Origin of the sequence: Streptomyces sp. NPDC052701, assembly GCF_040678355.1 — a bacterium.
GTDB lineage: Bacteria > Actinomycetota > Actinomycetes > Streptomycetales > Streptomycetaceae > Streptomyces.
The window spans coordinates 56,167-112,333 of record NZ_JBFATO010000013.1 but is presented as its reverse complement, the minus strand read 5'-3'; the positions used below and the strand labels follow the sequence as shown (position 1 = coordinate 112,333).

Sequence of the window (56,167 nt, the reverse complement as noted above, 5' to 3'; positions counted from 1 at the left end):
TCGCGCAGCTTGTCGTACAGCTTGAGCAGGTCGGCGGGGACGGAGCCGGCGACGACCTCGCGCTCCTTGGTCACCGAGGCGACCTCGCCGTCGATCTCCTCGAACGCGGCGTCCCGGCGCCCGGTCGCGTCGTCGATCTTCGCCTGGACGGAGGCGACCCGCTCGGTGAGCTCGGCGACGCGCTCCTGCGCGGACTCGCGGCGCTCCATCACCTCCAGGACGATGTCCTCCAGGTCGCCCTGCCGCCTGGCGAGGGAGGCGATCTCGCGCTGGAGGTTCTCCAGGTCCTTGGGCGAGCCGACGGCGCCGGAGTCCAGGCGCTTCTGGTCGCGGGCGGCGCGCTGGCGCACCTGGTCCACGTCCTGCTCGGCCTTGGTCTGCTCGCGGGCGCAGTCGCTCTCCTCGGTCTGCGCGGCCACCAGCAGGTCGCGCAGCTGCGTGAGGTCCTTGGTCAGCGACTCGATCTCGGCGTGCTCGGGCAGCGACCTGCGCTTGTGCGCCAGCTGCTGCAGGCGGACGTCGAGGGCCTGGACGTCGAGGAGTCGGATCTGGTCGGCGGGCGCGGCGTTCAGTTGGGGGCTCCTGCGGTCGAGTCGGAGGGGGCGCTCGAGGCGCCCGGGGGAAGGGCGGTGGTGGACGCCGCATGGGCGGTCCAGGGGTCGGTGACCGTCTTCGAGACGTGGACGCGAAGGCCCCATCCGTGGCGGTCGGAGATCTCGTCGAGCTGGCTCGCGGCCAGCTCGCACCAGGGCCACTCGGTGGCCCAGTGCGCCGCGTCGAGCAGCGCGAGGGGACCGTGGGCGCCGGCCGCCATGAACTCCGAGGCCGGGTGGTGGCGCAGGTCCGCGGTGAGGAAGGCGTCGACGCCGGCCGCCCGGACGTGGTCGAAGAGGCTGTCGCCGGAGCCGCCGCTGACGGCGACCGTGCGCAGGACCGCGTCCGGGTCGCCGGCGACCCGGACGCCCTGCGCGGTGGCGGGCAGCCGCTCGGCGGCGCGGGCGGCGAACTCGCGGACGGTCAGCGGGTGGTCCAGCTCGCAGACGCGGCCCAGGCCCCGGCGGCCCTCCGGATCGGTGGGGTCCGGCACGAGGGGGCCGACGACCCGTACGTCCAGGGCGCCGGCCAGCGCGTCGGACACGCCCGGGTCGGCGGTGTCGGCGTTGGTGTGGGCGACGTGCAGCGCGACGTCGTTCTTGATGAGCGTGTGGACCACGCGGCCCTTGAAGGTGGACGCCGCGACGGTCGTGGTGCCCCGCAGGTAGAGCGGATGGTGGGTGACGAGCAGGTCGGCGCCCAGCCGCACCGCCTCCTCGGCGGTCTCCTGCACGGGGTCGACGGCGAACAGGACCCGGGAGACCTCCTGGCCGGGGTCGCCCACGACGGTCCCGACCGCGTCCCAGGACTCGGCCCGCTCGGCGGGCCACAGCTTCTCCAACGCGGCGATGACTTCTGACAGACGGGGCACGCGAGCAAGGCTACCTGGCCGTTCTGCGCCGCTGAACCGCCGTCGCCGTCCGGGCACGGTCCCGGCCCCGTCGAGCACACGCGCCTCCGCCCCCTCAGGCGAATCGTTCCTGGAACACCCTTATGTGTGAAGCGCGCGGCCACCGGCTCCCCGCCCGGGCGCATGAAAACTAGGTTCGTCACCGGAGGTGACCGAACGATGACGGTCTGTGCGACCGAACCCCCGGCAGCGGACGAGGACGGTGGCTCCCCGCGGGCGGAGTCTGTGATCACGGTGGACGGCGGCTACGCCGCGCGCCTCGCCCGCAGCGGCGGCTCCTGGTACCCGGAGCGCTGGACCCTGGGCGGCCCCGAGCCCTACGCGGTGCCGCTGCCCGGCAACCAGCCCGAGGAGCCCGGCACCGAGGTGCAGCCGATGGGCGACGGGCGGGTCCTCGTCCACCGGCTGGTGGCCGGGCGGCACGCCTTCTGCCTGCTCTACCCGGCCGGCCCCGGCACCGGCGAGCTGCCGCTGGGCACGGTCGAGTGCCCCGACGACGGCACCCGGCTGCGGCTGCTGCCGCCCGCCCCCGACGGCGAGCGGGCGTACGCCCTGGCCGTGGGGCCGCGTTCGACGGCGGTGTGGCAGGTGGCGGGCGGCTCCTTCGGGCCCGAGCACCTGGCCGAGATCCCCGGCCGCTGCTCGGGCGGGGTGTGGCTGGACCGCACCGGGCGGATACTCGCCCTGGACCGGGAGACCGGCGGGCCGGTCAAGACGGTCGTCGTGGACCTGGAGCGGGGCGGCGAGGTGTCGCCGCTGCTGCAGATCGCCGCCGGCAGCGACGACCGGCTGCTGCTCGCCGATCCCGACAGCGGACTGCTGCTGATCCGCTCGGACGCGCCCTCGCCGGGGCAGGGCCGGCTGGGCTGGGGCGTGCTGGGCAGCATGCTGCCGGTGCGCTTCCCGGAGAGCCTGCGGGTGAACGACTGCGCGGTCACGCCGTTCGCGATCCAGCCGGGGCAGGTGCTCACGCCGGAGAGCTGTGCGGTGGCGCTGCGGGTGGACGGGCCGTTCGGCACCTGGGTGGGGGTGTGGCGGCCGGCCGGGCGGCAGGTGCACCACCTTCCGGCGCCCGAGGGGTGGCTGGCGGGCACCGGGCTGTTCGCCCCGGACGGGGCGCTGTGCCTGCCGTACGCCACGGCGGCGGTGCCGTGCGGGCTGGCGCGGCTGAGCGTGCCGGCGGCGCCGGAGCCGTCGCCGGGACCCGGGTCCGCGGCCGAGCCGCCCGGGAACTCCCCGGAACCGGAGGTTCCCGAACCGGTCGCCCCGCGTCCCGTGCCACTCCAACAGGCCCCGCTGGCACGGCCTGTCACGAAGTAGCACCGGTCGGCGTGGCCTCCTGGATCCGGGGCGAGGCGGGCCGGTTACACTCGCCCGGCTGTAGGAAAGATCATGTTACGGGGTGAATTCCTTCGATGAGCGACGCCAGCACGCACCAGTCACGGACCGCCGACGTCCAGGAGGCCGCCGCCGGCCACGGCCGGCACCGCGGCCCCGCCTCCGCGCGGGACGGCGAGACGGCTCCGCGCGGCCGTCACCGCAAGCCGGCCCAGGAGAACGGGCGGTCCGGCACGGCGGCCTGACGGCACGCCGGCACCGGACACCGGGCGGCATCCGGCCCCGCGCGTCGCACGGCGCGCGGGGCCGTTGCGCGTCACCCGCGGTACCGGCTCGGCGGCAGCCGCTCGGGAGTGCTCAGGAGTGCTGGACGACGGTGCCGGCGGGCACGGTCGCGCCGTCCCGCCCGGCGGCGCCGGCGGCCGCCCGGACGCGGCCCTCCCGCGGCCGTCCGTGAACCTTCGGGGGTTCCCCGGACGGACGACCGCGGCGGAGCGCGCGGCCCACGGGCGGACCCGGGCGGCGGCGCCGCCGGGCGGCGTGCCGACGGCCGCCCCGGGCGTCGTGCCGCAGGGGCACGGCCCGTGCGGGCGGGCCGCTCGAACCCGGCCCGCCCGGCGAACCCCGGGCCGGCGTGCGGGTCCGGGTCGCCGGAGAGCCGGTGGGGCAGGGCCCGGTCCTCACGGGCCCGCCGTCCGACGATCCGCCCGCTCCGCCCCGTCCGGCTGGTCCGCCCGCTCCGGCTGGTCCGTTTGGTCCGCCCGGTCCGCCGCCGGGACGGCGTCCCCGCGCGGCAGCCACACCCACATCAGCAGTGCCCCGGCCCCGAGCACCACCGCCGCCGCACGGAACGCCAGCGCGTACCCCTGCGTCAGCGCCGCCGGTGTCCCGCTCCCCGCCGACCGTGCCGCCGCCAGCGTCGACATGACGGCCAGGCCCAGCGAACCGCCCATCGTGCGCGAGGTGTTGACCAGGCCGGACACCAGGCCGGCCTCCTGCGGCGCCGCCCCCGACGTGGCCAGCGCGGCGAGCGGGGTCATCGCCAGCCCGGCACCCAGCATCATCAGGACGCCCGGGATCATGATCGTCGTCAGGTACGCCCCGTCCACGCCCAGCGTCGACTGCCAGCCGAAGCCGGCCACCGCGACCAGGGTCCCCAGGACCGCCACGGCGCGCGGTCCGGCCACCCGCATGAACCGGGGCGCGAGCTTGGATCCCAGCACCACGGCCAGGGAGCTCGGCACCAGCGCGAGCCCGGCCTCCAGCGGCGAGTAGCCCAGCACGTTCTGCGCGTAGAGGGTCATGAAGAACCACATGCAGAACATCGCGGAGCCGGACAGGAACATCGCCGCGTTCGCGGAGGAGACCGCCCTGAGCCGGAACAGCCCGAGCGGCATCAGGGGCGCCTTCGTCCGGGCCTCGACGACGAGGAACAGCCCGATCAGCACCAGCCCGGCCAGCAACGGCACGAGGGTGGCCGCGGCCGTCCACCCCGCGGCCTCGGTCTGCGAGATGCCGTACGCGAGGGTGGCCAGCCCGGCCGTCACCAGCAGCGCGCCGGGCAGGTCGAGCCGGCGCCCGTCCCCGGCCCGGCCCTCCGCCAGGTACCGGGCGGCGCCGAGCAGCACCACCGCCCCGACGGGCACGTTGATCAGCAGCACCCACCGCCACGACAGCGTGTCCACCAGCACCCCGCCCACCAGGCCGCCGGCCGCGCCGCCGCCGGCGCCCACCGCGGTCCAGGTCCCGATGGCCCGGGTCCGGGCGGCCCCCCGCGGCACCGAGGCGGTGAGGATGGTCAGCGTCGAGGGCGCGAGCACGGCGGCGCCCAGTCCCTGCACGGCCCGCGCCAGCAACAGGTGCCAGTCGTCCCGGGCCAGCCCGCCGCCCAGCGAGGCCAGCGTGAACAGGCCGAGCCCGACGAGGAACATCCGCTTGCGCCCGTACAGGTCACCGGCCCGCCCGCCCAGCAGCATGAACCCGGCGAAGGCGACGGCGTAGGCGTTCACCACCCACTGCAGCCCCTGTTCGTCCAGCCCGAGGCCGGCGCGCATCGACGGCAGCGCCACGTTGACGACGGACACGTCGAGCACGACGAGGAACTGCCCGGCGCAGGTGAGCGCCACCACCAGCCAGGTGGGGGGCGCGGAGCGGCCGGACGGACGGGCGGCGCCGGTGGCATCGAGCATGGCTGTCATGTTCCCAACCCCCCGGCAGCCCCTCAATCGGGATTTCGCCCGGCTCCGCCTCGGTCCCGGGCCCTACGTCCCCGACCCAGGGGAAGGTCAAGATTTCGTTAGCGCGCCAAAGCAACGGAATAGTTGCCCGGGCGCACCGAGTTCATGCTCCACATGACACCTACGCCGACCGACCAGCCCACCCGGAGAGCCGGCGCGGCCGTCGTCCCGGTGCTCGCCTTCGCGGGCATCACCGTGGCGGTGATGCAGACCCTGCTCCTCCCGGTCGTCAAGGACCTGCCCCGGCTGCTGGACACCACGCCCGGCGACGCCACCTGGGTGCTGACCTCGACGCTGCTCTCGGGAGCCGTGGCCACGCCGGTCATGGGCCGCCTCGGCGACCTGTACGGCAAGCGCCGCACGCTGGTCGCCGGCCTGGCGGCGATGGTGGCGGGCGCGCTGGTCAGCGCGGTCACCAGCGACCTGCTGCCGATGATCGCGGGCCGGACCCTGCAGGGCTTCGCGATGGGCGCGATCCCGCTCGGCATCGGTCTGATGCGGGACATGCTGCCCCGCGAACGGCTCGGCTCGGCGATGGCCCTGATGAGCTCCTCCATCGGCGTCGGCGGTGGTCTGGCGCTGCCGGCCGCGGCCCTGGTCGCCCAGCACACCGACTGGCACGTCCTCTTCTACGGCGCCGCCGGCCTCGGCGCCCTCGCCATCGCCCTCACCCTCCTCGCCGTACCGGAGTCCCCGGTCCGGGCCGGGGGCGGCTTCGACCTGCCCGGCGCGCTCGGCCTGTCGGCCGGCCTGGTGCTGCTCCTGCTGCCCGTCACCAAGGGCGGCGACTGGGGCTGGTCGTCCGGCACCACGCTCGGCCTGTTCGCCGCGTCGGCCGCGGTGCTGCTGCTGTGGGGCGTGATGGAGCTGCGCGTCCCGGCGCCCCTGGTCGACCTGCGCACCACGGCCCGCCGCGAGGTCCTCCTCACCAACCTCGCCTCGATCATGGTCGGCGTCAGCTTCTACGTCGTCTCCCTGGTCCTGCCCCAGCTGCTGCAGCTGCCCGCCGCCACCGGCCACGGACTCGGCCAGTCGATGGTCGTCGCGGGCCTGTGCGTGGCCCCGCTGGGCCTGACGATGATGTTCACGGCCCCCCTCTACGCCCGTCTGTCGGCGCGCTTCGGCCCGCGCACGACCCTGATCATCGGCCTGCTGGTCATCGCGGCCGGCTACGGCGGCGGCCTCGGCCTGATGGCGGCGGCCTGGCAGACGGTCGTGACGTCGGTGGTCATCGGGGCCGGCATCGGGCTCGCCTACTCGTCCCTGCCCGCGCTCATCGTCGGCGCGGTCCCCGCCGCCGAGACCGGCGCGGCCAACGGCCTGAACACCCTGATGCGTTCCCTCGGCACCTCGGTGTCCAGCGCCGTCGTCGGCGTGGTGCTGGCCGGCACCGCCGACCACGTGGGCGGGGTGGCGGTCCCGACCATGCACGGCTTCCGCGTCTCGTTCCTCATCGCGACCGCCGCGGTCGCCGTCGGCCTGGTCCTGGCCCTCTTCCTGCCGCGCCGCCGCCCCTCGGACGCGCCGCGACCGCGCGCGAGCAGCGAGGAGGACGCGCACCCGCGTCACGCCGGGGACGCCCCGCGGGACCTCCCCGGCCGGGCCCTGGGCGCCGGTGCCGCCTCCCCCCGAGCCGATGTCCGAACAGACGACCGAACCGGCGTCCGGGCCGACGTCTGAGCAGGCGTCCGGGCCGGCGTCCGGGCCGCCGCCGCACCCCTGCTCGTCCGGCCGGCCGGGGGTACGGCAGCATGGGCGGGACGCACGCACGTACGACCGAAGGGACCCCCATGACCGCGGCGCCCACGCCGGAGATCCTGGCCGCGTTCGAGGCCGCGAAGGGGTTCATGCCCACGGACGAGGGCCTGGCCCTGTACGCGGCGGCGCAGGAGGCCGGGCGGCTCGGCCTGCCCCTGCTCGAAGTCGGCACGTACTGCGGCCGCTCCACGATCCTGCTCGCCGACGCGGCCCGCCGGGCCGGGGTCACCGCGCTCACCGTCGACCACCACCGCGGCAGCGAGGAGCAGCAGCCGGGCTGGGAGTACCACGACCCGGAGACGGTCGACCCGGAGCTCGGCGTGATGGACACGCTGCCCGCCTTCCGCCGGACCCTGCACCGGGCCGGCCTGGAGGAGCACGTGGTGGCCCTGGTCGGCCGCTCCCCGCAGATCGCGGCGCTCTGGCGGGCCCCGCTCGGCCTGGTCTTCGTCGACGGCGGCCACACCGACGAGCACGCCACCGCCGACTACGAGGGCTGGGCCCCGCACGTGGCCGACGGGGGCCTGCTGGTCGTCCACGACGTCTTCCCCGACCCGGTGGACGAGTTCACCGGCCAGGCCCCCTACCGCCTCTGGCTGCGGGCGCTCGGCTCCGGCGCCTTCACCGAGGTCTCGGCGACCGGTTCCCTGCGCGTGCTGCGGCGGACGGGCACGGGCGTCTGAGGGCGCGTCCGTCCGCCGGGCCCCGCGCGGCTCGCGGATCCTGTGGACGCCGCCGACGGCCGCTAGGGTGGCAGACGTGTCGTACACAGGCCCCGACTTCGATCCTCCCCGGCCCCGCCGCTTCCGGCGCGGCCCGCTGACCGTGGCGGTCGCCGCCCTGGTGCCGGGGGCGTTGCTCGGGTGGCTGGTGTACGAGGCGGTGGGCGGCCCGGGCGACGGGGGCGGCTCGGGGAACGCCTCCGTGCGGACGTCCGCGGCCTCCTCGGGCACACCGTCCGGGCCCTCCCCCGGCAGCGGTTCGGGCAGCCCCGACGGCAAGGAGCCGAGCGCGTCGGCGACTTCCACCGCTCCCCCGTCCCCCTCGGCCTCCGCGCCCGCCGCCTCCGGCCCCCTCAAGGGCAAGGTCGTCGTCGTCGACCCGGGCCACAACCCCGGCAACTTCCGGCACACCGGCGAGATCAACCGCCAGGTGGACATCGGGACGAACCGCAAGGAGTGCGACACGACCGGCACGTCCACCGACGCCGGTTACACGGAGGCGGCGTTCACGCTGGACGTGGCGCGCCGCCTGCGCACCCTCCTGGAGCGGCAGGGCGCCACGGTGAGGCTGACGCAGAACGCCGACCGGCCCTACGGGCCGTGCGTGGACGAACGGGCCCGCATCGGCAACCAGGCGCGCGCCGACGCCGCCGTCTCGATCCACGCGGACGGCTCGGCGGCCGGCAACCGCGGCTTCCACGTCATCCTGCCCGGCGCCGTGCACGCCGGCGCCGCCGACACCCGCCGGATCGTCGGCCCCTCGCGCGCGTTGGGCGAACGCATCGCGGGCAACTTCGTGCGCGCCACCGGCAGCGCGCCCTCCGACTACGTCGGCGGCGGCACCGGTCTCGTCACGCGCGAGGACCTGGGCGGTCTCAATCTGTCAACGGTTCCCAAGGTGTTCATCGAGTGCGGGAACATGCGCGATAGCAAGGACGCGGCACTGCTGACCAGTGGTGCCTGGCGGCAGAAGGCGGCGCAGGGGATCTCCGAGGGAATCGTGAGCTTCCTGCGCGGGCGGTGATCAGCGCGCTGATCCCGGCGGACACCCCGACCGGGCGGACGATAGTGTCGTCCGTACGATCAGGGGCCACCCCCGCGCTCCCCACGGGCCCGTGGGCGACATGGTGACAGCGGCGCCTCTACCGACGACGAGACGACTGACGAAGGACCTGAAGTGAATATCCGCTCCCTCACTCGAGGCGACGGCGTGGTGATCGGAGCAGCGGTGTTGCTGTTCATCGCGTCGTTCCTCGGCTTCTACTCGTCCGACGAGGTTCCGGACGGCCTGGACATGCCCAGCCTGTGGGGCAGCGGCCCGGTGCTGATGAGCGTCGTGCTGGCGGGGCTCGTCGGCGCCGCGCTCGTCGTCGTCGGCCGCGGGCTGCCGCGGGCCCCCAAGGTCGCCGGTCTCGAACTGGGCCAGGTCGGCGTCGCCCTCACGGTCTTCGCCGCGTGGAGCGCGCTCGGCAACGTCTTCGACCCGGCGAGCGCCGCCAACAACGTCGGCGGCGGATCCTCCGACGGCCCCGGCGCCGGCATCGGCCTGATCCTCGCCCTCGTCGCCACGCTCCTCATGGCCGCGGCCGCCGTCGCCACCCCCCTGGTACCGGCCCTCAAGGCCGCCCTCGTCCCCGCCCCGCGGCCGGCCGCCCCGCAGCCCTACGGCGGCCAGCCCCAGGGCGGTTACGGCTACCCGGGCGCGCAGCAGCCCCCGTTCGGCGGCGGCCAGCCGCAGCCGGGCCAGCCGTACGGCGGTCAGCCGCAGCAGCCGCAGCCGCAGCCGGCCGCGGACTTCTCGCCGTTCTGGTTCGCCGTGCCGGTGCCGCGGCCGCTGTTCCCGGAGGACGGCTCGCCCACCCCGATCGCCGAACTCACGCCGGGGACCTGGTACCTGGCGGTCGAGCAGCGCGGCGCGGCCCTGGTCGCCCAGACGCAGGACGGCCGCCGCGGCGTGCTGCAGGACACCTCGGGCATCCAGCGCGGCTGAGCCCCACGGACCCCACGGCCCCTCGCCCCTCGCGGGCGGGGGGCCGTCGTCGTGCGGGCCGCGGGGCGCCGGCCCGGACCTGCGGCGGGTCAGCGGAAGATGGCGATCGGGTCCAGCGTCAGCTCCCCCCGCGTACGGTTCCAGGTGCGCACCTTGCCCAGGCAGCGGGCCTGGAACTCGCCGGTGAAGTACTCGGCGTCCTGGAAGCCTTCGCGGACCCAGGCCGCCTCGCAGGTGATCCGCACGTGGGCGGGCGGCCGGCCCTCGCCGTAGGGGGCGCGCAGCACGATGTCGCCGCCGTCGGAGGCGAGCGCGGTGAAGCGGCCGGTGACCGAGACGAACTCCGACATGACCGCCGTCAGCGGCACCCGGCCGGACCCGTCGCGCTCCCGCAGGAGTTCGGCGAGCGCGCGGTTGGGAACGAGCGACCCGGTGGTGAGGTCGGCGTGCACCACCACGTCCTCCTTGCGCATGGTGTCCATCAGCAGCCGGATCACCGTGATGGGCGTGTTGGTGCGCACGTACGCGGTGAAGCGCTCCTTGGTGACGTCCCGGCGGGCCGTCCCGCTGCCGAAGCCGAGCCTGCCCAGCAGCCCGAGGCCGCTGGTGACGTTGATCCGGTCGGCGACCTCCTGTTCCAGGGCGGCCGAGAAGCCGCCGGTCTGGTAGAGGTCCATGACCCGCTTCTCGTGCAGGAAGAAGCACATGCCGTGGACCGTGCGCCCGCCGCGCCGGCGTCTGCGCGGCCCGCCCGCGCGCAGCAGCGCGTACCGGACCAGGACGGCGACGCTCGCCGCCGTGACCGCCCAGACCACCAGCCACGGCCACCACAGGCCCCACCACTGACCGTCAATGACACCCACGGATCTCCTTGAAAGCGTCGGAGAGGGAGGAGAGGTCCGCGTCGACCGTGCGGCCGCCGGTCGCTTCGGCGACGCGCCCGAGGGCGGCCGGGTCGGCCGCTCCGAACCGGACGGGGAACGTGGGCACCGCACGCCCCTCGTCGCCGAGCCGGCGGTAACGGCGCCAGAACTCCTCGTACGTCAGGCCCGCGTTGTTCTCGCCGTCCGTCATCAGCACGATCGACACGGGCCGTCCGGGCTCCTCGCGCACGGCGTCGGCGGCGACGCGGTAGCCGCGGTCCAGGGCCGACCACAGGGCGGTGGCGTCGTCGAAGCCGCCGCGCGCCACGATCCGGTCGAGCGCCCGCAGGTCGGCGTCGCCGCGCACGGTCACGGTGCGTTCCTGGAGCACCCGGCCGCCGAACCGGATGACCGTCAGGCGCTCGCCGCGGTGGAAGCGGGCGAACTTGCCGGTGGAGGTCCGGTCGGCGCCGCTGAGCCCGGCGAAGGCGGCGCGCAGGCCCTCGATCCGCTCGCCGCGCATCGAGGTGGAGAAGTCCAGCAGGAACACCACCTGGCCGCCGGTGCGGCGGGCCGGGTCCCCGTAGTCGGCGACGAGCCGCTCGACGACGGACAGGCGGTCGGGGAAGGACAGGGCGTTGCCGACATCGGCGCGCAGCCGCGGGGAGGGCGTGACGTCCTGGTCGACCGGCCGCCGGTGGGTGCGTTCCATCAGCTCGCGCTGCGCCCCGGCGCCGAGCAGCCACTGCACCACCTTGCCGTACGCCTCCCGCTCGCCGGGGTCGAGCAGCAGCAGCGGGAAGTCGGACAGCACCATCCCGTCCTCGGGGTGGACGATCTCCAGGGGCTCGGGCAGTTTCCCGCCCGCGTTCAGGGACAGCAGCTCGGACTCGTGGGCGATCAGGGCGTCGGCGTCGTCCCGGTGCTTCAGGTACCGCTCGACGAGTTCCCGGGAGCTGGCGCCGGTGAGGGTCTGGCCGGAGCGGAAGCCGCGCAGCCGGTCGCAGGAGACGTCCTGTTCGCGCAGCGCGCTGCCGGTCCCGGCGGCCGCGGTGGCGACCCCGACGAGGGCGGCGCGTCCGGTGTCGCTGCGGCGCGGGTCCGCCATCCCGAACCGCAGGGTCCCCTCGGCCGCCGCGTCGGCGACGTCGGCCCAGGAGATCCGCCCGCCCGGGGCGCGCCCGCGCAGCTTCCTCGCCGCCGCGGGTTCCAGGCCCACGACGACCGGCGAGCGCATGATCGCGGTGGACTCGGGCCGGGGCAGCCGGCCGCCGGACTCCCGCACGCGCAGCAGGAAGGACCGGTCCGAGGCGAGCCAGGCCAGGTCGTAGGCCGCCCGCCCGCCGGCCGGCGGCTGGCCGGCGAGGTCCGCGGTCGCCTCGTAGTGCAGGTCCAGCCGGACGCCGGTGTCGTCCTCCAGCTCCTCCAGCAGGGGTGCGACGTCGGCGAGTTCGGGGCTGGCCAGGACGCGGAGGGTGACGCGTTCCCCGTCGCGGGTGCAGGAGGCGGTGGAGGCGGCGAGGAGGGCGAGAGCCAGCGCGGCCGTCGTCAGACGGCGTACGGCCCGTCTCACGGCGCGTCCCGTACGGGCGGGGGGCAGTCGCCCACGGAGTCGATGATCTCCTCCAGGACGTCCAGGGCGGGTTCGTAGGCCTTCGTCTGGTCGGGGTTGTCGGCCGGCACCTGGACGCCGTGCTCGCGCAGGTACGCGTTGAGGTCCTCGCTGCTGCCGTCCTCGCCGGAGAAGCGGACCCGGAAGCCGAGTTCGATGGCCCGGCGGCGCAGCTGCCCGTCCTTCTGGATGATCTCGACCAGCCGGTCGCCCTTGCCGGTCAGGGAGATCAACTGCGGTTCGGTGAGGACGTAGGGGGTCGGGTAGAGCAGGACGCGGCTGGTGTCCTGCCGGCCGTGCTCGTCGTGGTGGGCGATCTGGTGGGCCAGGTACTGGTGTTCGTAGATCAGCGAGATCGGCGCGATGCTCTCGCCGAGGTCCGAGAAGTAGCTCTCGGCCTGCTCGTCGGCCCACATGCCCTGGAGGTCGATGAGCGGCCTGATGCCGGCGGCGAGTTCGCGTACGGCGTCCTCGGCGCGGCGGGTGTCGTCGGCGTGGAGCGTGCCCGGGGTGCGGTTGCCGTTCACGACGAAGGCGAGCAGGCTCAGGTAGGTGCCGGCGGAGTTGGACTCGCAGACGTTGGAGGTGCGCACCAGGACGCGGCCGCTGTTGCTGCGGTCGCCGCTGACGTCGTCGAAGCCGACGCCGTTCCAGGTGTCCGCTTCGCGGCCCGTGCCGTCCCCGGGGTCGCGCCGGTCGTCCACGCCGTCGAGCAGGCCGGTGAACCTGCGCATGTCCAGGTCGTAGTAGAGCGTGTCGCCGCCGCCCCCGGGGCGCTGCGGGGTGGCCGCCCCGGCCCTCACCAGGGTCTCGGCGTAGTCGCGGAAGGTGGCGAGGACGAGCGGGGTGACGAAGGGGCGCACGGAACGCACCGAGCGGTCCTGCCGGTCGAGGACCAGCTTGGCGGCGGGCTGGCCGGACGGGAAGACGACGTCCATGCCCTTCAGGGACTGGGTGGCGATGCCGCGCGAGCCGAGGCGGTGGATGTCGACGCGTATGCCGTGTCTCAGCAGGCGCCGCTGCACCTCGGGGTCTTTGAAGAAGTCGGACTTGGAGGCCATCTTGGCCTCGATGGTGGTGATGTGCTCGAAGGGGCGCAGCACGTTGCCGGAGACGCCCAGGCAGAGCAGCCCCGTCAGCGCCAGGGGCAGGGCGGCGACGACGTGGCGGGGGACGCGGCGGCGTGTGACGCGGCGGGTGGTGAGCCCGGGTTCCTCGATCGTGGGTGCTCCGGCGTCGGACAACGGCCCTCCAGCCTCTCAACGGGGCAGGATTATCGGGGACCGCGCCGGACGGCGGCCAGCGGAAGGGCCAACTCCGTTCGTAGCAAAGGTGAAGGGTGCCGCACACGGCCCTCACCCATGTTTCGTAAGCCCTCCAGGGGCAACCCGAAGGGCATGTCCCCTCGATATCGCAGTGGTTCGAGTTCCGCGGGGACGGTCATCGCGATGATCGCGGACGTCATGGCCGTCATCCTCGGACTGTGGATTCTGATGTACCTGCTCGAGGCCAACCCCGGCAACGAGCTGGTCCAGTTCGTCCGTGACGCGGCCAACGTGCTGGCCGGCTGGTCGCGCGACCTGTTCACCTTCGACGCGGACTGGGCCCGGGTCGTCTTCGGCTACGGGCTGGCCGCCGTGGTCTACCTCCTGGTCGGCCACGCCATCGCCAACCGCATGCAGCGGCACTGACCCGCCGCCCGGGCCTCACGCCCGGGCGCAGCAGTCCGGGTCCAGGCCCCTGGGCAGCCGGTCGCCGCCGAAGACCTGGCAGGTGGCCTCGTGGCCGCCGAGCGCGGCGACGGCGAGGAGCAGGGAGCCGGCCGTCCAGGTGGTCAGTTCGCGCGGCCAGATCGCGTCGTCGTCGAAGACGTAGCCCGTCCAGTACAGGCCGGTCCGCGCGTCGCGCAGGTGCTGGATCGACTGGAGCACCTCCAGCGCGCGGTCGGACTCGCCCATCGCCCAGAGCGCCAGGGCGAGTTCGGCCGACTCGCCGCCCGTCACCCACGGGTTGGGCACGACGCAGCGCACCCCGAGGCCCGGGACGACGAACCGGTCCCAGCCCTCCTCGATCCGGGCCTTGGCCTCGGCGCCGGTCAGCGCGCCGCCCAGGACCGGGTAGTACCAGTCCATCGAGTAGCGGTCCTTGTCCAGGAACCGCTCCGGGTGGTGGCGGATGGCGTGCCTGAGGGCCCCCGCCGCCAGCTCCCAGTCCGGCTGCGGCTCCTCCCGCTGCTCGGCGATGGCCAGCGCGCAGCGCAGCGCGTGGTGGACGGAGGAGGAGCCGGTCAGCAGCGCGTCCGTGGTGTCCGTGCCGTCCTCGTCGCGCCGCCAGCCGATCTGCCCGCCCGGCTGCTGCAGCCGCAGCACGAACTCCACCGCCGCGTACACGGCCGGCCACATCCGCTCCAGGAACGTGTCGTCGCCGGTGGAGAGGTAGTGGTGCCACACGCCGACGGCGATGTAGGCCACGAAGTTCGTCTCGCGGCCCCGGTCGGTGACGGCGGCGAAGTCCCCGTCGGCGTACGCCGCGTACCAGGAGCCGTCCTCGTTCTGGTGCCGGGCCAGCCACCGGTAGGCGCGCTCGGCGGCCTCGTGCTCGCCGGCCGCGTCCAGCGCCATCGCCGCCTCGGTGTGGTCCCAGGGGTCGAGGTGGTGCCCCCGGAACCACGGGATCGCCCCGTCCTCCCGCTGCACGGAGAGGATGCCGCGCACGGTCGCGGCGGCCTGTCCGGCGGTGAGCACCCCGGGCAGGACCAGGTGTTCCGTCCGGGGAGTCGTCACCTGCCGGCCGCCTCTGCTGCGGTCCCGGCCGCGGCGCGCGGCAGGTGCGGCTTGGTCGCGTACGCCACGAAGCTCTTGCCGATCAGCGGGTTGAGCGCCCGCTCCGCGAGCCGGGTCGCCAGCGGCTTCTTCATGATGTCCCAGACCAGCAGCTTGTGGTACGCCCGCACCGGCAGCGCCTTGTCGTTGTCGACGCCGAACGCGCACTTGAGCCACCAGTACGGCGCGTGCAGGGCGTGCGCGTGGTGGGTGCCGTAGGGCCTCAGGCCGGCCTCGCGGATCCTGGCGAGGAGTTCGTCCGCCTTGTAGATGCGGATGTGGCCGCCCTCGACCTCGTGGTAGGCGTCGGACAGCGTCCAGCACACCTTCTCGGGGCCGTAGCGCGGCACGGTGATCGCGATGCGGCCGCCGGGCCTGAGCACCCGCACCATCTCCGCGAGGACGCCCTTGTCGTCGGGGATGTGCTCCATCACCTCGGAGATGATCACGACGTCGAAGGACTCGTCGGGGAAGGGCAGCGCCAGGGCGTCGCCCTCCATCGCCGTCGCGGTGGCGCCCTCGGGTGCCTCCCCCGCCTCCTTCATCGCCGCGAACCACTTCGCGACCTCGCGGATCTCCTCGCCGTTGCGGTCCAGCGCCACGACCCGCGCGCCGCGCCGGTAGCACTCGAACGCGTGCCGTCCGGCACCGCAGCCGAGGTCCAGGACGCGGTCGCCCGGGGCGAGCGGGAACCGGGAGAAGTCGACGGTCAGCACGTGGCCCTGCTTTCGCGGTCGGATACAACGTCAACATCACGGGGGGCGGCGGGCGCGCCGCCCCCCGGAGCCGGGGAGAGGCCGGGAGAGGGGGCCTGGGGGCGGCCGGAGCGGCCGGGGCCCGTCGTGGCACGGTCCGGGCCCGCCGCCGCGGAGCGGGCGAGGGCCTCGCGGTAGCGCGCCACCGTTCCCTCGGCGGCCCGGGCCCAGGTGAAGTGCCGCAGGACGCGTTCGCGGCCCGCCGCACCGAGCCGGGTCCGCAGCTCCGGGTCCCCCAGCAGCCGGACCAGCCCGGCGGCCAGCGCCCCCGCGTCGCCCGGCGGTACCGCGAGGCAGGTCTCCCCGTCCCGCCCGGCGACCTCCGGGATCGCCCCGCCCGTCGTGGCGAGCAGCGGGGTGCCCGTCGCCATGGCCTCGGCGGCCGGCAGCGAGAACCCCTCGTACAGCGAGGGCACGCACGCCACCTGCGCCGAGCGCACCAGGTCGACGAGGTCCGCGTCGGAGATGCCCTTGACGAACTCGACGGCGCCCTGCAGGCCGTACCGTTCGACCGCCTGGGCGACGGGTCCCTCCGCGGGCCGCCTGCCGACGACGACGAGGTGCGCGCCGGGGTGCTCGGTGCGCACCTTCGCCAGCGCCTCGACGAGGAAGACCAGGCCCTTGAGCGGCACGTCCGCGCTGGACGTCGTCACGATCCGGCCCGGCACCCGCGGCACCGACGGGTCCGGTGAGAACAGGTCGGTGTCGGCGCCGATGTGGACGACGTGGATGCGGTCCTGCCGGACGCCGAGGTGGTCGACGATCTCCCGGCGGGAGGTGCCGGAGACGGTCAGCACCGACGGCAGGCGGCGCGCGACGCGCTTCTGCATGCGGGTGAAGGCGTACCAGCGCCGCACGGAGTACCGCCGCTGCCAGGTCTCGGCGGCGTCCAGCTCCAACTGCCGGTCCACGGTGATGGGGTGGTGGATGGTGGTCACCAGCGGCGCGCCGATGTCCCCCAGCAGTCCGTAGCCGAGCGTCTGGTTGTCGTGGACGACGTCGAAGTCGCCGCGGCGGGCGCGCAGATGGCGGCGGGCGCGCAGCGAGAAGGTCAGCGGTTCGGGGAAGCCGCCGGTCCACATGGTGGCGACCTCCAGCGCGTCGATCCAGTCGCGGTACTCCTCGCGCTTCGGCGTGCGGAAGGGGTCCGGCTGGCGGTACAGGTCGAGGCTGGGCAGTTCGGTCAGGCTCAGGCCGTCGTACCCCTCGTCGAGGACGGGGTAGGGCTGGGCGCCGATGACCTCGACCCGGTGACCGAGGCGGGCGAGCTCGCGCGAGAGGTGCCGTACGTAGACGCCCTGGCCGCCGCAGAACGGGTTCCCTTTGTAGGTGAGGAGCGCGATGCGCAGCGGTCGCGAGTCGATGGGGGCACCTCCCTGTGCGGGCGCGGCCGGGAACCCGGGGGAGGCGGGGCCCTCCGGAGATCCGGCCTGACTGGCCTCAGCGGTCACTCCGGGCCCCCTTCTCCCTGCACTGTTCCGCGAGATTACGCCGGGACGCTAATCTAGAACAAGTTTCAGAGTTGATCGTTCGGAGGCTCCGAATCTACCGGCAGGTAGGAGTGCTGTGACCAGTGGATCAGGTGATTCACGCCACGGCCGGGGCCGTGCCATGCCGTCCGGTCACCCACCCTCACCGACCGTCACGGAACGGGATCCACGCCTGCGGAGGCCAAGGTGAACAAGGCGGACAAGGCGGACGGGGCGGGAGCCGGTGCCGCACACCCGGCCTCCCCGCCCCTCACCGAGCGTCAGGAGGCGCGCCGCCGCCGCATCCTGCGCGCGAGCGCGCGGCTCGCCGGCCGGGGCGGCTTCGACGCGGTGCAGATGCGTGAGGTCGCGGAGTCCTCGCAGGTGGCCCTGGGCACGCTGTACCGCTACTTCCCCTCCAAGGTCCATCTGCTGGTCGCCACGATGCAGGACCAGCTGGAGCACCTGCACGCCACCTTGCGGAAGAAGCCGCCGCGGGGCGAGACGGCGGCCGGGCGGGTCGCGGAGACCCTGATGCGGGCCTTTCGCGCCCTGCAGCGCGAGCCGCACCTGGCCGACGCGATGGTCCGGGCCCTCACCTTCGCCGACCGCAGCGTGTCGCCCGAGGTCGACCGGGTCTCCCGCCAGACCACGGCGATCATCCTGGACGCGATGGGCCTGGACGACCCGACCCCCGAGCAGCTCTCGGCGGTCCGCGTCATCGAGCACACCTGGCACTCCGCGCTCATCACCTGGCTGTCGGGGCGCGCCTCCATCGCCCAGGTGGAGATCGACATCGAGACGGTGTGCCGACTGATCGACCTGACGGATTCGAAAGTTTCGGAATCGTTCCGTTAGGCAGCGACCCCTCGAAGAGAAGCGTCGACCTTCGGCCATCCCCGACAAGGCCGCGTCGGAACGGTTGACGCCACTCCTCGCCCCTCGTACGGTCTGCGCATCCATTCGGAATTACATCCGAAAGTTTCGAACAATCCGGCACACGCCGGCCCGCCCCCACCCCGCCTCCCGCACCACCGCGCACCCGCACACGCAAGGGAGTGACATGAACATGATCAGAAAGGGCGGACGCTGTCGCGCCGCCCTGAGCCTCACCACCACCGCCCTGCTCACCGCCACCGCCTTCACCGCGCTGTCGACCGGCGCCGAGGCCGCCGACACGCTGGGCTCCGCCGCGGCCGGCAAGGGCCGGTACTTCGGCACCGCGGTCGCCGCGAACCACCTGGGCGAGGCGCCCTACGTCTCGGCCCTCAACACCGAGTTCACCTCGGTGACGCCGGAGAACGAGATGAAGTGGGACGCCGTCGAGCGCACCCGCGGCACCTTCACCTACGGCTCCGCCGACCAGATCGTGAACCACGCCCTGGGCCGGGGCATGAAGGTCCGCGGGCACACCCTGGTGTGGCACTCCCAGCTGCCGAGCTGGGTGGCCGGCCTCGGGACCGCCGACCTGCGCTCGGCGATGAACAACCACATCACCCAGGTCATGCAGCACTGGAAGGGCAAGATCCACTCCTGGGACGTGGTCAACGAGGCCTTCCAGGACGGCGGCAGCGGGGCCCGGCGCAGCTCGCCCTTCCAGGACAAGCTCGGCAACGGCTTCATCGAGGAGGCGTTCCGCACCGCCCGGGCCGCGGACCCGGCCGCCAAGCTCTGCTACAACGACTACAACACCGACGGCGTCAACGCGAAGAGCAATGCCGTCTACAACATGGTCAAGGACTTCAAGTCCCGTGGCGTGCCGATCGACTGCGTCGGCTTCCAGTCCCACTTCAACAGCGCCTCCCCGGTCCCGTCCGACTACCAGGCGAACCTGCAGCGCTTCGCCGACCTCGGGGTCGACGTGCAGATCACCGAACTGGACATCGAGGGCTCGGGCACGGCCCAGGCCAACAGCTACGCGAACGTCGTCCGGGCCTGCCTCGCGGTGAGCCGCTGCACCGGTATCACGGTCTGGGGCATCACCGACAAGTACTCCTGGCGGGCGAGCGGCACCCCCCTGCTCCTCGACTCCAACTACAACAAGAAGCCCGCGTACGACGCCGTGCTGACCGCTCTGGGCGGTTCCCCCGGCGGCGGCACCCCCGGCGCGGGCTGCACCGCCACCTACAGCAAGGCGGAGGAGTGGGGCGACCGCTTCAACGGCAGGGTGACCGTCACCGCGGGCAGCTCCGCGATCAGCACCTGGTCCGTCACCGTCACGGTGGCGTCCCCGCAGACGGTCGCGACGACCTGGAACGGCACGCCCAGCTGGAACGGCAACGTCATGACGATGCGCCCCAACGGCAACGGCAGCCTCGCGCCCGGGGCGTCGACGAGCTTCGGCTTCACGGTCATGAAGAACGGCAGTACGGCGGCACCGGTGGTGGGAGCCTGCACGGCCTCCTGACCCCGGCACCCGCGGCCGCGGGCCCTCCCCGCGAGGCGGCCCGGACCGGAACGGCGCGACGGCGCCCCGTCCGGCCCGGGCCCGGGAGGGGTCTCAGGTGCTGAGCAGCCGGTTGAAGAAGGAGCGGTAGCGGCGCAGGGCCCCGCGCAGCTCCTCCGTGTCCACCTGCTCGCCCTGGCCCCACTGGCCCTCCAGGTCCTTCTTGTGCTGGGCGAACGTGGCGGCCAGGGTCTGCATGACGTCCGCGACCAGGGAATCGGCCTCGTGCACGGCCTCGCGCGGGTCGTCCACGAACTTGCTCTGGACCTCCTGCCAGCGGTCGCGGAAGGCCCGGTCCTCGTCCTCCGTCAGGAGCTGCGGCGCCTCGTCGCCCGAGGCGTCCGAGGCACCAGGGGTGCCCGCGGCGCCCGTCGTCGCGGTCCCGGCGGCGGGCTCGGTGCCCGCGGGCTCGGTAGCGGGTTCGGCGGTGGCGGGCTCGTCGGTGGCGGGCTCGTCGGTGGTGCCCGGCGTCCCGGTCGTCGCGGTGCCCTCACCGGGGTACATCGGGGCTCCCGGGTAATCCTCCTCCGTTCCTCCCGTCGTCCCGGTGGTGGTCCCGGAGGGCTGCGCGAGGTCCTCGGTGGACAGGCCGTCGGTGGTGCGGTCCGTGTCGTCGTTGCTGTGCATGGCGTTCCTCCATGCCGGGTCGGTTGGGCGTCAGGACCGGGCGGACTGGGCCCGGCCGCCGTCGGAGAGCAACTCGTCGAACAGGGCGCGGTAGTGCACCATGGCACCCCGCAGCTGCTCGGTCGTCGCCTGGCTGCGGGTGCTGAGGGCCTCCACCTCGTGCGCGGCGCGGTAGTGCTCCAGGGTGCGCCCGTGCTCCACCGAGAGGTCCTTCATCTGCTGCTCGAACCCCTCGGTCGGGTACCCGCGCTCGTGCATCAGGGAGGTGACCAGCCGGTCCGCGTCGTGCACCGCCTCCTCCGGCCGGTCCACGAACTCCTCCTGGACGCTGCTCCACTCGCGCGTGTAGCGGTCGCGCGAGGCGGGAGGCAGCGGTTTGATCTCCAGCGAGTCGTGCCGCCGCTCGCGCTCCCTGAGCTCACGCTCGGCGGCGAGCCGGCTGTCGGATCCCTCGATCGTCCGTTCGTACTCCGGGCCGAAGCGGTCCTGGAGACGACGGCGTCGCCTCATCAGTGAGACCGCCACGGCGGCCAGGGCGACCACCACCACGATCGGGATGATGACCGCCAGAAGCGTTCCCGTGGACATGGGCGCACGCTCCTCAAGGGAGTAGTAATATACGTCCTCATTCTTCCCATTTGCCCGCTATATAAGCTTCTTGGCGTTGATCAACTGCGGTGATCGACTGTCAGGCGGCCGGCGCCGCGCGCGCCCGGCGGGGTCCGGCGGCACCACGGGGGCCGCCGGGACGAAAGGGCGCCCCGCCCGGCGGCCAGGCCACGGCCGGCGCCGCCCGACGCCCGACACCCGCCGCCCGAGCACGGCGCCCGCCGCCCGACATCCGACGCCCGCCCCGGTGAGGTCGGCGGCGCGCCCTGGCCGGCGGACGCGGCCGTCGCGGCGCCCGCGGTCACCTCCGGGGCGGGCGGGCCGGGCCGCCCGCGGGCGCGGCCGGACCGGCCGCCGATCCCGCCCTCCCCGTCGAGGAGTTCGGCCCCGGAACCGGCCCAGGCGTCGCAGGCCGCCGCCCGGGCGCGCCGGAGGGGGCGACGCCGCCGAGGTTCCGGTACGCCGGGCCGCCGCCTCCCGCCCGGCCCCGCAGACCCCGCCCCGGCTCCCGGGAACTGCCGCCCCGCTCCCCGTTTTTGCCGGTTTTCCCGGTTTTCCCGATCACGTCCGGTCTCCCGGTCCTCCGGGGTCTCCCGCGCTCTCCCGGTGGCGTTCCCCCGCGGCGCACAGGCACCCTCCGGCCCCTTTCCTACGGGCGGGTACAGTAGCCGGGTCGCCATCACACCCGTACGGGGGGAAGCCGGTGCATTTCCGGCGCCGATCCCTCCCCGAGTTCTCGACCTCGCTCGAACAGGGAACACCCCTGTCCGCGCACCGCCCGCACCGGGCGGTGAGCCGGACCGCCCCGGACGGGACCGTGACCGGCTCACCCGCGTCGGCAGTACGCCGGCGCACGGCACCGTCGAGGCATGCGGAGCCGGGCCGCCGGGGTGTCCCGTGCCGCCCGGTTCCCCCGCAGGGAAGGGCACCCGCCGATCATGAACGTCCGCCGCAGCGCCGCGGTCCTGGCCGCCGCAGCCGTGCTCGGCACCGCCGTACCCGCGGTCGCCGCCGGCCCGTCGCCGTCGGCCGCGCGGCCCGCCGGGCTGTACGGCACCAGCGACCCCACCTACGACGGCGTCTGGCGGCAGTCGCTGGCCATGATCGCGCAGGACGCCGTGGGCGTGGTGCCCTCGGACCGGGCCGTGGACTGGCTGGCCGGGCAGCAGTGCGGGAACGGCGCCTTCGCCGCGTACCGCGCCGACACCGCTGAGCCGTGCGACGCCAGGACGAAGACGGACACCAACAGCACGGCCGCCGCCGTCCAGGCCCTCGCGACGACCGGCGGCCACGACGCCGTGGTGGACAAGGCCCTCACCTGGCTGAAGTCCGCCCAGAACGAGGACGGCGGCTGGGGCTACGCCCCGGGCGGCCCCAGCGACGCGAACTCCACCTCCGTCGTCATCGGCGCCCTCGTCGCGGCCGGGACCCGGCCGCAGGACGTCCGCAAGGACGGCAGGTCGCCCTACGACGCGCTGCTGAGGCTCGCGCTGCCCTGCGAGGGCGAGGGCGCGGGCGGTTTCGCCTACCAGCCGGACAAGGACGGCGGGCTCACCGCCAACGCGGACGCGACGGCGGCGGCGGTGGTCGGGGCGCTCGGCGAGACCCTGGCCGGGGCCCGCGCCGGGAACGCCGAGGCGCCGCCCCCCTGCGAGAAGGCCGCCGACCCCGAGCGGGCCGCGTACAACGGCGCCGCCCACCTGGCCAGGGCCATGGCCGAGGACGGGCACCTGACCTCCTCGCTGCCCGGCTCCGAGGACCAGCCGGACTACGGCAACACCGCCGACGCGGTCGTCGCCCTGTCGACCGCCGGGTACCACGACGAGGCCGCCAAGTCCCTGCGCTGGCTGGAGTCCCACGCCCTGAAGTGGGCGGAACGAAGCGGTCCGGCGGCCTACGCGCAGCTGGTCCTCGCCGCCGTCGGCGCGGAGTCCGACCCCCGTGACTTCGGCGGCCGGAACCTGGTCTCCCTTCTGAACGCCACCGGGCCCGCCCCCGCCGAGGAGCCGGACCCGGACACCATCCGCGCGAAGGGCCTGGACCCGAAGGACGACGACGGTGTCCCGAAGGCGGCCTGGGCCGTCGGCGGGGTCCTCCTCGCCGGCGCCGCCGCCGGCTTCGTCCTCGTCGCCCGCGGCCGGAGGCGGCAGTCGTGACCCGCCGCGTCACCGCCCTGGCCCTGGCCGCGCTCCTGCTGCTGGCGGGCGCCGGCCCGGCACCGGCCGCCGGCTACCGGTACTGGTCCTTCTGGGAGCACGGCGGCGACGGCTGGACCTACGCGACGCGGGGCCCGTCCACCACCCGCCCCTCCGACGGCGACGTGCAGGGCTTCCGCTTCACGGTCGGTCAGGACCCGGCGGACGCGGCCCGCCCCCGGGGCACGGCCGGCTTCGCCGCCATCTGCGCGAAGACGCCCGCGCAGGACGGCAGGAAGCGGGTGGCGCTGGTCCTCGACTTCGGCACCACCGCGGACGCCCCCTCCGGCGAGAGGCCGCCCGCCCGCCGCACGGCCTGCGCCCGGGTCTCCCCCGACGCGACCACGGCCGAGGCCCTGGCCGCGGTGGCCCCGCCCCTGCGCTACGACGCCAACGCCCTCCTGTGCGCCGTCGCGGGCTACCCGCGGCGCGGCTGCGGCGAGCAGGTGGCGGACGGCCGTGCGCAGGGGCGCCCGGCGGCCGGGGAGGACTCCCCGCAGAGCGGTCCGTCCCTGGGCCCGGTGGCGGGCGCCGCCGTGGTCGCCCTGCTCGGGGCGGCGGCGGTCTGGCACATGCGCCGCCGTGCGTAGTGCGCGGGAGCGCGAGGTGCACCCCGGCGCCTGGTGGCTGTGGGCGATATCCCTCGGCACCGCCGCCACCCGCACCACCAACCCGCTCCTCCTCATGCTCCTGGTCGCGGTCTCGGCCCACGTCGTGGCCGCCCGCCGCCCCCGCACCCCCCACGCCCGCTCCTACGGCGCCTTCGTCAGGCTCGCCCTCGCCGTCCTGCTCGTCCGCCTCCTGTTCGCCACGCTCCTCGGCTCCCCCGTCCCCGGCACGCACGTGATCGTCACCCTCCCCGAACTCCCCCTCCCCGCCTGGGCCCAGGGCATCCGCCTCGGCGGCCGGGTCACCGCCGAGGCCCTCGTCTTCGCCCTGTACGACGGACTGAAACTGGCCGCCCTCCTCGTCTGCGTCGGCGCCGCCAACGCCCTCACCGCCCCGGCGCGGCTGCTCAAGTCCCTTCCCGGCGCGCTGTACGAGATGGGCGTCGCGGTCGTCGTCGCCCTCACCTTCGCCCCCCACCTCATCGCCGACGCCCGGCGTCTGCGGGCCGCCCGCCGCCTGCGCGGCCGCCCCGACAAGGGCGTACGCGGACTGCTCCAGGTCGGCCTCCCGGTCCTGGAGGGCGCCCTGGAACGCTCCGTCGCCCTCGCCGCCGCGATGGACGCCCGCGGCTACGGCCGCACCGCCGAGGTCCCCGCCCCGGTGCGCCGTACCACCACCGCCCTCACCCTCGGCGGTCTGCTCGGCGTGTGCGCCGGGACGTACGGACTGCTCACCGCCGAAGGCGGCAGGTACGGCCTGCCCGTGCTCCTGGCCGGACTCGCCGCCGCGCTCGCGGGCCTCCGGCTCGGCGGGCGCCGCTCCCCGCGCACCCGCTACCGCCCCGACCGCTGGGACGCCCGGGCCTGGCTGGTCGCCGGTTCCGGCGCGGCGGTCGCGGCCCTGCTGACCCTGGCGGCGTCCCTGGACCCCGCGGCGCTGCACCCGGGCGTGGTCCCGCTCACCGCCCCCTCCCTCCCGCTGTGGCCGGCGGCGGCCGTCCTGCTCGGCCTGGTCCCGGCCTTCGTCACCCCAGCCCCCGAGGACACCCGCGAGGAGCCGTCGTGATCCGCTTCGAGAACGTGTCCGTGACGTACGACGGGGCCCGCGAACCGGTCGTCCACGGGCTGGACTTCGAGGTGCGCGAGGGCGAACTCGTGCTGCTGGCGGGCCCGTCGGGCGTCGGCAAGTCGACCGTCCTGGGCACGGTCGGCGGTCTCGTCCCGCACTTCACGGGCGGCACCCTGCGCGGCCGGGTCACGGTGGCCGGCCGCGACACCCGCACCCACAAGCCGCGCGAACTCGCCGACCTGGTGGGCACCGTGGGCCAGGATCCGCGGTCCCACTTCGTGACGGACACCGTCGAGGACGAACTGGCTTACGGCATGGAGTCGTTGGGGATCGCCCCGGACGTGATGCGCCGCCGCGTCGAGGAGACCCTCGACCTGCTCGGCCTGGCCGCCCTGCGCGACCGCCCCCTCGCCACGCTCTCCGGCGGCCAGCAGCAGCGGGTCGCGATCGGCTCGGTCCTCACCCCGCACCCCCGGGTGCTGGTCCTCGACGAACCGACTTCCGCCCTCGACCCGGCCGCCGCCGAGGAGGTCCTCGCCGTCCTCCAGCGCCTGGTCCACGACCTCGGCACGACGGTCCTCATGGCCGAACACCGCCTGGAACGCGTCGTCCAGTACGCCGACCGGGTCGTCCTGCTGCCCGCCCCGGGCGCCGCCCCGGTGCTGGGCGCCCCGGCCGAGGTGATGGCCGTGTCCCCGGTGTACCCGCCGGTGGTCGGCCTGGGCCGCCTGGCGGGCTGGACCCCGCTGCCCCTGACGGTCCGGGACGCCCGGCGCCGGGCCGGGGACCTGCGGGAACGGCTGGCGCGGCCGGCCGGCACCGGCGCCGCCCCCACCACCGGCGCCGCCTCCGCCATCGGGGCCGCCGCCCCGTCCCCGCCCCCGGTCCCGGTCCCCGCCCCCCGCGGTCCCGGCTCGTCCCGCCGGCCGTTCTTCCGCCGGCGCGCCGCCCCCGCCCCCGCCCCCTCGGCCGCCCCGTACGCCGAGGTCCGCTCCCTCGCCGTCAGGCGGGACCGCGTCCAGGCGCTGCGCCACGTCGGCCTGACGGTCGGGCCCGGCGAGACGGTCGCCCTGATGGGCCGCAACGGCGCCGGCAAGTCCACGCTGCTCGGCGCGCTGGCCGGCCTGGTCGAACCGGCCGCGGGCTCCGTCCTGGTGGGCGGCGCGGCGCCCCGCCGCACCCCGCCCCGGGACCTGGTCCGCCGCGTCGGCCTCGTCCCGCAGGAGCCGCGCGACCTGCTGTACGCCGACACGGTCGCCGCCGAGTGCGCGGCGGCCGACGAGGACGCGGGCGCGCCCCCCGGCACCTGCCGTGCCCTGGTCCGCGGCCTGCTCCCGGACGTCACCGACGCCACCCACCCCCGCGACCTGTCCGAGGGCCAGCGCCTGGCCCTCGCCCTGGCCGTCGTCCTGACCGCCCGCCCGCCCCTGCTCCTGCTGGACGAGCCGACCCGCGGCCTGGACTACGCGGCGAAGGCCCGCCTGGTCGCCGTCCTGCGCGCGCTGGCCGCCGAGGGCCACGCCGTGGTGCTGGCGACGCACGACGTCGAACTGGCCGCCGAGCTGGCCCACCGGGTGGTCCTGCTCGCCGACGGCGAGGTGATCGCCGACGGCCCGACGGCGGACGTCGTGGTCTCCTCCCCGTCCTTCGCCCCGCAGGTCACCAAGATCCTCGCCCCGCAGAACTGGCTCACGGTGACCCAGGTGCGAAAGGCCCTGGCGTGAGCGGCCCGCGGCGCCGGGCCCGGGCCGTCCGCCTCGGCCCCCGCTCCCTCGCCGCCCTCGTCCTGGTGAGCGCGGTCGGCGTGGCCGCCTTCGGCTGGCCGTTCCTTACGCCGCCCGACTCGCGGCTCAGCGCCCACGCGCAGGACGCCCCCTGGCTGTTCGCGGGCCTGCTGGCGCTGCTGGTCGCGGTCGTGGCGGCGACGATCTCCGAGTCGGGGCTGGGCCCGAAGGCGGTCGCGATGCTCGGCGTGCTCGCGGCCACGGGGGCCGCGCTGCGCCCGGTCGGGGCCGGCACGGCCGGCATCGAGCCGATGTTCTTCCTGATGGTGCTCAGCGGCCGGGTCCTCGGCCCCGGCTTCGGTTTCGTCCTGGGCGCGGTGACGATGTTCGCCTCCGCGCTGCTCACGGGCGGGGTGGGCCCGTGGCTGCCGTTCCAGATGCTGGCCATGGGCTGGTTCGCCATGGGCGCGGGCCTGCTGCCGGGCCCGGACCGCCTGCGCGGCCGCCCGGAGCTGCTGCTCCTGGCCGTGTACGGCTTCCTGGCCGCCTTCGCCTACGGCACGGCGATGAACCTGGCCGGCTGGCCCTTCATGAACGCCCTCGCCTCGAACGTCGCCTTCGACCCGCACGCGGCGCTCCCGGCCAACCTGGCCCGTTTCCTCGCCTACTGCCTGGCCACCTCGCTCGGCTGGGACCTGGGCCGCGCGGCCGTCACGGTCGTCCTGACCCTCGTCCTCGGCCCGCCCGTGCTCAGGGCGCTGCGCCGCGCCACACGCCGGGCGGCCTTCGAGACGCCGGTCACGTTCGAGGCCCCGCCGGGGTGAGGCGCCCCACATGACGTGGATCACCTACGAGGCGGGGCCGTACCTCCGGCGGCCCGCGCACCGTCCCCGTCCAGCGCTCTGACCTGCACATCGGGAGCTAGCCCCCATATGAGATGAGTTCCGGATATGCGACCCGGGCTAGTAAAAACGGTCATTGCGGACGTTTCCCGGGCCTGTTTCCCTGGACCGCGTCGCCGGGCGCCGACGAGCCCTCAGGGCCGCGGCGCCGCCGTATGCCCCCGCCCCGCACCGCGTGGTTCCGGCATGCCGCGACCGTCCCGTCCCCGAGGAAAGGCCCCCCGTGACCGCCGCTTCCGTCCTCCGCCGCGTCGCCACCCCGAAGAAGGCCCTCACCGGTGCCGCGCTGGCCGCCGTCACCGCCGGCACGCTCCTGGCCGCCGCGCCCGCGCAGGCCGCGACGGCCGGGGCGTCCTCCGCCCGGGCGATCGCCCAGAAGATGATCGGCGACCCGGCCCAGTTCCAGTGCTTCTCCAGGATCGTCGAGCACGAGAGCGGCTGGGACGTCGGCGCCACCAACCCCTCCAGCGGCGCCTACGGCCTGGTCCAGGCCCTGCCGGCCGCCAAGATGGCCTCGGCCGGCCCCGACTGGAGGACCAACCCGGCCACCCAGATCGAGTGGGGCCTGGACTACATGAAGGACCGTTACGGCAGCGCCTGCGGCGCGTGGAACTTCTGGCAGTCCAACGGCTGGTACTGAGCCCGGCCCGCCCCTCCACCGAGCCGAAGGCGGCGGCCCCCCGATCCCCGGGGCCGCCGCCTTCACCCCCTCCCGCGCACGGGCGGGCGCGGTACCGGTGATGAACGCCGCGGGGTGATTTCACGTCTACCGGACCGTGGTTCCAGCCGAAGCCGCCGTCGCCCCGCCCGTGTCCGCGTCCGCACCGCGCGGACACGGCCTGCGCGCCGTCCGCGACCGCCACCGCGTCGCCCTCCTCGCCACGCTCCCCGCGCTCCCCCTGTACGCGCTGTGGTGGTTCTTCCTGGCCACCGGCGGCGGCGACCTGGCGGCCCAGGAGGCGTGGGCCTGGTTCGCCTCCCGGCACGGCGGGTCCGCGTACAACCTCTTCTGGTACGGCGGCATGCACACCGCCAACTACAGCCTCCTCTCCCCGTATCTGATGGCCGCCCTCGGCGTCCGTGCCGTCACCGCCGCCTCCGGGCTGGCCGCGTCCTGGCTGGCGGCGGCGCTGATCGTCCGGGCCGGCGTGCGCCGGCCCCTCGGCCCCGCCCTCCTCGCCTCCCTCGCCCTGTGGTGCAACGTGGCCTCCGGGCGCGCCACCTTCGCGCTCGGCGTCGCCCTCGGGCTCGCGGCCTGCGTGCTGCTCACCCGCGAGCGGCGGGTTGTCCTCGCCGCCGCCTACGCGGTCCTCACCACCCTGGCCTCCCCGGTCGCCGGGCTGTTCCTGGCCGTCGTGGGCGCCGGCTTCCTCCTCGCCCGGGACCGGGTGCGGGCCCTGGCCCTCCTGGCCCCGCCCGCCGCCGTCGTCGCGGCGACCACCCTGCTCTTCCCGTTCGCCGGCGAGCAGCCGATGCCGCTCGCCCGTGTCTGGCCGCCCGTCGTCCTCGGGCTCGCCCTCACCGCGCTCGCCCCGCGCGGCTGGCGCGTGGCCCGCCGCGGCGGGGCGGTCTACGCGGCCGGGACCGTCCTCGCGTACCTCGTCCCCTCCCCCGTGGGCACGAACGTGGAGCGGCTCGCCGAGCTGTTCGCACCCGCCGTCCTGCTCGCCGTCCTGCTCGCCCGGCCCGGCCTGGAGAAGCCGCGCCGCGTCCTCCTCGTCGCCACCCTGGTCTTCTCCGTCGCCTGGGTCGGCAAGAAGACCGCCGACGACCTGCGGGAGTACACCGCGGTCCCCGCCTGGGCCACCCGGACCCACGGCGTGCTGCGGGCCCTGGACGGGCTCGGCGCGCACCGCACCCGGGTGGAGGTCGTCCCCGCCCGCGACCACCGCGAGGCCTCCGCGCTGGCCCCGCACGTCAACCTGGCCCGCGGCTGGAACCGCCAGCTGGACGTGGAGCGCGCCCGTCTCTTCTACGACGGCTCCTTCTCGGCCGCCGCCTACCGGGAGTGGCTGGACCGGTGGGCCGTCGGCCTGGTCGTGCTGCCCCTGGGCACCCCCGACGGGTACGCCGAGGAGGAGGCCCGGCTGATCCGCGAGCACCGGCCCGGCTGGCTGGAGCCCGTCTGGCAGGACGCGCACTGGCGCGTGTACCGGGTGCGGGACGCCGTGCCGCTGGTCTCCGCGCCCGGGAGCGTCGTGCGGGCCGGCGGCGCCGACCTGGTCCTGAGGGTCCCGCGGCCGGGCGCGGTGACCGTGCGGATCGCCTACTCGCCGTGGCTGCGGTCCGACGCGGGGTGCCTGGGACGCGACGGCGAGTTCACCCGCCTGACCGTCTCCGCTCCCGGTGAGTACCGGATCAGCTCGGAGTACGGTCCTTCTCCGGCTCCGCCGGCTCGCTGCTGAGCCGCGCGACCGCCGTCGCCGTCCTCGCCCGCGGGCCCTGCAGGAGGTAGGTCAGGCCGAAGCCGGCCCCGACGACCAGCGCGCCGCCGGCCGCGTCCAGCACCCAGTGGTTGCCGGTCGCCACGATCGCCGAGACCGTGAAGAGGGGGTGCAGCAGGCCGAGCGCCTTCATCCACGTCCTCGGCGCGATGACCGCGATGACCAGGCCGCACCACAGGGACCAGCCGAAGTGCAGGGACGGCATCGCCGCGTACTGGTTGGTCAGGGCGGTGAGCGTCCCGTAGTCCGGCTTGGAGAAGTCCTGGACGCCGTGCACGGTGTCGATGATGCCGAGCGTCGGCATCAGGCGGGGCGGGGCCAGCGGGTAGAGCCAGAAGCCGACCAGGGCGAGCAGGGTGGTGAAGCCGAGGGCGGCGCGGGCCCAGCGGTAGTCGACCGGGCGGCGCCAGTACAGGACGCCGAGGACGGCCAGCGGGACCACGAAGTGGAACGAGGTGTAGTAGAAGTCGAAGAAGTGCCGCAGCCAGCCGACCTTCACCACGGCGTGGTTGACCGCGTGCTCGATGTCCAGGTGCAGGGCGCGTTCGAGGTCGAGGATCTGCCAGCCGTGCTCCTCGGCGCGGGCCCGGCCGGCCGAGTTGCTGCCGCCGGTCGCGGCGAGGCGGACCTTGGAGTAGGCGGCGTACGTGACCCGTATGAGGAGGAGCTCCAGCAGGAGGTTCGGGCGGGTGAGGACCCGGCGCAGGAACGGCAGCAGGGGGACGTGCCGGAAGCGGGTGGGCACGGGGTCGGCGTACCGGGCGGGGACCGGCGAGCGGTAGTACGGCGAGGTGCGGGACAGGAACGGCACGGCGGTGGCGGCGGCGAGGGCCGCCAGCAGTACGACGTTGTCGCGCAGGGGGTGCAGCGCCGCCATGTTCGGCAGCATCATCTTCGCCGGCAGGGTCATGACGAGGACGACGGCGACCGGCCAGACGTACCGGTCGGAGGCGCGTGCGCCGACCCGGCCGACGACCGTGAGCAGCACCCACAGCAGCTGGTGCTGCCAGGCGGTGGGCGAGACGGCGATGGCCGCGCAGCCGGTGATCGCGACCGCGAGGAGGAGCTGGCCGTCACGGGCGTAGTGGACGGCGCGGCGCAGGCCGAGGGCGACGACGGCCGCGCCGAGCAGCAGGAAGACGGCGATCTCCAGGGGGCCGGCCAGGCCGAGCCGCAGCAGGGCGCCGTGCAGGGACTGGTTGGCCAGGTCGTCGGCCCGGCCGCCGAGGCCCACGCCCGCCATGTGGTGCACCCAGTAGGTGTGGGAGTCGTGCGGCATCGCGGCCCAGGCGAGCGCGGTGCACGCGGCGAACGTGACGCCGGCGGAGAGCGCGGCCCTGCGGCGGCCGGTGAACCACAGCACGGGCGCCAGGAGCAGCAGGGTGGGCTGGAGGGCGGCCGCCACGCCGATCAGCAGACCGCCGGTGCGCGGGCCGCGGGCGACGAAGCAGCCCAGCAGGACGAACAGGACCGGGATGACGCTGGTCTGGCCGAGCCAGAGGGTGTTGCGCACCGGCAGCGACAGCATCAGCAGGCAGATGGCGACCGGCGCGGCCAGCAGCGCGGTGCGGCGGCCGACCGGCTGCGGCAGGGCGCGGGCGGCGACCAGGCCGAGGGCGACGACCAGCAGCAGCGTGCCGAACGTCCAGCCCCAGCCGAGGGCCTGTTCGGCCGATCTGGTGAGGGGCTTGAGGGCCAGCCCGCCGAAGGGCGTGCCGGTGAAGCGCGTCGAGTCGTACAGCGACCCGTTGACGTGCAGGACGCCGTCCGGGCCGACCCAGGTCTCCAGGTCCGTCAGCCGCTCGCCGCGCGGGGTGCCCAGGACCACGGCCACCTGCCGTACCGCGAGGACGGCGGCGACCAGCCACAGCCCTAGGCGCGCCACGCGCAGAGGTGCCCCGGCCTCTGTGACGGCCGTCGTCCCGAACGCCTTCGCCGGTGGTCCGCTGTGCTCCGCATTCGCCACGCCTCGTCGGCCTCCCGCCCCGTTCGTCCCACGCGTCCCGCGCGGGGTTGTCTTCGCGAACCCTATGGGGCTCGCGCCGCCCCCGGAGGGAGACGCAGGCAACCCCCGTTTCACCTGACGTCCGTCCTCCTTTTGTCCGCATGACGATAGTGCGGGGGTGATCGGGTTGCCTCCCCGGGCGCGAGACGGATCACAGGGAGGTCCCGCGGGAGCCGTCGCCGGGCCGGCGTGCGTGCCTGGGCACCGCGCATTTAGTGCTGTATGCAGCCGTATGCGCACCGCCCGCAAGGGGTCCAAGGGGGCTGCTGCCGGTCTGCTTCACGGCGGCGATGCCGGCGGCGCTTCCCGCGCTGTTCCCGACGCGGGTGCGCTACGGCTCCCTGTCGACCGGCTTCAACGTCTCGGTGTCGCTGTTCGGCGGCACGACCCCGCTGGTGGTCACGGCGCTCATCGGCGCGACCGGGGACATGATGGTGCCCGCGTACTACATGACGGCCGCGGCGGTGATCGGCGGCGTCGCGGTGTGGCGCATGACGGAGTCGGCGGGCCGGCCGCTGCCGGGGTCGGCGCCGGCGGTGTCCGCGGGCGAGCGGGGCTGAGGCCCCGGGAGCGGTCCGCGCGGCCCGCGCCGTTCCCGGCGGACCGCTCCCGGGCCCGTTCCGGCGGCGTCCCGCGAGGCTCCGCTGACACCGCACGGGCTCGCCGTTATATTCACCGGCAGAACTGGTTAGTCAATCTAACTAGCCGCACGGAAGGCACGGTGCATGAGCGACTCGCAGCTCTGGGACGACGTCGACGACTACTTCACCGCCCACCTCGCGCCGGACGACGACGCCCTGGAAGCCGCCCTGCGGGACAGCGCCGCCGCCGGACTGCCCGCCATCAACGTCACGGCCGCCCAGGGCAAGCTGCTCCAGCTCCTCGCCCAGATCCAGGGCGCCCGGCACATCCTGGAGATCGGCACGCTCGGCGGCTACAGCACCATCTGGCTGGGCCGGGCGCTGCCGGCCGGCGGACGGCTGGTCTCCCTGGAGCACAACCCCCGGCACGCCGAGGTCGCCACCCGGAACATCGCCCGCGCGGGCCTGGCCGAGCTCGTCGAGGTGCGGGTCGGACCGGCCCTGGAGTCGCTGCCCGAGCTGGCCGACGAGAACCCGCCCCCGTTCGACCTGGTCTTCATCGACGCCGACAAGGCCAGCAATCCGCACTACGTGGAGTGGGCCCTGAAGCTCACCGGTGCCGGCAGCCTGATCATCGTCGACAACGTCGTACGGGGCGGCCGGGTCGCCGACGCGGACAGTACCGAGCCCGACGTCCGCGGCACCCGCGCCGCCATCGAAATGATCGGCAGCCACCCCAGGCTGAGCGGCACGGCCGTCCAGACGGTGGGCGGCAAGGGCTACGACGGTTTCGCGCTGGCGCGGGTGCTGGCGTAAGGGCGGGGGCCGCCTCACACCTCGTGGTAGAAGCCCACGTTGACGCTGCGCGGGCCGGTGCGGTCCTGGATGACGACCTCGCCGCTGCCGCCCCGGGGCAGCGGCACGGTGCCGCCGTAGGCGACGGGCTGCGCGTACTCCCCGACCGTCAGGCGGACTTCGGAGGACGGGTCGGGCTGCGAGCCGCGCAGCCAGGTGAGCTGCCAGCCGCCGTCGGGCCCGCACAGGAACTCCAGGTGCACCCGGGAGACGAACAGCCAGTCGTCCGGCGTCGCGAGCCGGCACACGGACCTGTCCCGTCCCACCCGCAGCACGGCGCCCGGCTCGCTGGGCGCGTCGGCCATGAGCATGCCGGCCGTGGCGCCCGCGTCCGCCGCGGAGACGGCGGCCATGGTGAGTTCGAGCACGTGCGTTCCTCCTGAGATCCCCGGGGGGCCGGGAACGGCCCGCGCGGTCGCCGGGCCGGCCACCGCCGCCGCATGATAAATCGCCCGGCACCGCGGCGTCCGGCACAATGGCCTCATGACCGAGCGAAAGCCACCCGGTGTTCCGTTCGAGTCCTGGGCCGAGAAGCAGATCCGCGACGCGCGGGCGCGCGGTGAGTTCGACCGGCTGCCCGGCGCGGGCCGGCCGCTGCCGGAAGACCTGGAGTCCTCGTACGACGAACTGTGGTGGGTGAAGCGGAAGCTGGCCCGCGAAGGCGTCTCGGTCCTGCCGCCGGCGCTGGCGCTGCGCAAGGAGGCGGAGGACGCGCTCGCCGCGGCCTACGCGGCGCCCTCCGAGCGGATCGTCAGGAAGATCCTGACGGACGTCAACGCCCGGATCCGCGACATGATGTTCAAGCCGCCGCCCGGCCCCCCGCTGGGCATGAAGCCGTACGACGTCGACGAGGTCGTACGGCTGTGGCGGGAGCGCCGGGCGGCGGACGGGTCGCGGGGGTCAGACGTGCAGTAGCCGTTCCGCCAGTTCGCGGTAGTCCCGCAGGGCCAGGCGGAGTTGTTCGGTGTCGGCGGTCCCTGCGGGCCCGCTCCCGCCGTCGGCCGGCTGCCAGGACCGGCGCAGGGTGCGGCGGTGCTGCGTCACCGCCTCCGTGAAACGGGCGGTGAGCTCCTCCAGGACGCGGTCGGCCTCCTCCACGGCGGCCCGCGGCTCGTCCACGAACCCGGCCACGGTGTGCTGCAGCCGCGCGGCGAGCCGGTCGCGTTCCTCGTGCGGCAGGAGACGGGTGCCGGTGCGCTCGCTCTCGCGCGTGCCGGCGGCCTCCCCGGCGGGGGTGCCGGGCGGGCGGTCTCCCGCTCCCGCGCCGGTGTCCGCCGCGGTGGTCCCGCCCGCGCCGCGCACGCGGGCCGTGCCCGTGCCGGAGGTGTCCTCCCGGGGGGTGGGGGGAGCGGTGCCCGGGGCGGTCTCCCCGCGGGCGCCGGGGATGGTGTTCCGGCCGCGGTCGGCGGATGTGCCGTCGGCGGGCGGTCGGGTCACGTCGGACATGTGCCTCAGCTCTCCTTCGCCTGACGTCGGTGTGCGGCCCACGGCAGGTGGCCGCGGGCCGCGGGAGCCCTGCGCTCGCCGTCGCTGCCGGCGCGGCGGTGTCCGCCGTCGTGGTGGGACGGGCGCACCAGCTCCTCGAACAGGGCGCGGGCCTCCACCATCGCCTCGCGCATCTCCTCCGTGCTCGCGCCGTCGTCCCGGGCGCCGTTCACGCCGGCGTGCGACACGCGGTGCACGCGCCGGTAGCCCTCCACGTGGTGGGCGTGGTGCACGGACAGCGCGGCGAGCTGTTCCTCGTAGTGCCCGCCGTCGGGGAAGCCGCGGGCGCCGGCCAGTTCGGCGAGCAGCCGGTCGGCCTCGGCGACCGCCTCCCGCGGCGAGTCGACGAACCGCTCCTGGGCGGCCGTCCAACGCGCCTCGAACCGTTCCCGCTCGGCGGGCTCCAGCGGCCGCCGGCGCAGCTCGCCGTGGCGCTCCACGCGCTCGGCGAGCTCCCGCTCGGCGGCCTTGGCGTCCCCGTCGTGCCGGGCGACGGCACGGTCGTACTCGGGCCCGAAGCGGCGCTTCAGGCTCGTTCCGCCCCGCGAGCCGCGGGAGCGCAGGGTCAGGACGGCCGCGACGATGACGACGGCCGCCACGATCAGAGCGATGATCACGCCTGTGGACATGAATGCCTTCCGGGTTCTCGACCCAGCCGGCTCTCCTCTCGGGCCGGCTCGCCGGTCGGGTAGCCCCGTGGGCCCGCCTCAAACGGCGCCCGCGGCGCCGCCGGAGCGCGCCCTCCCGCCGGCGCGGAAGTCCGAGTCCGGTCGCGTGACACGGGGAACGGCCCCGCGGCGTAAGGCCCGTGGCCCGGGTCCTCGTCCCCGGCCGTACGACTCCCCTGCCGCCGCCGCGCGTTGACGGGCGCACCGCACGGAGCCGGGTGACCGCCGGTAGCCGCCGCACGAGGGCCGCCGGACCGGTCCGGGCGAGCCGGAGCGCGCGAGCGCCGCGGCCCGGGCGCCGAACTCGCGCCGCCGCACGGGCAGTTTCCGGTCGCGCGGCGGGGGTGAGCCGGCCGGTGCCTCAGCCGAGGCGGGCGACCGGACGCTCGTCGTGCGGCCGCTCCCGCTTCGAGCCGCACAGTTCGCCGGACAGTTCCTCCACCAACTGCACCAGATCGGTGGGCCGGTCGGGTCCCCACCAGTCACCGAGCAGTCCGGCCAGGGACTCCTCGCGGGCCCGCGCCAGCCGGTCGGCGGCCTCGCGGCCCCGGTCGGTGAGGTAGAGCTGGACGCCCTCGCGGCGGGCCAGGTTCCGTTCCTCCACCTGGCGGGCGGCTTCCATGACCACCGCCAGCGGGACGGGGATGTGCTCGGCGAGCGCGGCCGGTTCCACGCTGCCGTGCCGCCTGATCCGCAGCAGCAGCCAGCCGGCGGCGGGCAGCAGGTCGTAGCCCGCCCGTGCGGTGATGTCCCGGTAGATCCGGCGCCGGCCCTCGCGGGAGCCGAGCACCGACAGCGCGCGGCACACCTCGTCGTACGACGACCGCTCGACCGGGTTGCTGGCGAAGGTCTCCGTGCCGTCGGGCGCCGTGACGGAGCCGCGCAGCCGGTCCTCCTTGAGGAACCAGGACAGCACGAAGGCGAGCAGCGCCACGGGGGCGGCGTACAGGAAGACGTCGGTGATGGACGAGGAGTACGCGTGCAGGGCGGCCGGGCGCAGCGCGGGCGGCAGGGCGGCGATGCCGCGCGGGTCGGCCTCCAGCGCGTCCGCCGTCGCGTCCGGCGGGAGCGGGGCGCCCCGCAGGGCGTCCGCGAGCTTGTCGCCGAGCCGGCCGGCGAAGAGCGTGCCGAAGACGGCGACGCCGAAGGAGGCGCCGATCGACCGGAAGAAGGTCGCGCCGGAGGTGGCCACGCCGAGGTCCTCGTAGGCGACGGCGTTCTGCACGACGAGGACGAGGATCTGCATCACCAGGCCCAGCCCCAGGCCGAAGACGAAGAAGAAGGCGCTCATCACGGCCGTGGAGCTGTTCTCGTCGAGCCGGTGCAGCAGGAGCAGGCCGACGGTGGTGACGGCGGTGCCCGTGACCGGGAAGACCTTCCAGCGGCCGGTGCGGCTGACGATCTGTCCGGAGGCGGTCGAGGACAGCAGCAGACCGAACACCATCGGCAGCATGTGCACACCGGACATGGTGGGGCTGACGCCCTGGACGACCTGGAGGAAGGTCGGCAGGTAGGTCATCGCGCCGAACATGGCGAAGCCGATCACGAAGCCGATGACGGCGCAGAGGGTGAAGGTGCGCACGCGGAACAGCTTCAGCGGCAGCACGGGCTCGGCCGCCCGCCGCTCCACCGCCACGAACGCCGCGGCGAGGACGGCGCCCAGCACGGCCAGTCCGGCGATCTGCGGCGAGCCCCAGTCCCAGGTGGTGCCGCCGAGCGAGGCGACCAGCACCAGGCAGGTGGCGACGGAGGCGATGAGGAAGGTGCCGAGGTAGTCGATGACGTGCTTCGCGGACCGGCGCGGGATGTGCAGGACGGCCGCGATCACGGCGAGCGCGACGACGCCGACCGGCAGGTTGACGTAGAACACCCACCGCCAGCTCAGGTGTTCGGTGAACAGCCCGCCCAGCAGCGGCCCGAGCACGCTGGTCGCCCCGAACACGGCCCCGAACAGGCCCTGGTAGCGCCCCCGGTCCCGGGGGGACACCAGGTCGCCGACGATCGCCATCGACAGCACCATCAGACCGCCGCCGCCCAGGCCCTGCACGGCCCGGAAGACGATCAGCTGGGTCATGTCCTGCGCCGTGCCGCACAGCACCGAGCCGACCAGGAAGATCACGATCGCGGTCTGGAACAGTTTCTTGCGCCCGTACTGGTCGCCGAGCTTGCCCCACAGCGGGGTCGCGGCCGTCGAGGCCAGCAGGTACGCGGTGACGACCCAGGACAGGTGCTCCAGGCCGCCGAGGTCGCTGACGATGGTGGGCAGCGCGGTCGACACGATGGTCTGGTCGAGGGCGGCGAGCAGCATGCCGAGGAGCAGGGCGCCGATCGAGACCATGACGTTGCCCGGCACGTGCTCCTCGCGCGCCCCGGGACGGGCGTCCTGCGCATCGCCCGCCTTGTCGGCCTTGTCGGCCTTGTCGGCCTTCTCAGCCTTGTCGGCCTTCCCCGCCTTGTCCGTCATACCGTGCGCATCCCCGGCCATGAAGACCTCCCGCGGTTCTCGTGACACGTTCCCATGGTGAGCGGTATGTCCGGTTATGGCCTGCTGATTCCTGTTGGAGCCCGGTATTCCGAGGGCTTGCGGGCCATCGCGTGGAGGAGATCTGCATAATCTCTGGAGATCGCGAGGGGGAGCGGCCGAAGGGAGGGGAACGCGTGGAGCAGCAGCAGGGTCACCCGTGTCCGGAGTGCGGGGCGCCCAGAGAACCGGACCACACCCCGACGTGCGCCTGCGCCGAACGCGCCTCCGAGGTCCTGCGCGAGACCCGTACGGCCGAGGCGGCCGCGGCGGAGGACTTCGATCCGCTGCGCATACGGCCGTACGTCGCCCTGGACGGCACCACGCCGGACGGCGGGGCCGGGCCCCGGGAAGGCGCGGACGGGCCGGAGGAAGGCGCGGACGGGCCGCGGGATCAGGAGGAGGCGGCCCGGCAGCCGTCCGCGGCCGACGCGACGACGCCGTTGCCCGCCGTCGCCCCTGACGCGCCCGACGCCACGTCCGTGCTCCCCGCCCCCCTGGCCCCGCCGCCGGCCGAGCCGAGCGCGCGGGACCTGAGCCTGTTCGAGAGCACGGCACCGCGGACGGAAGGGGACCCGGCCGGGCAGCGCCCGCACGAGACGGACCCGCACGAGACGGACCCGTACGAGGTGGGCCCGCACGGGCCGGATCCGTACGGGCCGGATCCGTACGAGGCGGACGAGGCGCCGTCGCGCCGCCGGCGCCGCACCGCCGCGCTCGCCGTCGCCGGGACGTTCGTCGCGGTGGTGGCGGTCGCCGGGTACACGAGCGGGCTGTTCTCCTACGAGACGCCGTCCCGGGGCACCGCGCTGCCGGACGGCATACGGGCGAGCGTGCCGGACACCTCGGCCGGCCCGGCCTCCGGGGCGCCCGCCTCCGGCACGCCCTCCCGGCCGCCGACGTCCGCGGCGCCCTCGCCGTCCCCGACGGCCAGCGCGAGCCCGTCGCCCTCGCCGTCCCCGTCGGCCTCCAGCGCCTCGCCGAGCCCGGCGGAGCCCTCCGGACCGGCCTCGCCGACGCCGACGGCCTCCGGCACCGGCGACCCGGCCGGGGCCGTCGAGGACGACGACCGCCGCGAGGACGCCCCCGTACTGCGCCGCGGCGACAGCGGCCCGGAGGTCACCGAGCTCCAGTTGCGCCTGGGCCAGCTCCGCCTCTACAACGGCGAGGCCGACGGCCGCTTCACCGACCGGGTCGAGAACGCGCTGCGCGCCTACCAGTGGTCGCGGGGCGTCCGCTCCGACGAGCCGGGCAGCTACGGGCCGGAGACGCGGGCGAAGCTGGAGTCGGAGACGCAGGAGCCGTAGGGGACCCGGCCGCGGCGGCCGGAGGCCCGGCCCGTGGCGCGCCTAGGGCTTGTCGTCGAACTCCCGTCGTCCGCCCGGAGGGCGGGCCCCGCGGCGTCGGGTGCGTGCTCCCGGCGTGCCGGGCGCCGGCCCTCGTACCCGGATGTACTCGGGTCCGCGCTCGGTGCGGCGGGAGTGCGTGCAGGGCGTCGCGGGGCGGGAGTTCGACGACAGGCCCTACCCGACGTGCAGCCGGATCGTGCCGTCGGCCAGGGCCTCCACGCGCACCCGGGTCAGGTCCCGCACGGTCACGTCGGGTGCGTGGTGTCCGGCCCGGGGACCGACTCCCACGACCTTCATGCCGGCGGCGCGCCCGGCCGCGATGCCGGCCGCGGAGTCCTCGAAGACCACGCAGTCCGCGGGGGCGACGCCCAGTTCCGCGGCGCCCTTCAGGAACCCCTCCGGGTCGGGCTTGCTCGCGCCGACGGACTCCGCCGTCACCCGCACCTCGGGCAGCTCCAGCCCGGCGGCAGCCATCCGCGCCGTGCACAGCGCCACGTCGGCGGAGGTCACCAGCGCGTGCGGCAGGCCGCGCAGCGAGGCGAGGAAGGCGCGCGCTCCGGGGACCTCGACGACGCCCTCGGTGTCGGCCGTCTCCTCGGCGAGCATGCGCGCGTTGTCCGCGTGGTTGTGCTCCATGGGCCGGCCGGGCAGCAGCAGCGCCATCGAGGCGTACCCCTGGCGTCCGTGGACGACCTTCATGACCTCGTCGCCGTCGAGCCCGTGGCGCTCGGCCCAGCGCCGCCAGACGCGTTCGACCGCGGCGTCGGAGTTGACCAGGGTGCCGTCCATGTCCAGCAGGAGGGCGCGGGCGGTGAGCACGGCGGTGGCCGTCATCGGCAGCTCCTAGGCTCCAGGGCGCGGGAGGAGGGCTGTGGGCGGGCCCCCGAAGGACAAGGCGGCCCCGCCCGCCGGTCAGGGAAAGCGGGCGGGAGCCACTTTGTTCCTCCACGGTACAAAACCGTACCGGCATGCGCCAGTGCCGCCGCCGAGTGTTCACCGGCCGTTCGGCCCGCCACCCCCGCCCGCCCGGCTCATCCGGTCACGGCCTCCCACAGGCTCCACACCCCGAGCCCCAGCATCAGCAGGGCCGCGATCTGCGTGATCAGCCGCAGCGGCACCCGCTTCATCAGCGCCTTCCCCCCGACGATGCCGAGCCCGGCCACCGACCACAGCGCGAGCACCGCGCCCAGGCCGACGGAGAGCGGGTCGTCGTAGCGGGCCGCGAGGTTCGCCGTCATGATCTGGGTGAGATCGCCGAACTCGGCGACCAGGATGAGCATGAACCCCGCGCCCGAGACCTTCCAGAAGGACTGGTCACGCGGCTTGCGGACCTCCTCCTCGTCCTCGTCCTTCTTCATCAGCAGCATCGCGGCGCCGCCGAGGAACAGCACGCCCGTCAGCGCGTGCACGAGCTGCTGCGGCAGCAGCGTGAGCACGCTGCCGGCCGCGACGGCGAGCGCGACGTGCAGCGCGAAGGCGGCGGCGACGCCGGCGAAGACGTAGGAGGCGCGGTAGCGCGTGCCGAGGACGAGGCCGGCGAGCGCGGTCTTGTCCGGCAGTTCGGCGAGGAAGACGACGCCGAAGACGACGGCCGTCACGGTGAAGCTGATCAAGGGTTCCTCAATCGGTCGGGGCTGCCCCGCCGAGAGTGCTGCTCCTGTGACGCGCGACACCTCGGCACGGCAGCACACGTGGAGCCCGCACCCGTGGGGCGCAGGCGGTGCACTGCTTGCCGAAGGTCTCGCTGGCGGGTCCGCGGCGGACCGGCCCCCGGGCGCCGGCTCAGGCTGGCTGAGCAGTGTGTCGACGGTCCGGCGAAGAGCTACTCCCCTTCTGCGCCGTCCATGGTACGCGAGGTCCGCACCGGCACCGGGAGCGGAAGGCCGCGCACGAAGTTCCCGCCCGCGCATAGACGTGTCATGCGCACGTCATTAGCTTCTTACCGAACACACACCCCACCGCAACGCGGCGTGGCGAGCATTCCCCTGCCCGCCCTCCAACGCCCGCATTCCCCAAGGGAGTTCGCATGCCCAGGCTCTACGCGCGTCGACGGCTCAGCACCGTGGCGGCCCTCACCGCCCTCACCGCCTCCCTCGGCCTCCTCAACGGCCCGGCCGCCTCCGCCGCCCTCCCCACCCCGGTCAGTGCCGCCACCGCCCGCGGCTACCTCGCCTCCCTCACCGTGGCGGGCGAGGACCGCACCGGCTACAGCCGCGACCTCTTCCCGCACTGGACCACCGTCAGCGGCACCTGCAACACCCGCGAGACGGTCCTCAAGCGCGACGGCTCGGGCGTCGTCACCGACTCCGCCTGCTACCCCACCAGCGGCAGCTGGTACTCCCCGTACGACGGCGCCACCTGGACCGCCGCCTCCGACGTCGACATCGACCACCTCGTGCCGCTCGCCGAGGCCTGGGACTCCGGCGCCGGCGGCTGGACCACCTCCCGCCGCCAGGCCTTCGCCAACGACCTGACCCGTCCGCAGCTCCTCGCCGTCACCGACGACGTGAACCAGTCCAAGGGCGACCAGGACCCGGCCACCTGGATGCCCTCGCGCACCGCCTACCGCTGCACCTACGTCCGCGCCTGGGTCCAGGTGAAGTACTACTACGGCCTGTCCGTCGACTCCGCCGAGAAGTCCGCGCTGCAGAACCACCTCGCCGCCTGCTGACATCCGCGTGTTTTCCGGGCCGGAACCTCCCCGCCGGCCTCCGTCGTTCCGTACCGTACGGGGCGACGGAAGGAAATCACCATGGCCGGACTGCGCCTGGGACCGCTGCTGAGGTACACCGACGGCTCGTCCGCGACCGTCTGGGTCGAGACGAGCCGTCCGTGCACCGCCGAGGTGCGCTGCGCCGACGGCGCCGCGGGCACGGCCCGCACCTTCCAGGTGGCCGGGCACCACTACGCCCTGGTCCCGGTGAGCGGCCTCACCGCGGGCACGTCGACGGCGTACGAGGTGTTCCTGGACGGCACGCGCGTGTGGCCGCTGCCCGACTCGCCCTTCCCGCCGTCGGTCATCCGCACGCTCCCGAAGGACGGCGGCGTCCACGTCGCCTTCGGCTCCTGCCGCTGGGCCGCCCCGCCGGCCGACGGCAGCGACCCGGTCGGTCCGGACGCCATGGACGCGCTGGCCGCCCGCATCGCGGCCGATCCGCAGGGCGAGCGGCCCGACGTCCTGCTGCTGCTCGGCGACCAGGTGTACGCCGACGAGACCTCCGACGCCACGCAGCGCTGGCTGGCGGCCCGCCGCGACCTCGACGAGCCGCCGGGCAGCGGGGTCGCGAACTACGAGGAGTACACCCACCTCTACTACGAGTCGTGGCTCGACCCCGGCATCCGCTGGCTGCTGTCCACCGTGCCCACCTACATGGTCTTCGACGACCACGACGTCATCGACGACTGGAACACCTCCGCCGCCTGGCTGGCCGACATGCGCGCCACGCCGTGGTGGCGGGAGCGGCTGCTGAGCGGCCTGATGTCGTACTGGGTCCACCAGCACCTGGGGAACCTCTCACCCGGCGAGCTGGCCGCCGACCCGCTGTACGAGGCCGTCCGCGAGGCCCCCGACGGCACCGACGTCCTGCGCACCTTCGCCGCCCGGGCCGACGCCGACCCGGCCGCCGCCCGCTGGAGCTACCGGCGCGACTTCGGCCGCGTCCGGCTGGTGATGGTGGACAGCCGCGCGGCCCGCGTCCTGGAGGAGGGCAGCCGCGCGATGCTCCATCCGAAGGAGGCCGCCTGGCTGCGCGAGCAGGTGCTGGACGCGCCGGGGGCGTACGACCACCTCCTCGTCGGCACCTCGCTGCCCTGGCTGCTGCCGCACCTGGTGCACGACGCCGAGGAGTGGAACGCGGCGCTGTGCCGGGGCGAACGGGGCCCCCGCTGGGCCCGGCTGGCCGAGAAGGTGCGGCGGGGCGCCGACCTGGAGCACTGGTCGGCGTTCCCGTCCTCCTTCGCCGACCTGGCGGCGCTGATCGCCGAGGCCGGTTCGGGGCCGGACGCGCCGGCGACCGTGTGCGTGCTGTCGGGCGACGTCCACCACGCCTACGTGGCCGAGCCGTCCTGGCCGCGGGGCGGGCCCGACGCCCGGGTGGTGCAGCTCGTCTGCTCCCCCGTCCACAACTCCGTGCCGCTGTCGATCCGGCTGGCCTTCCGCGTCGGCTGGCACGCGGTGGCACGGGTCCTCGGCCGGTGCCTCGCCCGGCACGGACGCCTGCCGCGGCCGCCGATCCGCTGGCGCAAGACCGGCGGACCCTGGTTCGGCAACCAGCTCATGACGCTGACGCTGCGCGGGCGTTCGGCCCGGCTGCGGCTGGAGCAGGCGCGGGCGGTGCGCGACGGGCGCCCGGTGCTGCGGGCGGTCGAGGAGACCGAACTCGCCCCCTGATCCGCCCCCCGACCCGCCCCTGATCCACCCGCGCGCCGGCCGCCGGGGCCGCGAGCCCGCCGCCGCGGGCCCGCGGAGCGCTTCCCCGCGCGCGGCCCGCCCGGGGCGGCACCGCGCCCCTGCCGCCCGCGGGACCGTCCCGGCACCGCCCTCCGGGGGACCGGCTTCGGGGCGCCGCGGCAGGGCGTGCACCGGATGGCCGCGGGGGAGCCGGTCCGAGTGTGCTTTCGGTCACACTTTCGGGCGCGGGTGAGGTGACCGGAGCGGCGCCACGTGCAGTGGTGGCAGGAGAGGAAGACGAAGCCGAGGTGAACCAATGGCCTAATGTTGAACTTGCAAGCATTAATTAGGCGGGCCTAACGTGGATCGTCCCACTCGGTTCCGTCCCCGGACCGGCCCCTCCCCGAGCCGGCCTACCGAAGGAGCGACCCCACATGACCGGACGCCTCGACAGCGCCCAGCCGTACGCCCTCGGCCTGTTCCGCATCGTCGTGGGGCTGCTCTTCGCCTGTCACGGCGCCATGGCCCTCTTCGGCGCGTTCGGCGGCGTGGACGGCAGCGGCGCCACCGCCGAGACCGGCGCCTGGCCCAACTGGTACGCGGCCGTGATCGAGCTGGTCGGCGGCAGCCTCGTCCTGCTGGGACTCGGCACCCGCGCCGCGGCCTTCCTCTCCTCCGGCGCCATGGCCTACGCGTACTTCAAGGTCCACCAGGCCGAGGCCCTGTGGCCGATCGAGAACAACGGCGAGGGCGCGGCCCTGTACTGCTGGGCCATGTTCCTGCTGATCTTCACCGGCTCCGGTGCCCTCGGACTCGACCGGCTGCTCACCAGGCGTTCGTCGACCCGGAAGCCGGCCGCCGAGCAGGCACCCGCGACGGTCTGACCCCGCCCGCGCGAGACCGCCGGTGCCCTCCCCGTCGAACGGGGAGGGCACCGGCGTGTGCGGCCGGGCGCGTGCGGCGCGCCCGCGTGCCCGCGTGCCCGCGTGCCCGCGTGCCGGATGAACGCGCCGTGTCCATCGCATGAGCCCCCCGTGACCCTTTCGTCACACCTCCCGCGTACGCTGTATGGCTGTCATGGCCACTCCTGCCGCTCCCCCCGCGACATCGCGGCACGGTCTGGCCCACGGGGGAATCACGGGGAGTTGCGGTGCAGGAGAGTATGGGGGCGCTGACCGGCAGCCCGTGGATCTACGCGGCGGTGGCCCTGTCGGTGCTGCTCGACGTGTTCCTGCCGGTGCTGCCCAGCGGCGTCCTGGTGATCACGGCCGCCACGGCGGCGGCCGCGGAGACGGCGGCCGACGTGCCCGACGTCCTGGTCCTGACTCTCTGCGCGGCCACCGCCTCCGTCCTGGGCGACCTGGTGGCCTACCGCCTCGCCCGGCGCGGCGGCGCCCGCCTGGACCGGGCGATCGCCCGCTCCCGCCGCCTGACCACCGCGCAGGAACGTCTCGGCGCGGCCCTGACCCGGGGCGGCGGCGCCCTGGTCGTGCTCGCCCGCTTCGCCCCCGCCGGCCGTTCGCTCGTCTCCCTCGGCGCCGGCGCCGCCCACCGCCGCGTCCGCGAGTTCCTTCCCTGGTCGGCCCTGGCCGGACTCTCCTGGGCCGCCTACAGCGTCACCCTCGGCTACCTGGGCGCCCACTGGCTGGGCGCGACCTGGCTGGCCGCGGCGGTGTCGGTGGCGGCGCTGTCCGGCGCGGGGGCGGCGGCGGCGTACCTGCTGCGCAGGCGGCCGGCGTAGCCGCGGGCGGCCGGGTCGTAGCCCGCGCCTTCGCGCCGCCCGTGCGCGGACCGGCCCCGTGACGGCACCGCGCGCCACCCGGCCCCCGTCCCGCGGCACCGCGCGTTACCCGGCTCCCCGTCCCGCGGCCCCCCGTACCTCCAGTCCGCCCAGCAGCTCGGCCGTGGCCTCGGCGACCGCGTCCACGGCCCGCTCGAACACCTCCCGGTTGTGCGCGGCCGGCGCCCGGAACCCGGACACCTTCCGCACGTACTGCAACGCGGCGGCCCGGATCTCCTCCTCGGTGGCCTCCTCGGCCAGCACGGGAGGACGAAGTGTCTTGATGCTCCGGCACATGCCCCCAGTCTGGCCCCACGAACCCCGTACGGCCATGCCCCGGGCACCTGCGACGATCGTCCTCGGCGGCCACCGCACAGGGGCCGACCGACGAGAGGAGCCCACCATGGCGAACCCACTGACCGTGGCCGTCCTCGGCCCCGGCGGCGTAGGCGGCCTGCTCGCCGCCCTGCTGTCCCGCGCCGGCCACCGTGTCGTCTGCCTGGCCGGTGACACGACGGCCGGCACCCTGCGCACGCGCGGACTCGAGGTCCGCAGCGGCCGGTTCGGCGACTTCGCGGTCCCCGTCGAGGCCGACACCCGCCTGCGCGAACCGGTCGACGCCTGCCTGATCACCGTCAAGCACACCGCCCTGCACGACGCCCTGACCCGCGTCCCGCCGCACACCCTCGGCGACGGCCTCCTCGTACCGTTCCTGAACGGCGTCGAACACCCGGCAGTCCTGCGCGCCCGGTACCGTCCCGACCGCGTCGCCCCGGCCGTCGTCCGCGTCGAGTCGACCCGCGTCGCCCCCGGGGTCGTCGAGCACGGCAGCCCGTTCGCGGAGATCGACCTGACCGGCGCCTGCGTGCCCGGCGAGCTGCTCGGCGCCCTCGCCGGGGCCTTCGCCGCCGCGGGGCCGGCCACCCGGGTCCTGGCCGACGAGACGGCGGTCCTGTGGGCGAAGATGTCCTTTCTCGCCCCCTTCGCCCTGCTCACCACCCGCTACGGCCTCCCCCTGGGCGACATCCGCACCCGGCACCGTGCCGAACTGACCGCCCTGGTCGAGGAGACGGCCGCGATCAGCCGCGCCTGCGGCGGCCCGGCGGACCCGGACCGGGCCCTGGCCCGCTACGACGCCTTCCCCCCGCGGACCAGGTCGTCGATGCAGCGCGACGCCGAGGCGGGGCGCCCTCTGGAACTGGACGCCATCGGCGGCGCGTTGCTGCGCGCGGCGGAGCGGCACGACGTGCCGGCTCCCCTCACCGCCCGTCTGGTAAGGGAGTTGACGGAACTCGGGCACTGAGCCGCCCCCCTCGATCCGGCACTCGCCACAGGCACACCCGTTCGGATGAACCACGGGAAGGAACTCGCCACCCAAATTCGAACAGGCGTATCATTGGGCTGTGGCTGCGACCTATGACTTTCCGAGTGACCTCCTCGCCGGTCAGGAGGAACTGCATCAGGTCCGGGCCGAGTTGTCGGCCCTGCTGAAGCGGCTCCCCTGGTCGGTGGAACCGCTGGACGGCTTCAGCGACGACAACGGCTGGCGCAAGGTGGAGCGCCCCGCCTCGCCCGGCTGGAGCGCCGACGAACAGGCGGAGGTGGAAAAGCTCCGCCGGCGCGAGCACGAACTCGCGGTGTTCGTCAGCACCCACCGCTACTGGTCGGAGCTCACCGGCCCCGACCGGGTGGACGCCCGCTCCCGGCTGAAGCACGCCCACGAGGCTCCCGCCCAGGGCGCCGGGGAGACCTGAGAGCGGGCGGGGCCGGCCCCGCCCGGATCCCCGCCGCCTCCCGCCGGCACGAAGGAACGCCCCGGGCCGTCGACGGCCCGGGGCGTTCCTTCGTGCTCCCGGTGGGCGCGGACGGTTTCGAACCGCCGACATCCTGCTTGTAAGGCAGGCGCTCTACCCCTGAGCTACGCACCCGCTCCCCGGGCCGGACACCCAGGACGACTCGACAGCCTACCCTGCCGGGGGCGCTGTCCCGCAAACCCGTCACGGCAGGCCGCCGCCGGGGGTGGGCCGGGGCCGGCCCCACCAGAAAGCCGGGAGCGCTCCGGGCCCCGCCTCCGTCCGCACCTCCGCGGGCCCCGTCTCCGTCCGCACCTCCGCCGGCCCCCCGGACCCGCGCACCGGCGACGGACCGGACCGGTGCGCGGAGGTCTCCTCCCGCCAGGCGCGCACCGGGACGCGCGACGGTCCGGTCCGCCTCGAACTCGGCGTCCTGCCGGACCGGGTGCGGGCCCGCAGCGGCGACGGCCCCCGAGGACCGCGCCGCCCCGGGCCGCCCACCGGGTGACCCCCCGGGGCGGACGGCGGGCCAGGGGCCGGGGGGGGGGACGTGTCCGTGCCCCGCGGCGACTCGGGCCCGCGTGCGGTGACCGCGCGCACCGGCGACGGCGAAGTCACCGCCGGAACCGCGAACTGACCGGCCCGTGTCTTCGTCCCTAACCGGTGGGACAATGACACCGGGCAGGGTGGACGACAGTGCGGGAGAGGGATGTGACGGCGACACCAGCACAGCCGGACCCGCCGTCGGTGCCGCGCGCCCACCGCGTGCTCCGTCCCGCGCGCCGCCGCGCGCCGGCCCGTCCGCGCCAGGCGCCCGGGCCGGTCCGGGACGCGCTCGCCCTGGTGGGGCTGCCGCTGCTCGCCGCGCTGGCGCTGCCCGCCGCGTTCGCCGGCGGCGGCACACGGCGCTGGTTCGGCGGGCGGGCCGAGAGCCAGCGGGCCGAGGCGCAGTCCGCGAAGGACGCGGCGGCGGCCGCGTTCTACGAACTCGACACCGCCCAGCGCGACCTGCGGATCTCGATCGAGACGATCGCCGCGGTCGACGACTCCCCCGCCGCCGGGCGCGCGGTCGCCGGCTTCGAGGCGCTCGGCCGGCGCATCGACGAGGTCAGCCACCGCTACATCGAAGCCGTCGACGCCCACGACCTGGACCGGGACGACCTGGAGGCGTCGGCCGCCTCCCGCGCCCGCGCCGAGCTGACCGCCGCCAAGGAGGAGCTGGAGCGGGTCAAGCAGGAGCTGGACCGGTTCGCCGACGGCCTCGGACCGCTGATCGGCAAGGCCGAGACCCAGCTCGCCCGGCTCGCCCCCGCGGTCGAACGCGCCCGGCAGGCCCTGCTCGCCGCCTCCGGCGCCCTGGACGCCGTACGGGCCTCGGGTCTGAGGGCGGACGACCTCGCCGCCCGGCTCGCCGCCCTCTCCCCGGAGCTGACCAGGCTGAACCAGGGCGCCGGGCAGCACGGCGTGCCGCAGACCCTGGAGCGGGCCGAGCGGGTCACCCGGGAGGCCGAGGCGATCCGCGTGACGGCCGAGCGGCTGCCCGGGCGGGCTGCCGAGATCGACCACCGCCTGGTCTCCCTGCGCACCCGCGCCCAGGCGCTGACCACCCGCGCCGAACAGGTCGAACCGGTCCTGAGCGAACTGCGGCGGCGGTTCGCCCTGGCCTGCTGGCAGGACCTGCAGCACGTACCGGAGCAGGCCGCCGAGACCGTGCGGCAGGCCGAGCGGAAACTGGCCGAGGCGCAGGCCGCCCGCGACGAGCAGCGCTGGCCGGACGCGACCGCCCTGCTGTCGACGGCGCGGGCCCTGCTGAACTCCACCGACGAGGCCGTGTCGGCCGCCGGTGACCGCCTGCGGCGCCTGAACGCCGTGCAGAAGGACCCCCAGCAGGAGATCGACCGCACCCGCTTCGCCCTCCGCGACGCCCAGCGCCTGGCCATGGCCGGCCGCAACACCCCCGACCCGCGCCACGCGCGCCCCCTGGACGACTCCGTGGCCCGCCTGGACCGCGCGATCGCCACCCTGGAGGGCCGCCACCCCGACTACTGGCACTTCCTGACGGAGACGGAGGCGGTGCGGCGGACGGTGGCCCGGGTGGTGGCGCAGATCCGGGAGGAACGGGGAGCCGGACCGCACTGACCGGGCCGCGTCCGCCGCGGCGGGCCGGGCACCGGCCGCGGCCGCCGCGCGCCGGTTAACCTGTGCCCATGCCTCGCTACGAGTACCGCTGCCGTACCTGCGGCGACACCTTCGAACTCAGCCGTCCGATGGCTCAGTCCTCCGCTCCCGCCGCCTGCCCCGCGGGCCATGACGACACGGTGAAACTCCTGTCCACGGTCGCGGTGGGCGGCACCGCCTCCTCCGCCCCGGCCCCCGCGCCCCGCGCGGGCGGCGGGGGCGGCGGCTGCTGCGGCGGGGGCTGCTGCGGCTGACGCCGCGGCCCCTTCCCGGGCGGCCGTCCCGGCCCTTCGGCGGCCCGGGCGCGGGGCCGGGCCCCGCGCGGGCCGCCTCCCTCGCCTCCTCAGGTTCTCTTCAGCCGCGGTTTCCTACCGTGACCGGCATGACAGCCATCGCAGCGCAGCCGGTCACGGCGCACCCGGCGGCCGGGGCGGCACCGGCACAGGTCCTCGCCGCGGACGGCGGCGGCGCACCGCAGTGGGTCCTCGGCCTCATGGACGCGCTGGGCGCGCCGGGCGCCGGTCTGGCCATCGCACTGGAGAACCTCTTCCCTCCGCTGCCCAGCGAGGTGATCCTGCCGCTCGCCGGGTTCGCGGCGAGCGACGGCCGGATGAGCCTGCTCGCCGTCCTGCTGTGGACGACGGCCGGCTCGGTGGCCGGCGCGCTCGCGCTGTACGGCGTCGGCGCGCTGCTCGGCCGCGACCGGACGGTGGCGATGGCGGCCCGGCTGCCGCTGGTGAAGGCCGAGGACATCGAGCGCACCGAGGCCTGGTTCCTGCGGCACGGCACCAAGGCGGTGTTCTTCGGGCGGATGATCCCCGTCTTCCGCAGCCTGATCTCCGTGCCGGCGGGCGTCGAGCGCATGCGCCTGCCGGTGTTCCTCGGCCTGACCACGCTGGGCAGCGCGATCTGGAACACGGCGTTCGTGCTCGCGGGCCACGCGCTGGGCGACAACTGGTCCGAGGTCACCCGCGTCGTCTCCGCGTACTCCAAGGTGGTCCTCGTCGTGGCCGCCCTGGCGGTGGCGGCGTTCGCGGGCGTGCGTCTGCGGCGGCCGGGGGCCGGCCGGCGCGGGCGCGGACCGGAGCAGGAGGACGCGCGGGACCTGCGACCGGACCGGACCCGGTGACGGCGCGCGGGACGTGCGCGGGGCCGGGCGGGCCGGCGGGCGCGGCCGGCCCCGCGGCACCGGCCACGCCCCGCCCGTGAAGACCCGGGCCCGGCATCCGGCGCCCGGCATCCGGCGCCCGGCGCCCGGGGCATCAAGGAGCCTGCCGCACCGCCCGCAGGAACTCCCGCAGGATCCGCTCCCCGGCCAGGACGCCCCGCTCGGCGAGCGCGTCGATCGCCGGGGCGGTCCAGCCGGTGTCGGCCAGCTCGCCGTGGCCGGGGCGCCAGCCGCGGTCCGCGGCCAGGAGGAGGTCGGCGTCGAGGAGGGAGTCGCCGGCGGCCAGGGTGAGGGCGGCGCCGGAGCGGCGGGCGACCTCGTGCACGGCCGCGCTCTTGGTGAGCGGCTTGGGCACCGCGTAGATCTTGCGGCCCTGGAGCGAGACCGTCCAGCCGCGGTTCTCCGCCCACGCCGCGAGTTCCTTCACCCAGTCCTCGGGGAGCAGTTCGCGCTCGACGACGAGGTAGACGAAGAGGTCCTCGGCGATGCGGTGCTTGCGGACCCAGACCGGGTCGGCGGTCCTCATCAGGTGTTCGCTCACCTCGGTCAGCGAGGCGCACTCGTCGGCCAGCCGGGCGGTCACCCGCGCGTGCCAGTCCGGGTCGGAGACACCGTCCACCAGCAGGTGCCCGCCGTTGGCGCAGATCGCGTACGCGGGCGGCGGGCCCGGCAGGTTGATGCGCTGGTACTGCTTGCGGGTGCGGGTCGTGGCCGGCACGAACAGCGCCGCGTCGCCGAGGTCGGCGAGGAGCCGGGCCGCCGTCTCCGTCATGTAGGACAGCGGCTTGCTCTCGTGCACCTCCACGCACAGCAGCCGGGGGGCCCGCGCGTCCGGCATGGTCAGGGCCAGGGCGGCGGAGGAGTAGATCAGCGTGCGGTCGAGGTCGCTCGCGACGAGCACCGGCATCAGACCGTCACCGCCTTGCCGTCGGCGCCGGTCGCGCCCCGGGTGTACCGGGGGTGGATCAGGCCGACACAGGTGTAGGGCAGGTCGGCGACCTCCTCGACGGGCACCCCCCGCTGCTCGGCCAGCAGGCGGACGTGGTCGAGGTCGCGGCCCGCGCCGGCCCGCGCCAGCACCTTCCAGGGCACGCGGCGCAGCAGCACCCGGGTGGTCTCGCCGACTCCGGGCTTGACGAGGTTGACGTCGTGGATGCCGTACTCCTCGCTGATGCGTTCGACCGCCGCCCAGCCCTCCCAGGTGGGGGTGCGGTCGGTGGCCAGCAGTTCCTTGGCCTGGCCGTCGACGGCGTCCGCGACCTCCGGGAAGCGGGCGGAGACCGCGTCGAGGAAGGCCACCGAGACGTCGGCGCCGGCGAGTTCGCGGTAGAACTTGGCGCCGTGGAAGTCGTGCGGGCCGACCAGGTCCGCCCGCAGGACGGTGCGGGAGACCAGGCCGGACACGGTCGAGTTGAGGCAGGCGGAGGGGATGAGGAAGTCCTCGCGGGTGCCGTACGTCCGCACGCACGAACCGGGGTCGGCCAGGACCGCGATCTCCGGGTCGAAGCCGGTGACACCGTCGGACGCCTCGAACTCCTCGACGGCCCGCGCGAGTTCGCGGGCGATGGCGCCCTTGCCGGTCCAGCCGTCGACGAAGACGACGTCCCGCGGGTCGTGGTGCCGGGCCAGCCAGCGCAGCGCGTTGGCGTCGATGCCCCGGCCGCGGACGATGGAGACGGCGTAGTGCGGCAGGTCCAGGCCGTGCCGGTGCCGGGCCCAGCGGCGCATCAGGATGCCGACGGGCGTTCCCGCGCGGGCCAGGGAGACCAGGACGGGCCGGGGCGCGGAGGTCCCCGTGCCCGGGCGGGGCCGGGAGCGGGTGCGCTCGGCGAGGACCAGCTCGGTGACGACGCCGACCGCCTGGGCCAGGCGGGCCGCGGATTCCTCCAGCGCCGCGTGGAAGAGCTCCTGGTAGCGCTCGCTGGGCTGGTACTCCACCGGCAGCGACTCGGCGTAGTGTGCGCCGCCGCTCTGGATCGCCTCCTCGCGCTCCTCGGTCGGAGCCTCCAGCGTCACCTCCGAGAGGTCCTGGAGCAGCCAGCCGACCTCCTCGGGCGCGTACGAGGAGAAGTCGGGGCCGCGGAGGGGCTCGGGCAGCATGGCGGGCCTTTCGGGGACGTACAGGGGCTCGGGGACGTAACTCGGCACGACCGCGAGGAGGACCTGCGGGGTGTGCGCGGCGAGCTGGGCCAGCAGGCCGTCCGGCGCGTGCAGCCGGGGGGTGTCGGCGACGGAGTCGACGACGGCGACGACGGCGTCGAAGCCCGCGCCCGCGACGTTGTAGGCGTAGCGTTCGCCGGGCCCGTCGGCGGGGTCGTCGTGCGCGGGGAAGACCAGGCGGGTGCGTATCGCGTAGCCGGGGTCGTCGACCGCGAGGACGGGCGAGCGGGTGGTGGTGGAGAACCGCACCTCGGCGCCGAGCACCCGCTCCAGCTCGCGGGCCAGCCTCAGCGGCGCGTACATCAGCTCCTCGAAGCCCAGCACCAGCACACGGCGGGCGTCGGCGGGCAGCGCCCGCGCCACCCGGGCGGCCATGGCGGGCAGGGCGTCCTCCAGCCGCGCGCGGTGCGCGGGCGTGAACCCGTGCCGGCCGCCGTCGGGCAGCCCCCGGGGCCAGCGCAGGTCGACGCGGGCGACCCGGCCGTGGGACGGCCGCGGCGCGGGCCCCGCCGGCGCGGCCTCGTGGCGCGCCACCAGCTCCCGGCCCTTCTCCAGCACCCCCTCCGGCAGCGTCACCGTGCCCGAGGCGGTCGCGACCAGGTCGACGCGGGCGCCGATCTCACGGGCGAAGGCGTCCAGGCGGCCGGCGTCGGCGGCCGAGCGCATGTCGACCAGGGCGACCACCACGTACCGCTCGCGCGGGTAGCGCGCGTGCAGGTCGCGGATGGTGTTCAGGACCGTGTTGCCGGTGGAGAACTCGTCGTCGACCAGGACCAGCGGCCCGTCACCGACCAGCAGCGCCGGGTCCTCCGGCAGCAGCAGGTGCGAGGTCGCGTGCGAGTGGGACTCCTCGAAGCCGCCCGCCGGGGCGACCCCGGCGACGGGGCGGCGGGTGGAGTGCAGGCAGGGGACGGCGCCCAGGCCGTCGGCGACCGAGTGGCCGAGACCGGTCGCGGTCTCCGCGTAGCCGAGGACGACCGCCTCGCGCGCCTCCTCGGCGCCCAGCAGCTCGCGCACCCGGCGGCCGAGCGCGACGCCGTGGTCGTACACGACGGACGGCGACTGCGGTACGTGCTTGCCGAGCACGTTCGACACCAGCAGGTGCGCCCGCTTGGGGTTGCGGCGCAGCGCGAGCCCCAGCAGGCCGGTCAGCGCGTCGTCACCGGTCAGCCCGACGCCGAGCCGCTCGGCGACCCAGCTGCCGGACCAGACGCCGCCGGGCGCCCCGGTCCGGTCCCCGTCGCGCGCTCCGTCGCGCACCCCCTCGGGGTGCACCCCCTCGTTCACTGCCTTCTCCATGGATTCCTTGCGTCGGTGTCCGCGGTCCCTACGGGGACCGGCGATCTCCTGGGTTGCCGTGCGCTCAGCCGGACAGTCCGGCCGCGAGCAGTTCCACGAAGCCGACGTCCTCGTTCGCCACGCCGAAGACCTCGGCGCGCAGCAGGGTCCGCTCCGCCCAGGCGCGGTGCGGCTTCACCTCGTTCATCTTGTTGGTGTAGGCCGACCGCAGCACGCCCCCGCCGCCCCGCTCGGGCCTGAGGATGTCCTGGGCGTCGCTGAACTCCTCGTGGCTGACCACCGACAGCGCATGCACCGGCAGTACGTGCGAGGGGTGGATGCAGGTCTTGCCCAGCAGGCCGTTGGCCTGGTCCAGGGAGATCTCCCTCAGCAGTCCGTCCATGGCGTGCTCGATCAGCTTCTCGCGCAGCTCCACGGCCTGCACCTCCAGGAACGGGCTCTGCCGCAGCTGTGGCTTGAACATGCGCTCCTGGACCCGGAAGTACTCCCACACCGGCCCGGTGACGGTGAAGCCGGTGCCGTCGGCCCGCCCCAGCATGTTCACCACGTCGGCGATGACGGAGGCGACGATCTGGACGTCGTACGCCGTCATGTCGGGCGCTCTGCGCAGCCCGTAGGAGGAGCAGAAGTCGGTCACGCCCAGGCGCAGCGCGAGCACCCGGTCGCGGTACTTGTCGATCACGCGGTAGATGCCCTCCAGGGTCGCCACACGGGACTCCCGGTACAGCAGCTCCGGCGACTCCAGGACCGGCATGGCGAAGAGCCGCCGTCCGCTCTCGGCCTCGGCGCCGGCGAGCGCCTCCAGGAAGGACACACCGCGTTCCCCGGTGAACTTGGGCAGCACGAATCCGGACAGCAGCCGCACGGCGGGGCCGAGGCGCCGTACGAGGTCGGGGATCTGCTCGGGGGCGCGGACCCGGACGAACAGCAGCGGCAGGACCGCCCCGGGCCGCGCGGCGAGGTCCGCGAACTGCCGGACGAGGTTCTCCTCGCCCGCCGCGACGTCCCCGTCGTCGATCGAGTCCTCCAGGCACAGCACCATCGACACCACACCGCGTGCGGCCTGCTTGGCGATGTCGTCGGCGAGGCGCGGCCGGGTCGCGGGGCTGTAGAGCGTGGCGCCCAGGGCCGCGGCGAGCAGCCGGGCCGGGGAGTCCGGCGTGAACTCGCACGGCTCCCGGTGGAAGAGACGCTTCCGCACCTCAGGGGCGATGTGCCCGAAATGACGCATAGAACTCCCCCGCGGTGGCTGGGTGGCCTGTGAAGTCGAAAGGTGGCCGGTAATAGTACGTAGAGATCGATGTCCGGAGTTCCCGCGAGGCATGAACTTCAAGCAACCCCGCCGTGTCGGAGACATACCCCCGCGTTGTCGTGACCAGGACGGAGAAGGCAGGATGACGGCATGACGCACGCGATGCTGAAGGGGTCGAACGTCCCGCTGGAAGCCACCACGGTACGCGCCGTGCTGCGCTGGACGCCCGGGCAGGGGATCCCGGACGTCGACGCCTCCGCGCTGCTCCTCGGCCCCGGCGGCCGCGTGCGCTCCGACGAGGACTTCGTCTTCTACAACCAGCCCCGGCACCCCTCCGGGAAGGTCTGGCGGCTCGGCAAGAAGCGGACCGCCGAGGGCCTGACCGACACGATCCAGACGGATCTCACCGGTGTCGAGTCCGAGGTCGACCGGATCCTGCTGGTCGCCTCGGCGGACGGCGTCGCCTTCGGGCGTGTGCGGGCGCTGCGCATCCTGCTGTACGACGCGGCGCGTGCCGACGGGGAGGCGCTGGCGTACTTCGACGTCAAGCCGCAGACGGGCGAGGAGACGGCGCTGATCTGCGGTGAGCTGTACCGGCGCGGGGAGGGCTGGAAGTTCCGCGCGCTGGGCGAGGGCTACACGAACGGCCTGAAGGGCCTGGCGACCGACTTCGGCATCTCGGTGGACGAGTCGGAGGCGGCCGGGGAGGGAACGGCGGCTGCCGGGTCCGCCCGGCCCGGTCCGGCGCGGCCGGCGCCCGAGGCGTCCCGGCCGCTGCCGCCGGAGCAGCCGACGGTCTCGCACGCGCAGCCGGCCGGTGTCCCGGCCCAGCCCGGGTACGGCTACCCCCAGCAGCCGCCGGCGACCACGCAGCAGCCTCCCCCGACGACGGCACCGGCCTACGGCTACCCGCAGGCACCGGTCGCCGCGGGGGCCCCGTCCGGCTACGGCTATCCGCCGGCGGGCGCCGCCGTCCCCGACCCGGACTT

The 56,167-nt window shown here is 75.0% G+C and carries 51 protein-coding genes, 1 tRNA gene and 1 pseudogene (2 of these 53 running past the window's edge); 30 read left to right on the top strand and 23 right to left on the bottom strand.

Features of this window, described 5'->3' with window-relative positions; all coding sequences use genetic code 11:
* A protein-coding gene (locus AB0L29_RS17325) for a C4-type zinc ribbon domain-containing protein (RefSeq protein WP_365828082.1) crosses the window boundary here: on the bottom strand, positions 1–572 show its 5' portion. It extends 172 nt beyond the left edge of the window; the window shows 572 of its 744 coding nt (coding positions 1–572); its start codon is at positions 570–572; its stop codon lies off the left edge, out of view.
* Positions 569–1,465, bottom strand: a complete 897-nt coding sequence (locus AB0L29_RS17320) for a Nif3-like dinuclear metal center hexameric protein (protein ID WP_365827937.1) — start codon at positions 1,463–1,465, stop codon at positions 569–571. Before AB0L29_RS17320 ends, AB0L29_RS17325 begins: the two co-directional genes overlap by 4 nt.
* 198 nt (positions 1,466–1,663) lie before the next feature.
* Here AB0L29_RS17320 and AB0L29_RS17315 point away from each other — a divergent pair, with 198 nt between their 5' ends.
* Positions 1,664–2,824 (top strand): hypothetical protein, encoded by a 1,161-nt coding sequence (locus AB0L29_RS17315; RefSeq protein WP_365827935.1) that lies wholly within the window; start codon positions 1,664–1,666, stop codon positions 2,822–2,824.
* A gap of 95 nt (positions 2,825–2,919) precedes the next feature.
* The gene (locus tag AB0L29_RS17310; protein WP_365827933.1) at positions 2,920–3,087 is read left to right on the top strand and encodes a hypothetical protein; all 168 of its coding nucleotides are present in this window, start codon (positions 2,920–2,922) and stop codon (positions 3,085–3,087) included.
* A gap of 435 nt (positions 3,088–3,522) precedes the next feature.
* Here AB0L29_RS17310 and AB0L29_RS17305 read toward each other — a convergent pair whose 3' ends face one another.
* A complete protein-coding gene (locus tag AB0L29_RS17305) occupies positions 3,523–5,031 on the bottom strand; it encodes a DHA2 family efflux MFS transporter permease subunit (protein ID WP_365827931.1) in 1,509 nt (502 codons plus the stop codon).
* Between the two features lie 162 nt (positions 5,032–5,193).
* On the opposite strand from AB0L29_RS17305, the gene AB0L29_RS17300 reads away from it, so the two are divergent.
* The 4 genes from AB0L29_RS17300 to AB0L29_RS17285 all read left to right on the top strand — a co-directional run bounded on the left by AB0L29_RS17300 (position 5,194) and on the right by AB0L29_RS17285 (position 9,549).
* Positions 5,194–6,759: an MFS transporter gene (locus AB0L29_RS17300; RefSeq protein ID WP_365827929.1), complete on the top strand. Its 1,566-nt coding sequence runs from the start codon at positions 5,194–5,196 to the stop codon at positions 6,757–6,759.
* A gap of 110 nt (positions 6,760–6,869) precedes the next feature.
* A complete protein-coding gene (locus tag AB0L29_RS17295; RefSeq protein WP_365827927.1) occupies positions 6,870–7,520 on the top strand; it encodes a class I SAM-dependent methyltransferase in 651 nt (216 codons plus the stop codon).
* Between the two features lie 76 nt (positions 7,521–7,596).
* Positions 7,597–8,583, top strand: a complete 987-nt coding sequence (locus AB0L29_RS17290; protein ID WP_365827925.1) for an N-acetylmuramoyl-L-alanine amidase — start codon at positions 7,597–7,599, stop codon at positions 8,581–8,583.
* A 153-nt stretch (positions 8,584–8,736) separates the two neighbouring features.
* Positions 8,737–9,549, top strand: coding sequence for a hypothetical protein (locus AB0L29_RS17285; protein ID WP_365827923.1), 813 nt, complete (start codon positions 8,737–8,739; stop codon positions 9,547–9,549).
* 89 nt (positions 9,550–9,638) lie between these two features.
* Here the strand turns inward: AB0L29_RS17285 and AB0L29_RS17280 are convergent, their stop codons facing one another.
* The 3 genes from AB0L29_RS17280 to AB0L29_RS17270 are packed head-to-tail and all read right to left on the bottom strand — an operon-like array spanning position 9,639 to position 13,268.
* Positions 9,639–10,412, bottom strand: coding sequence for a hypothetical protein (locus tag AB0L29_RS17280; protein WP_365827921.1), 774 nt, complete (start codon positions 10,410–10,412; stop codon positions 9,639–9,641).
* Positions 10,399–11,985, bottom strand: coding sequence for a substrate-binding domain-containing protein (locus AB0L29_RS17275; protein WP_365827919.1), 1,587 nt, complete (start codon positions 11,983–11,985; stop codon positions 10,399–10,401). Before AB0L29_RS17275 ends, AB0L29_RS17280 begins: the two co-directional genes overlap by 14 nt.
* The gene (locus AB0L29_RS17270) at positions 11,982–13,268 is read right to left on the bottom strand and encodes a hypothetical protein (protein ID WP_365827917.1); all 1,287 of its coding nucleotides are present in this window, start codon (positions 13,266–13,268) and stop codon (positions 11,982–11,984) included. The genes AB0L29_RS17275 and AB0L29_RS17270 overlap by 4 nt, the downstream gene beginning before the upstream one ends.
* 153 nt (positions 13,269–13,421) lie before the next feature.
* On the opposite strand from AB0L29_RS17270, the gene AB0L29_RS17265 reads away from it, so the two are divergent.
* The gene (locus tag AB0L29_RS17265; RefSeq protein ID WP_365827915.1) at positions 13,422–13,715 is read left to right on the top strand and encodes a hypothetical protein; all 294 of its coding nucleotides are present in this window, start codon (positions 13,422–13,424) and stop codon (positions 13,713–13,715) included.
* Between the two features lie 15 nt (positions 13,716–13,730).
* On the opposite strand, the gene AB0L29_RS17260 is transcribed toward AB0L29_RS17265, so the two are convergent.
* Genes AB0L29_RS17260 through AB0L29_RS17250 form a run of 3 tightly spaced genes read right to left on the bottom strand, consistent with a single transcriptional unit; the run spans position 13,731 to position 17,052 of the window.
* Positions 13,731–14,807, bottom strand: a complete 1,077-nt coding sequence (locus tag AB0L29_RS17260; protein WP_365827913.1) for a prenyltransferase/squalene oxidase repeat-containing protein — start codon at positions 14,805–14,807, stop codon at positions 13,731–13,733.
* Complete coding sequence (locus AB0L29_RS17255; RefSeq protein ID WP_365827911.1) at positions 14,804–15,562, bottom strand: class I SAM-dependent methyltransferase; 759 nt, start codon at positions 15,560–15,562, stop codon at positions 14,804–14,806. Before AB0L29_RS17255 ends, AB0L29_RS17260 begins: the two co-directional genes overlap by 4 nt.
* A complete protein-coding gene (locus AB0L29_RS17250; protein WP_365827910.1) occupies positions 15,556–17,052 on the bottom strand; it encodes a glycosyltransferase family 4 protein in 1,497 nt (498 codons plus the stop codon). The genes AB0L29_RS17255 and AB0L29_RS17250 overlap by 7 nt, the downstream gene beginning before the upstream one ends.
* A gap of 225 nt (positions 17,053–17,277) precedes the next feature.
* Here AB0L29_RS17250 and AB0L29_RS17245 point away from each other — a divergent pair, with 225 nt between their 5' ends.
* Positions 17,278–17,928: a TetR family transcriptional regulator gene (locus AB0L29_RS17245; protein ID WP_365827908.1), complete on the top strand. Its 651-nt coding sequence runs from the start codon at positions 17,278–17,280 to the stop codon at positions 17,926–17,928.
* Between the two features lie 211 nt (positions 17,929–18,139).
* Entirely contained in the window at positions 18,140–19,477 is a 1,338-nt protein-coding gene (locus AB0L29_RS17240; protein WP_365828080.1) for an endo-1,4-beta-xylanase, read from the top strand.
* Between the two features lie 93 nt (positions 19,478–19,570).
* Here the strand turns inward: AB0L29_RS17240 and AB0L29_RS17235 are convergent, their stop codons facing one another.
* Both AB0L29_RS17235 and AB0L29_RS17230 read right to left on the bottom strand, forming a co-directional pair.
* Positions 19,571–20,143 carry a hypothetical protein gene (locus tag AB0L29_RS17235; RefSeq protein ID WP_365827906.1) on the bottom strand — a complete coding sequence of 191 codons (573 nt, stop codon included), beginning with the start codon at positions 20,141–20,143 and terminating at the stop codon, positions 19,571–19,573.
* A 30-nt stretch (positions 20,144–20,173) separates the two neighbouring features.
* Positions 20,174–20,731, bottom strand: coding sequence for a hypothetical protein (locus AB0L29_RS17230; protein ID WP_365827904.1), 558 nt, complete (start codon positions 20,729–20,731; stop codon positions 20,174–20,176).
* A gap of 959 nt (positions 20,732–21,690) precedes the next feature.
* On the opposite strand from AB0L29_RS17230, the gene AB0L29_RS17225 reads away from it, so the two are divergent.
* The 7 genes from AB0L29_RS17225 (at position 21,691) to AB0L29_RS17195 (ending at position 29,655) form a co-directional block, all read left to right on the top strand.
* Positions 21,691–22,908 carry a prenyltransferase/squalene oxidase repeat-containing protein gene (locus AB0L29_RS17225; protein ID WP_365827903.1) on the top strand — a complete coding sequence of 406 codons (1,218 nt, stop codon included), beginning with the start codon at positions 21,691–21,693 and terminating at the stop codon, positions 22,906–22,908.
* Complete coding sequence (locus AB0L29_RS17220) at positions 22,905–23,537, top strand: SCO2322 family protein (RefSeq protein ID WP_365827901.1); 633 nt, start codon at positions 22,905–22,907, stop codon at positions 23,535–23,537. Before AB0L29_RS17225 ends, AB0L29_RS17220 begins: the two co-directional genes overlap by 4 nt.
* The gene (locus AB0L29_RS17215; protein WP_365827899.1) at positions 23,530–24,621 is read left to right on the top strand and encodes a CbiQ family ECF transporter T component; all 1,092 of its coding nucleotides are present in this window, start codon (positions 23,530–23,532) and stop codon (positions 24,619–24,621) included. The genes AB0L29_RS17220 and AB0L29_RS17215 overlap by 8 nt, the downstream gene beginning before the upstream one ends.
* A complete protein-coding gene (locus AB0L29_RS17210; RefSeq protein ID WP_365827897.1) occupies positions 24,618–26,348 on the top strand; it encodes an ATP-binding cassette domain-containing protein in 1,731 nt (576 codons plus the stop codon). Before AB0L29_RS17215 ends, AB0L29_RS17210 begins: the two co-directional genes overlap by 4 nt.
* The gene (locus AB0L29_RS17205) at positions 26,345–27,172 is read left to right on the top strand and encodes an ECF transporter S component (protein ID WP_365827895.1); all 828 of its coding nucleotides are present in this window, start codon (positions 26,345–26,347) and stop codon (positions 27,170–27,172) included. Before AB0L29_RS17210 ends, AB0L29_RS17205 begins: the two co-directional genes overlap by 4 nt.
* A gap of 301 nt (positions 27,173–27,473) precedes the next feature.
* A complete protein-coding gene (locus tag AB0L29_RS17200; protein WP_365827893.1) occupies positions 27,474–27,890 on the top strand; it encodes a transglycosylase SLT domain-containing protein in 417 nt (138 codons plus the stop codon).
* 169 nt (positions 27,891–28,059) lie between these two features.
* Positions 28,060–29,655, top strand: coding sequence for a hypothetical protein (locus AB0L29_RS17195; protein ID WP_365828078.1), 1,596 nt, complete (start codon positions 28,060–28,062; stop codon positions 29,653–29,655).
* Here AB0L29_RS17195 and AB0L29_RS17190 read toward each other — a convergent pair.
* A complete protein-coding gene (locus AB0L29_RS17190; protein ID WP_365827891.1) occupies positions 29,609–31,660 on the bottom strand; it encodes a phosphatase PAP2 family protein in 2,052 nt (683 codons plus the stop codon). The two genes, AB0L29_RS17195 and AB0L29_RS17190, sit on opposite strands and share 47 nt — an antisense overlap.
* A 299-nt stretch (positions 31,661–31,959) precedes the next feature.
* Here AB0L29_RS17190 and AB0L29_RS17185 point away from each other — a divergent pair.
* A pseudogene (locus AB0L29_RS17185) lies at positions 31,960–32,259 on the top strand (MFS transporter); the annotation flags it as partial.
* Between the two features lie 165 nt (positions 32,260–32,424).
* Complete coding sequence (locus tag AB0L29_RS17180) at positions 32,425–33,096, top strand: O-methyltransferase (protein ID WP_365827889.1); 672 nt, start codon at positions 32,425–32,427, stop codon at positions 33,094–33,096.
* Positions 33,097–33,110: 14 nt separating this feature from the next.
* Here AB0L29_RS17180 and AB0L29_RS17175 read toward each other — a convergent pair whose 3' ends face one another.
* Positions 33,111–33,503, bottom strand: coding sequence for a hypothetical protein (locus AB0L29_RS17175; RefSeq protein WP_365827887.1), 393 nt, complete (start codon positions 33,501–33,503; stop codon positions 33,111–33,113).
* A 115-nt stretch (positions 33,504–33,618) separates the two neighbouring features.
* Here AB0L29_RS17175 and AB0L29_RS17170 point away from each other — a divergent pair, with 115 nt between their 5' ends.
* Positions 33,619–34,050, top strand: coding sequence for a DUF1992 domain-containing protein (locus tag AB0L29_RS17170; RefSeq protein WP_365827885.1), 432 nt, complete (start codon positions 33,619–33,621; stop codon positions 34,048–34,050).
* Here the strand turns inward: AB0L29_RS17170 and AB0L29_RS17165 are convergent.
* The 3 genes from AB0L29_RS17165 to AB0L29_RS17155 form a co-directional block, all read right to left on the bottom strand.
* Positions 34,036–34,581: a hypothetical protein gene (locus tag AB0L29_RS17165; RefSeq protein ID WP_365827883.1), complete on the bottom strand. Its 546-nt coding sequence runs from the start codon at positions 34,579–34,581 to the stop codon at positions 34,036–34,038. The two genes, AB0L29_RS17170 and AB0L29_RS17165, sit on opposite strands and share 15 nt — an antisense overlap.
* A gap of 5 nt (positions 34,582–34,586) precedes the next feature.
* The gene (locus AB0L29_RS17160) at positions 34,587–35,249 is read right to left on the bottom strand and encodes a hypothetical protein (protein WP_365827881.1); all 663 of its coding nucleotides are present in this window, start codon (positions 35,247–35,249) and stop codon (positions 34,587–34,589) included.
* 400 nt (positions 35,250–35,649) lie between these two features.
* Positions 35,650–37,773 (bottom strand): MDR family MFS transporter, encoded by a 2,124-nt coding sequence (locus AB0L29_RS17155; RefSeq protein WP_365828076.1) that lies wholly within the window; start codon positions 37,771–37,773, stop codon positions 35,650–35,652.
* Between the two features lie 173 nt (positions 37,774–37,946).
* Here AB0L29_RS17155 and AB0L29_RS17150 point away from each other — a divergent pair, with 173 nt between their 5' ends.
* Complete coding sequence (locus AB0L29_RS17150) at positions 37,947–39,116, top strand: peptidoglycan-binding protein (RefSeq protein WP_365827879.1); 1,170 nt, start codon at positions 37,947–37,949, stop codon at positions 39,114–39,116.
* Positions 39,117–39,332: 216 nt separating this feature from the next.
* On the opposite strand, the gene AB0L29_RS17145 is transcribed toward AB0L29_RS17150, so the two are convergent.
* A complete protein-coding gene (locus AB0L29_RS17145; protein ID WP_365827877.1) occupies positions 39,333–39,992 on the bottom strand; it encodes an HAD-IA family hydrolase in 660 nt (219 codons plus the stop codon).
* 197 nt (positions 39,993–40,189) lie between these two features.
* A complete protein-coding gene (locus tag AB0L29_RS17140; RefSeq protein WP_365827875.1) occupies positions 40,190–40,771 on the bottom strand; it encodes a TMEM165/GDT1 family protein in 582 nt (193 codons plus the stop codon).
* A gap of 413 nt (positions 40,772–41,184) precedes the next feature.
* Here AB0L29_RS17140 and AB0L29_RS17135 point away from each other — a divergent pair, with 413 nt between their 5' ends.
* The 4 genes from AB0L29_RS17135 (at position 41,185) to AB0L29_RS17120 (ending at position 45,289) form a co-directional block, all read left to right on the top strand.
* A complete protein-coding gene (locus tag AB0L29_RS17135) occupies positions 41,185–41,829 on the top strand; it encodes an HNH endonuclease family protein (RefSeq protein WP_365827873.1) in 645 nt (214 codons plus the stop codon).
* A gap of 81 nt (positions 41,830–41,910) precedes the next feature.
* A complete protein-coding gene (locus tag AB0L29_RS17130; RefSeq protein WP_365827871.1) occupies positions 41,911–43,548 on the top strand; it encodes an alkaline phosphatase D family protein in 1,638 nt (545 codons plus the stop codon).
* Between the two features lie 434 nt (positions 43,549–43,982).
* Entirely contained in the window at positions 43,983–44,432 is a 450-nt protein-coding gene (locus AB0L29_RS17125; RefSeq protein ID WP_365827869.1) for a DoxX family protein, read from the top strand.
* A 278-nt stretch (positions 44,433–44,710) separates the two neighbouring features.
* Positions 44,711–45,289, top strand: a complete 579-nt coding sequence (locus tag AB0L29_RS17120; RefSeq protein ID WP_365828074.1) for a VTT domain-containing protein — start codon at positions 44,711–44,713, stop codon at positions 45,287–45,289.
* Between the two features lie 105 nt (positions 45,290–45,394).
* Here AB0L29_RS17120 and AB0L29_RS17115 read toward each other — a convergent pair whose 3' ends face one another.
* Complete coding sequence (locus AB0L29_RS17115; protein WP_365827867.1) at positions 45,395–45,625, bottom strand: DUF2277 domain-containing protein; 231 nt, start codon at positions 45,623–45,625, stop codon at positions 45,395–45,397.
* Between the two features lie 106 nt (positions 45,626–45,731).
* Here AB0L29_RS17115 and AB0L29_RS17110 point away from each other — a divergent pair, with 106 nt between their 5' ends.
* Complete coding sequence (locus AB0L29_RS17110; RefSeq protein ID WP_365827865.1) at positions 45,732–46,631, top strand: 2-dehydropantoate 2-reductase; 900 nt, start codon at positions 45,732–45,734, stop codon at positions 46,629–46,631.
* 100 nt (positions 46,632–46,731) lie between these two features.
* Positions 46,732–47,082, top strand: coding sequence for a hypothetical protein (locus tag AB0L29_RS17105; RefSeq protein ID WP_365827863.1), 351 nt, complete (start codon positions 46,732–46,734; stop codon positions 47,080–47,082).
* Positions 47,083–47,184: 102 nt separating this feature from the next.
* On the opposite strand, the gene AB0L29_RS17100 is transcribed toward AB0L29_RS17105, so the two are convergent.
* Positions 47,185–47,256, bottom strand: a tRNA-Val gene (locus AB0L29_RS17100).
* A gap of 576 nt (positions 47,257–47,832) precedes the next feature.
* Between AB0L29_RS17100 and AB0L29_RS17095 the strand changes: the two genes are divergently transcribed.
* From AB0L29_RS17095 to AB0L29_RS17085, 3 genes are all read left to right on the top strand, one after another.
* Positions 47,833–49,260: a hypothetical protein gene (locus AB0L29_RS17095; RefSeq protein WP_365827861.1), complete on the top strand. Its 1,428-nt coding sequence runs from the start codon at positions 47,833–47,835 to the stop codon at positions 49,258–49,260.
* 68 nt (positions 49,261–49,328) lie between these two features.
* Positions 49,329–49,553, top strand: a complete 225-nt coding sequence (locus tag AB0L29_RS17090) for a zinc ribbon domain-containing protein (protein ID WP_365827859.1) — start codon at positions 49,329–49,331, stop codon at positions 49,551–49,553.
* Between the two features lie 239 nt (positions 49,554–49,792).
* Complete coding sequence (locus tag AB0L29_RS17085) at positions 49,793–50,428, top strand: DedA family protein (RefSeq protein ID WP_365828071.1); 636 nt, start codon at positions 49,793–49,795, stop codon at positions 50,426–50,428.
* Positions 50,429–50,561: 133 nt separating this feature from the next.
* Here AB0L29_RS17085 and AB0L29_RS17080 read toward each other — a convergent pair whose 3' ends face one another.
* From AB0L29_RS17080 to AB0L29_RS17070, 3 genes are all read right to left on the bottom strand, one after another.
* Entirely contained in the window at positions 50,562–51,374 is an 813-nt protein-coding gene (locus tag AB0L29_RS17080; protein WP_365827857.1) for an HAD family hydrolase, read from the bottom strand.
* Positions 51,374–53,926 carry a phosphoribosyltransferase gene (locus AB0L29_RS17075; RefSeq protein WP_365827855.1) on the bottom strand — a complete coding sequence of 851 codons (2,553 nt, stop codon included), beginning with the start codon at positions 53,924–53,926 and terminating at the stop codon, positions 51,374–51,376. Before AB0L29_RS17075 ends, AB0L29_RS17080 begins: the two co-directional genes overlap by 1 nt.
* Positions 53,927–53,990: 64 nt before the next feature.
* Positions 53,991–55,157 carry an HpcH/HpaI aldolase/citrate lyase family protein gene (locus AB0L29_RS17070; protein WP_365827853.1) on the bottom strand — a complete coding sequence of 389 codons (1,167 nt, stop codon included), beginning with the start codon at positions 55,155–55,157 and terminating at the stop codon, positions 53,991–53,993.
* A 171-nt stretch (positions 55,158–55,328) separates the two neighbouring features.
* On the opposite strand from AB0L29_RS17070, the gene AB0L29_RS17065 reads away from it, so the two are divergent.
* Positions 55,329–56,167: the 5' portion of a TerD family protein gene (locus AB0L29_RS17065; protein WP_365827851.1), read on the top strand. 40 nt of this gene lie beyond the right edge of the window; 839 of the gene's 879 nt are visible here — the first part of the coding sequence; its start codon is at positions 55,329–55,331; the stop codon falls past the right edge of the window.

Excerpts from the sequence above, each read along its gene's own strand:
- AB0L29_RS17315 (WP_365827935.1), top strand. The coding sequence starts at position 1,664 with ATGACGGTCTGTGCGACCGAACCCCCGGCAGCGGACGAGGACGGTGGC.
- AB0L29_RS17310 (WP_365827933.1), top strand. The coding sequence starts at position 2,920 with ATGAGCGACGCCAGCACGCACCAGTCACGGACCGCCGACGTCCAGGAG.
- AB0L29_RS17305 (WP_365827931.1), bottom strand. The coding sequence starts at position 5,031 with ATGCTCGATGCCACCGGCGCCGCCCGTCCGTCCGGCCGCTCCGCGCCC.
- AB0L29_RS17300 (WP_365827929.1), top strand. The coding sequence starts at position 5,194 with ATGACACCTACGCCGACCGACCAGCCCACCCGGAGAGCCGGCGCGGCC.
- AB0L29_RS17295 (WP_365827927.1), top strand. The coding sequence starts at position 6,870 with ATGACCGCGGCGCCCACGCCGGAGATCCTGGCCGCGTTCGAGGCCGCG.
- AB0L29_RS17265 (WP_365827915.1), top strand. The coding sequence starts at position 13,422 with ATGTCCCCTCGATATCGCAGTGGTTCGAGTTCCGCGGGGACGGTCATC.
- AB0L29_RS17240 (WP_365828080.1), top strand. The coding sequence starts at position 18,140 with ATGATCAGAAAGGGCGGACGCTGTCGCGCCGCCCTGAGCCTCACCACC.
- AB0L29_RS17235 (WP_365827906.1), bottom strand. The coding sequence starts at position 20,143 with ATGCACAGCAACGACGACACGGACCGCACCACCGACGGCCTGTCCACC.
- AB0L29_RS17230 (WP_365827904.1), bottom strand. The coding sequence starts at position 20,731 with ATGTCCACGGGAACGCTTCTGGCGGTCATCATCCCGATCGTGGTGGTG.
- AB0L29_RS17225 (WP_365827903.1), top strand. The coding sequence starts at position 21,691 with ATGAACGTCCGCCGCAGCGCCGCGGTCCTGGCCGCCGCAGCCGTGCTC.
- AB0L29_RS17180 (WP_365827889.1), top strand. The coding sequence starts at position 32,425 with ATGAGCGACTCGCAGCTCTGGGACGACGTCGACGACTACTTCACCGCC.
- AB0L29_RS17170 (WP_365827885.1), top strand. The coding sequence starts at position 33,619 with ATGACCGAGCGAAAGCCACCCGGTGTTCCGTTCGAGTCCTGGGCCGAG.
- AB0L29_RS17165 (WP_365827883.1), bottom strand. The coding sequence starts at position 34,581 with ATGTCCGACGTGACCCGACCGCCCGCCGACGGCACATCCGCCGACCGC.
- AB0L29_RS17160 (WP_365827881.1), bottom strand. The coding sequence starts at position 35,249 with ATGTCCACAGGCGTGATCATCGCTCTGATCGTGGCGGCCGTCGTCATC.
- AB0L29_RS17155 (WP_365828076.1), bottom strand. The coding sequence starts at position 37,773 with ATGGCCGGGGATGCGCACGGTATGACGGACAAGGCGGGGAAGGCCGAC.
- AB0L29_RS17145 (WP_365827877.1), bottom strand. The coding sequence starts at position 39,992 with ATGACGGCCACCGCCGTGCTCACCGCCCGCGCCCTCCTGCTGGACATG.
- AB0L29_RS17135 (WP_365827873.1), top strand. The coding sequence starts at position 41,185 with ATGCCCAGGCTCTACGCGCGTCGACGGCTCAGCACCGTGGCGGCCCTC.
- AB0L29_RS17130 (WP_365827871.1), top strand. The coding sequence starts at position 41,911 with ATGGCCGGACTGCGCCTGGGACCGCTGCTGAGGTACACCGACGGCTCG.
- AB0L29_RS17125 (WP_365827869.1), top strand. The coding sequence starts at position 43,983 with ATGACCGGACGCCTCGACAGCGCCCAGCCGTACGCCCTCGGCCTGTTC.
- AB0L29_RS17120 (WP_365828074.1), top strand. The coding sequence starts at position 44,711 with ATGGGGGCGCTGACCGGCAGCCCGTGGATCTACGCGGCGGTGGCCCTG.
- AB0L29_RS17115 (WP_365827867.1), bottom strand. The coding sequence starts at position 45,625 with ATGTGCCGGAGCATCAAGACACTTCGTCCTCCCGTGCTGGCCGAGGAG.
- AB0L29_RS17110 (WP_365827865.1), top strand. The coding sequence starts at position 45,732 with ATGGCGAACCCACTGACCGTGGCCGTCCTCGGCCCCGGCGGCGTAGGC.
- AB0L29_RS17090 (WP_365827859.1), top strand. The coding sequence starts at position 49,329 with ATGCCTCGCTACGAGTACCGCTGCCGTACCTGCGGCGACACCTTCGAA.
- AB0L29_RS17085 (WP_365828071.1), top strand. The coding sequence starts at position 49,793 with ATGGACGCGCTGGGCGCGCCGGGCGCCGGTCTGGCCATCGCACTGGAG.
- AB0L29_RS17080 (WP_365827857.1), bottom strand. The coding sequence starts at position 51,374 with ATGCCGGTGCTCGTCGCGAGCGACCTCGACCGCACGCTGATCTACTCC.
- AB0L29_RS17075 (WP_365827855.1), bottom strand. The coding sequence starts at position 53,926 with ATGGAGAAGGCAGTGAACGAGGGGGTGCACCCCGAGGGGGTGCGCGAC.
- AB0L29_RS17070 (WP_365827853.1), bottom strand. The coding sequence starts at position 55,157 with ATGCGTCATTTCGGGCACATCGCCCCTGAGGTGCGGAAGCGTCTCTTC.